Annotated in this window: 50 protein-coding genes and 4 pseudogenes (1 of these 54 running past the window's edge); 20 read left to right on the top strand and 34 right to left on the bottom strand. The window is 60.4% G+C overall.

What is annotated here, in order from left to right; translation table 11 throughout:
- From PMI26_RS15775 to PMI26_RS15785, 3 genes are all read right to left on the bottom strand, one after another.
- On the bottom strand, positions 1–421 hold the 5' portion of the coding sequence (locus tag PMI26_RS15775; protein WP_007974493.1) for a GNAT family N-acetyltransferase. 68 nt of this gene lie to the left of the window's left edge; only the first 421 of its 489 coding nucleotides appear in the window; the start codon lies at positions 419–421; the stop codon falls past the left edge of the window.
- Between the two features lie 98 nt (positions 422–519).
- Positions 520–1,005 (bottom strand): GyrI-like domain-containing protein, encoded by a 486-nt coding sequence (locus PMI26_RS15780; protein WP_007974491.1) that lies wholly within the window; start codon positions 1,003–1,005, stop codon positions 520–522.
- A gap of 66 nt (positions 1,006–1,071) precedes the next feature.
- Positions 1,072–1,734 carry a LysE family translocator gene (locus PMI26_RS15785; protein WP_007974489.1) on the bottom strand — a complete coding sequence of 221 codons (663 nt, stop codon included), beginning with the start codon at positions 1,732–1,734 and terminating at the stop codon, positions 1,072–1,074.
- A gap of 139 nt (positions 1,735–1,873) precedes the next feature.
- On the opposite strand from PMI26_RS15785, the gene alaC reads away from it, so the two are divergent.
- Entirely contained in the window at positions 1,874–3,091 is a 1,218-nt protein-coding gene (gene alaC / locus PMI26_RS15790; protein WP_007974487.1) for an alanine transaminase, read from the top strand.
- Between the two features lie 179 nt (positions 3,092–3,270).
- On the opposite strand, the gene PMI26_RS15795 is transcribed toward alaC, so the two are convergent.
- Entirely contained in the window at positions 3,271–4,623 is a 1,353-nt protein-coding gene (locus PMI26_RS15795; protein ID WP_007974485.1) for a GntP family permease, read from the bottom strand.
- An 81-nt stretch (positions 4,624–4,704) separates the two neighbouring features.
- Positions 4,705–5,238, bottom strand: a complete 534-nt coding sequence (locus PMI26_RS15800) for a gluconokinase (RefSeq protein ID WP_007974483.1) — start codon at positions 5,236–5,238, stop codon at positions 4,705–4,707.
- A 215-nt stretch (positions 5,239–5,453) separates the two neighbouring features.
- Here PMI26_RS15800 and PMI26_RS15805 point away from each other — a divergent pair, with 215 nt between their 5' ends.
- A complete protein-coding gene (locus PMI26_RS15805; RefSeq protein WP_007974481.1) occupies positions 5,454–6,485 on the top strand; it encodes a LacI family DNA-binding transcriptional regulator in 1,032 nt (343 codons plus the stop codon).
- A 193-nt stretch (positions 6,486–6,678) separates the two neighbouring features.
- Here the strand turns inward: PMI26_RS15805 and PMI26_RS15810 are convergent, their stop codons facing one another.
- Complete coding sequence (locus tag PMI26_RS15810) at positions 6,679–6,927, bottom strand: DUF6124 family protein (protein ID WP_007974480.1); 249 nt, start codon at positions 6,925–6,927, stop codon at positions 6,679–6,681.
- Positions 6,928–7,326: 399 nt separating this feature from the next.
- Between PMI26_RS15810 and PMI26_RS15815 the strand changes: the two genes are divergently transcribed.
- Both PMI26_RS15815 and PMI26_RS15820 read left to right on the top strand, forming a co-directional pair.
- Positions 7,327–7,965, top strand: coding sequence for a glutathione S-transferase family protein (locus PMI26_RS15815; protein WP_007974478.1), 639 nt, complete (start codon positions 7,327–7,329; stop codon positions 7,963–7,965).
- 147 nt (positions 7,966–8,112) lie between these two features.
- On the top strand, positions 8,113–8,646 hold the full coding sequence (locus tag PMI26_RS15820; protein ID WP_007974476.1) for a hypothetical protein: 534 nt from the start codon (positions 8,113–8,115) through the stop codon (positions 8,644–8,646).
- Positions 8,647–8,865: 219 nt separating this feature from the next.
- Here the strand turns inward: PMI26_RS15820 and PMI26_RS32345 are convergent.
- The 6 genes and pseudogenes from PMI26_RS32345 to PMI26_RS15845 all read right to left on the bottom strand — a co-directional run.
- Positions 8,866–9,276 (bottom strand): annotated as a pseudogene (locus PMI26_RS32345) (methyl-accepting chemotaxis protein); the annotation flags it as partial.
- Between the two features lie 138 nt (positions 9,277–9,414).
- Positions 9,415–10,080: pseudogene (locus tag PMI26_RS32340) on the bottom strand (PAS domain-containing protein); the annotation flags it as partial.
- Positions 10,081–10,791: 711 nt separating this feature from the next.
- Positions 10,792–11,805 carry an ABC transporter substrate-binding protein gene (locus tag PMI26_RS15830; RefSeq protein ID WP_007974473.1) on the bottom strand — a complete coding sequence of 338 codons (1,014 nt, stop codon included), beginning with the start codon at positions 11,803–11,805 and terminating at the stop codon, positions 10,792–10,794.
- Positions 11,802–12,350 (bottom strand): sigma-70 family RNA polymerase sigma factor, encoded by a 549-nt coding sequence (locus PMI26_RS15835; protein WP_007974471.1) that lies wholly within the window; start codon positions 12,348–12,350, stop codon positions 11,802–11,804. Before PMI26_RS15835 ends, PMI26_RS15830 begins: the two co-directional genes overlap by 4 nt.
- Before the next feature lie 239 nt (positions 12,351–12,589).
- Positions 12,590–13,381 carry a phosphate/phosphite/phosphonate ABC transporter substrate-binding protein gene (locus PMI26_RS15840; protein ID WP_007974469.1) on the bottom strand — a complete coding sequence of 264 codons (792 nt, stop codon included), beginning with the start codon at positions 13,379–13,381 and terminating at the stop codon, positions 12,590–12,592.
- A gap of 130 nt (positions 13,382–13,511) precedes the next feature.
- Positions 13,512–14,453, bottom strand: coding sequence for a fatty acid desaturase (locus tag PMI26_RS15845; RefSeq protein ID WP_007974468.1), 942 nt, complete (start codon positions 14,451–14,453; stop codon positions 13,512–13,514).
- 328 nt (positions 14,454–14,781) lie between these two features.
- Between PMI26_RS15845 and PMI26_RS15850 the strand changes: the two genes are divergently transcribed.
- Complete coding sequence (locus PMI26_RS15850) at positions 14,782–15,195, top strand: GNAT family N-acetyltransferase (protein WP_007974465.1); 414 nt, start codon at positions 14,782–14,784, stop codon at positions 15,193–15,195.
- 119 nt (positions 15,196–15,314) lie between these two features.
- Here the strand turns inward: PMI26_RS15850 and def are convergent, their stop codons facing one another.
- From def to PMI26_RS15865, 3 genes are all read right to left on the bottom strand, one after another.
- Positions 15,315–15,854, bottom strand: a complete 540-nt coding sequence (gene def, locus PMI26_RS15855; protein ID WP_007974463.1) for a peptide deformylase — start codon at positions 15,852–15,854, stop codon at positions 15,315–15,317.
- A 2-nt stretch (positions 15,855–15,856) separates the two neighbouring features.
- The gene (locus PMI26_RS15860; protein ID WP_007974461.1) at positions 15,857–16,813 is read right to left on the bottom strand and encodes a YihY/virulence factor BrkB family protein; all 957 of its coding nucleotides are present in this window, start codon (positions 16,811–16,813) and stop codon (positions 15,857–15,859) included.
- 177 nt (positions 16,814–16,990) lie between these two features.
- A complete protein-coding gene (locus PMI26_RS15865; RefSeq protein ID WP_007974460.1) occupies positions 16,991–17,182 on the bottom strand; it encodes a CsbD family protein in 192 nt (63 codons plus the stop codon).
- Between the two features lie 202 nt (positions 17,183–17,384).
- On the opposite strand from PMI26_RS15865, the gene PMI26_RS15870 reads away from it, so the two are divergent.
- A complete protein-coding gene (locus PMI26_RS15870) occupies positions 17,385–17,765 on the top strand; it encodes a hypothetical protein (protein WP_007974458.1) in 381 nt (126 codons plus the stop codon).
- Positions 17,766–17,886: 121 nt separating this feature from the next.
- Here PMI26_RS15870 and fadD1 read toward each other — a convergent pair whose 3' ends face one another.
- The gene (gene fadD1, locus PMI26_RS15875) at positions 17,887–19,587 is read right to left on the bottom strand and encodes a long-chain-fatty-acid--CoA ligase FadD1 (protein ID WP_007974456.1); all 1,701 of its coding nucleotides are present in this window, start codon (positions 19,585–19,587) and stop codon (positions 17,887–17,889) included.
- Positions 19,588–19,971: 384 nt separating this feature from the next.
- Positions 19,972–21,660 carry a long-chain-fatty-acid--CoA ligase FadD2 gene (fadD2, locus tag PMI26_RS15880; protein ID WP_007974454.1) on the bottom strand — a complete coding sequence of 563 codons (1,689 nt, stop codon included), beginning with the start codon at positions 21,658–21,660 and terminating at the stop codon, positions 19,972–19,974.
- A gap of 239 nt (positions 21,661–21,899) precedes the next feature.
- Here fadD2 and PMI26_RS15885 point away from each other — a divergent pair, with 239 nt between their 5' ends.
- On the top strand, positions 21,900–22,844 hold the full coding sequence (locus PMI26_RS15885) for an alpha/beta hydrolase (protein WP_007974453.1): 945 nt from the start codon (positions 21,900–21,902) through the stop codon (positions 22,842–22,844).
- Between the two features lie 42 nt (positions 22,845–22,886).
- Positions 22,887–23,357 carry a MaoC family dehydratase gene (locus PMI26_RS15890; RefSeq protein WP_007974451.1) on the top strand — a complete coding sequence of 157 codons (471 nt, stop codon included), beginning with the start codon at positions 22,887–22,889 and terminating at the stop codon, positions 23,355–23,357.
- Between the two features lie 125 nt (positions 23,358–23,482).
- On the opposite strand, the gene PMI26_RS15895 is transcribed toward PMI26_RS15890, so the two are convergent.
- Positions 23,483–23,950 carry a ferritin-like domain-containing protein gene (locus PMI26_RS15895; RefSeq protein WP_007974449.1) on the bottom strand — a complete coding sequence of 156 codons (468 nt, stop codon included), beginning with the start codon at positions 23,948–23,950 and terminating at the stop codon, positions 23,483–23,485.
- A 202-nt stretch (positions 23,951–24,152) separates the two neighbouring features.
- Here PMI26_RS15895 and PMI26_RS15900 point away from each other — a divergent pair, with 202 nt between their 5' ends.
- Both PMI26_RS15900 and PMI26_RS15905 read left to right on the top strand, forming a co-directional pair.
- Complete coding sequence (locus PMI26_RS15900; protein WP_003227425.1) at positions 24,153–24,389, top strand: DUF3820 family protein; 237 nt, start codon at positions 24,153–24,155, stop codon at positions 24,387–24,389.
- Positions 24,390–24,409: 20 nt separating this feature from the next.
- A complete protein-coding gene (locus tag PMI26_RS15905; RefSeq protein WP_007974447.1) occupies positions 24,410–25,591 on the top strand; it encodes an aminotransferase class V-fold PLP-dependent enzyme in 1,182 nt (393 codons plus the stop codon).
- A 264-nt stretch (positions 25,592–25,855) separates the two neighbouring features.
- Here PMI26_RS15905 and PMI26_RS15910 read toward each other — a convergent pair whose 3' ends face one another.
- The 3 genes from PMI26_RS15910 to zwf are packed head-to-tail and all read right to left on the bottom strand — an operon-like array spanning position 25,856 to position 28,708.
- The gene (locus PMI26_RS15910; RefSeq protein WP_007974446.1) at positions 25,856–26,521 is read right to left on the bottom strand and encodes a bifunctional 4-hydroxy-2-oxoglutarate aldolase/2-dehydro-3-deoxy-phosphogluconate aldolase; all 666 of its coding nucleotides are present in this window, start codon (positions 26,519–26,521) and stop codon (positions 25,856–25,858) included.
- Between the two features lie 17 nt (positions 26,522–26,538).
- Positions 26,539–27,252 carry a 6-phosphogluconolactonase gene (gene pgl / locus PMI26_RS15915; protein WP_007974444.1) on the bottom strand — a complete coding sequence of 238 codons (714 nt, stop codon included), beginning with the start codon at positions 27,250–27,252 and terminating at the stop codon, positions 26,539–26,541.
- Positions 27,239–28,708 carry a glucose-6-phosphate dehydrogenase gene (gene zwf, locus PMI26_RS15920; protein WP_007974442.1) on the bottom strand — a complete coding sequence of 490 codons (1,470 nt, stop codon included), beginning with the start codon at positions 28,706–28,708 and terminating at the stop codon, positions 27,239–27,241. Before zwf ends, pgl begins: the two co-directional genes overlap by 14 nt.
- 228 nt (positions 28,709–28,936) lie before the next feature.
- Here zwf and PMI26_RS15925 point away from each other — a divergent pair, with 228 nt between their 5' ends.
- Entirely contained in the window at positions 28,937–29,797 is an 861-nt protein-coding gene (locus tag PMI26_RS15925; RefSeq protein WP_170948639.1) for a MurR/RpiR family transcriptional regulator, read from the top strand.
- Positions 29,798–29,922: 125 nt separating this feature from the next.
- Here PMI26_RS15925 and PMI26_RS15930 read toward each other — a convergent pair whose 3' ends face one another.
- The 11 genes from PMI26_RS15930 to edd all read right to left on the bottom strand — a co-directional run bounded on the left by PMI26_RS15930 (position 29,923) and on the right by edd (position 43,732).
- Positions 29,923–30,777, bottom strand: coding sequence for a D-hexose-6-phosphate mutarotase (locus PMI26_RS15930; RefSeq protein ID WP_007974438.1), 855 nt, complete (start codon positions 30,775–30,777; stop codon positions 29,923–29,925).
- A gap of 253 nt (positions 30,778–31,030) precedes the next feature.
- On the bottom strand, positions 31,031–32,377 hold the full coding sequence (locus PMI26_RS15935) for a carbohydrate porin (protein ID WP_007974436.1): 1,347 nt from the start codon (positions 32,375–32,377) through the stop codon (positions 31,031–31,033).
- 207 nt (positions 32,378–32,584) lie between these two features.
- Entirely contained in the window at positions 32,585–33,745 is a 1,161-nt protein-coding gene (locus tag PMI26_RS15940; protein ID WP_007974435.1) for an ABC transporter ATP-binding protein, read from the bottom strand.
- A 4-nt stretch (positions 33,746–33,749) separates the two neighbouring features.
- Positions 33,750–34,595: a carbohydrate ABC transporter permease gene (locus tag PMI26_RS15945; protein ID WP_007974434.1), complete on the bottom strand. Its 846-nt coding sequence runs from the start codon at positions 34,593–34,595 to the stop codon at positions 33,750–33,752.
- Positions 34,588–35,496 (bottom strand): carbohydrate ABC transporter permease, encoded by a 909-nt coding sequence (locus tag PMI26_RS15950; RefSeq protein ID WP_007974433.1) that lies wholly within the window; start codon positions 35,494–35,496, stop codon positions 34,588–34,590. Before PMI26_RS15950 ends, PMI26_RS15945 begins: the two co-directional genes overlap by 8 nt.
- A 172-nt stretch (positions 35,497–35,668) precedes the next feature.
- Positions 35,669–36,967 carry an ABC transporter substrate-binding protein gene (locus PMI26_RS15955; RefSeq protein ID WP_007974432.1) on the bottom strand — a complete coding sequence of 433 codons (1,299 nt, stop codon included), beginning with the start codon at positions 36,965–36,967 and terminating at the stop codon, positions 35,669–35,671.
- Between the two features lie 117 nt (positions 36,968–37,084).
- Complete coding sequence (locus PMI26_RS15960; RefSeq protein WP_007974431.1) at positions 37,085–38,344, bottom strand: D-mannose isomerase; 1,260 nt, start codon at positions 38,342–38,344, stop codon at positions 37,085–37,087.
- Positions 38,345–38,572: 228 nt separating this feature from the next.
- The gene (locus tag PMI26_RS15965) at positions 38,573–40,000 is read right to left on the bottom strand and encodes an ATP-binding protein (RefSeq protein ID WP_015096573.1); all 1,428 of its coding nucleotides are present in this window, start codon (positions 39,998–40,000) and stop codon (positions 38,573–38,575) included.
- A gap of 31 nt (positions 40,001–40,031) precedes the next feature.
- Positions 40,032–40,763 (bottom strand): response regulator, encoded by a 732-nt coding sequence (locus PMI26_RS15970; RefSeq protein ID WP_007974429.1) that lies wholly within the window; start codon positions 40,761–40,763, stop codon positions 40,032–40,034.
- Positions 40,764–40,949: 186 nt separating this feature from the next.
- Positions 40,950–41,909: a glucokinase gene (locus PMI26_RS15975; protein WP_007974427.1), complete on the bottom strand. Its 960-nt coding sequence runs from the start codon at positions 41,907–41,909 to the stop codon at positions 40,950–40,952.
- Complete coding sequence (gene edd, locus PMI26_RS15980; protein ID WP_007974426.1) at positions 41,906–43,732, bottom strand: phosphogluconate dehydratase; 1,827 nt, start codon at positions 43,730–43,732, stop codon at positions 41,906–41,908. The genes PMI26_RS15975 and edd overlap by 4 nt, the downstream gene beginning before the upstream one ends.
- Before the next feature lie 220 nt (positions 43,733–43,952).
- Here edd and gap point away from each other — a divergent pair, with 220 nt between their 5' ends.
- The 6 genes and pseudogenes from gap to PMI26_RS16000 all read left to right on the top strand — a co-directional run bounded on the left by gap (position 43,953) and on the right by PMI26_RS16000 (position 49,565).
- Complete coding sequence (gene gap, locus PMI26_RS15985) at positions 43,953–44,954, top strand: type I glyceraldehyde-3-phosphate dehydrogenase (protein ID WP_007974423.1); 1,002 nt, start codon at positions 43,953–43,955, stop codon at positions 44,952–44,954.
- A 149-nt stretch (positions 44,955–45,103) separates the two neighbouring features.
- Positions 45,104–45,568, top strand: coding sequence for a methylglyoxal synthase (locus tag PMI26_RS15990; RefSeq protein ID WP_007974421.1), 465 nt, complete (start codon positions 45,104–45,106; stop codon positions 45,566–45,568).
- Positions 45,565–45,702 (top strand): annotated as a pseudogene (locus tag PMI26_RS31400) (DUF454 domain-containing protein); the annotation flags it as partial. The gene PMI26_RS15990 and the pseudogene PMI26_RS31400, both read left to right, overlap by 4 nt.
- 201 nt (positions 45,703–45,903) lie before the next feature.
- Positions 45,904–47,184, top strand: a pseudogene (locus PMI26_RS32335) (PDC sensor domain-containing protein); the annotation flags it as partial.
- A gap of 102 nt (positions 47,185–47,286) precedes the next feature.
- Complete coding sequence (locus PMI26_RS32330; protein WP_376739137.1) at positions 47,287–48,042, top strand: methyl-accepting chemotaxis protein; 756 nt, start codon at positions 47,287–47,289, stop codon at positions 48,040–48,042.
- A 173-nt stretch (positions 48,043–48,215) separates the two neighbouring features.
- Positions 48,216–49,565 (top strand): CoA transferase, encoded by a 1,350-nt coding sequence (locus tag PMI26_RS16000; protein WP_007974416.1) that lies wholly within the window; start codon positions 48,216–48,218, stop codon positions 49,563–49,565.
- 131 nt (positions 49,566–49,696) lie between these two features.
- Here PMI26_RS16000 and PMI26_RS16005 read toward each other — a convergent pair whose 3' ends face one another.
- Positions 49,697–50,560, bottom strand: a complete 864-nt coding sequence (locus PMI26_RS16005; protein WP_007974414.1) for a DNA-3-methyladenine glycosylase family protein — start codon at positions 50,558–50,560, stop codon at positions 49,697–49,699.
- A complete protein-coding gene (arcD, locus tag PMI26_RS16010) occupies positions 50,557–51,984 on the bottom strand; it encodes an arginine-ornithine antiporter (protein WP_007974413.1) in 1,428 nt (475 codons plus the stop codon). Before arcD (PMI26_RS16010) ends, PMI26_RS16005 begins: the two co-directional genes overlap by 4 nt.
- 445 nt (positions 51,985–52,429) lie before the next feature.
- Here arcD (PMI26_RS16010) and arcD (PMI26_RS16015) point away from each other — a divergent pair, with 445 nt between their 5' ends.
- The 3 genes from arcD (PMI26_RS16015) (at position 52,430) to PMI26_RS16025 (ending at position 56,239) form a co-directional block, all read left to right on the top strand.
- Complete coding sequence (arcD, locus tag PMI26_RS16015; protein ID WP_007974411.1) at positions 52,430–53,857, top strand: arginine-ornithine antiporter; 1,428 nt, start codon at positions 52,430–52,432, stop codon at positions 53,855–53,857.
- Between the two features lie 33 nt (positions 53,858–53,890).
- Positions 53,891–55,147, top strand: coding sequence for an arginine deiminase (gene arcA / locus PMI26_RS16020; protein WP_007974408.1), 1,257 nt, complete (start codon positions 53,891–53,893; stop codon positions 55,145–55,147).
- An 81-nt stretch (positions 55,148–55,228) separates the two neighbouring features.
- Positions 55,229–56,239 carry an ornithine carbamoyltransferase gene (locus tag PMI26_RS16025; RefSeq protein ID WP_007974406.1) on the top strand — a complete coding sequence of 337 codons (1,011 nt, stop codon included), beginning with the start codon at positions 55,229–55,231 and terminating at the stop codon, positions 56,237–56,239.
- Positions 56,240–56,258 lie beyond the last annotated feature (19 nt).

Raw genomic sequence — 56,258 nt, 5'->3', positions numbered from 1 at the left:
CAAAACCGAACCCGGCATACAACGGAATATGCCGCTCCTTGCACATCAGGTTGATGCTGACCTTGCCCATCGCACGCATACGCTCGATGAATTCGCCCATCAAAAGCTTGGCCAGGCCCTGCCCCTGATAATCCGGGTGCACCACCACCGACATGATCACCACATGCGGCCCGGCCGGATCGTGGCCGATCAGTTCCTTGAACGCTTCGTCCGACATTTCCACCTGAAACGCCGCACCGGAGTTGATGAAACCGGCGACGACCCCGTCAACCTCGCCGACGATAAACCCCTCGGGCCAGGTGGCGATGCGGGTGGCGATCTTCTCGCGGGTCGCGGCTTCGTCACCTTCATAGGCAAGGGTTTCGATAGCAAAGCAGCGGTCCAGATCGGCGGGGGTGACGTTGCGGATGACGGTGTTCATGGCGGCTCGGGATCAGCATGGGAAAGGCTGGGGATGATAAATCAGCCGCCGTGGGACATCGAGAGACGAATCGGCTGATCCGCCTCTCGCGGCAGGTGTCATGCCTTGATTGGCAGCCAGAGTTCCAGCTTGCCGGTGTTGAGCTTGGGGTTGAAGTCTTCGCTGTAACGCTCGAACTCCGGCGCCGCCAATAGCTCGTGGCCGGACTGCGGCAGCCACGTGCCATGGATGTACTGGAAGGTTTGCGGCAGGGTGTCCAGCGGTCCCTTGTGTTCGAATACCACGTAGTGCTGAGGCTGAAGTTCTACCCAACGGTAGGTTTCCGGCAAGTCATCGAGCTTGCTGATCTCGACCCCGGCGATGTAATCGAAGCCGCCCTTGCCGTCGAAATTGCAGCAGACGCCGTAGGTGACTTCGCCTTTCTGGCCCGGAACTTTACCGATGTGGGGAATGAATTTATCCCAGAGTTCGGGAATGCCTTTTACTGTCTCTTGGGTAAATCGTTCGCCAAGTCCTGCGATCAGCAGAAAGTGTCCGTGTTCGAAACGGGGCTCCGTCACCTCGACGCGTGTTTGCTCATCCATGACTCGACTCCTGCGCTTAAAAGTGGGTTCGGCTGGGAGTATAGAAGCCAAACCCGATTCGCCCAGTTACAGGGCGTGCAACGGCTCGACCGCACCGGCGCCAACAAACTCGTTGTAACCCGATAGAATCACGTAGACCGCGAAATAGCAGAAGATCGCCGCCGATGCCATGTAGGAATAACGCAGCAACTTGTCGCCGAGCAACTTGCCGCCGTGGCTCGCGGCAAAGCACAGCCCGACACACCAGAGAATCCCCGCGCAGAGAAAACCGCCGAGAAACAGCGCTGAGCTGAGGGCGCCACCGCCACCGGAACGGGCGATCAGCGTGCCACCCACGGCGGCGAACCAGAGAATCGCACTGGGCGACGACATGGCCAGGAAGATCCCGCGAAAGAACTCCTTGCGATGGGAGTTCTGCCCCACCTCGGCCGATTGCGCCAGCACCGCTTCGTGGTGAATCGCCGAATAGATCATCTTCGCCGCGAAATACACCAGCAGCGCCGAGCCACCGATCCACAACACCCAGCGCACGGTTTCGTACTGCAGCAACACGGTCATGCCAGCCAGCGCCAGTACCGCGTAGATCAGGTCGCCGACGCAGGTCCCCAGGCCCAGGGCAAAGCCCTGGAAATAGCCGCGCTGCATGGCCAGGGTGATCATCGCGATGTTGGCCACGCCGATATCCAGGCACAGCGAAAGGCTCAGCAAGAAGCCGCTGGTAAATTCCATCGAACCCTATCCTTCGGAAAAATTTGTTTACTTTGAGGCTGGACAGTCTGCCACACCAGCCCTTACATTCCGCCTCAGGTCACCGCAGTGACCAGCGTCGCTCGGACGGTTCCGGGCGCTTACGTTATCCGAGGCAACAATGGCCGAACAAGGTTCGCCGCGCCGCTTTGCGCGCATCGATCGACTCCCCCCTTACGTTTTCAACATCACTGCCGAGCTGAAGATGGCCGCCCGTCGTCGTGGCGAGGACATCATCGACTTGAGCATGGGCAACCCCGACGGCGCCACGCCGCCGCACATCGTCGAAAAACTCGTCACGGTGGCCCAGCGCGAAGACACCCACGGCTACTCCACCTCCAAGGGCATTCCGCGCCTGCGCCGGGCGATTTCCAACTGGTACAAGGACCGCTACGAGGTCGACATCGACCCGGAAAGCGAAGCCATCGTCACCATCGGTTCCAAGGAAGGCCTGGCACATCTGATGCTGGCCACCCTGGATCAGGGCGACACCGTGCTGGTGCCCAACCCGAGCTACCCGATTCACATCTACGGTGCCGTGATTGCTGGCGCCCAGGTGCGGTCGGTGCCGCTGGTGCCGGGCGTGGATTTCTTCGCGGAGCTGGAGCGGGCCATTCGCGGCTCGATTCCGAAGCCGAAGATGATGATCCTCGGTTTCCCGTCCAACCCGACCGCCCAGTGCGTGGAGCTGGATTTCTTCGAGCGCGTCATCGCCCTCGCCAAGCAGTACGACGTGCTGGTGGTGCACGACCTGGCCTACGCCGACATCGTCTACGACGGCTGGAAAGCCCCGTCGATCATGCAGGTGCCGGGGGCCAAGGACATTGCGGTGGAGTTCTTCACCCTGTCCAAGAGCTACAACATGGCTGGCTGGCGCATTGGCTTCATGGTCGGCAACCCGGAACTGGTCAACGCCCTGGCGCGGATCAAGAGCTACCACGACTACGGCACCTTCACCCCGCTGCAAGTGGCGGCGATTGCTGCCCTGGAAGGCGATCAGCAATGCGTGCGCGACATCGCCGAGCAGTATCGGCAGCGCCGCAACGTACTGGTCAAGGGCCTGCATGAACTGGGCTGGATGGTGGAAAACCCGAAAGCGTCGATGTACGTCTGGGCCAAAATCCCTGAGGCTTATGCGCACCTGGGTTCGCTGGAGTTCGCCAAGAAACTGCTGGCCGAAGCCAAGGTGTGCGTCTCGCCGGGCGTCGGGTTTGGCGAGTACGGCGATGATCACGTGCGCTTTGCCCTGATCGAAAACCAGGACCGGATTCGCCAGGCCGTACGCGGGATACGCGGGATGTTCCGGGCGGATGGGCTAGTCACCAAATCCAACACCTGACCCATATCTCCTGTGGGAGCGAGCTTGCTTGCGATGGCGTCGTATCAGTCAATAATAATGGCGACTGATACACCGCTATCGCGAGCAAGCTCGCTCCCACAGGGTCTTGTATAGTCCTTGAAGTCGAGCACCCATAAAAAAACCGCATCGCTGCGGTTTTTTTGTGTCTGTCGAATCGCTTAGACGAACAGCGACAACAACAGGATAAAGCCCAGGCCCACCACCGACAGGATGGTTTCCATCGCCGTCCAGGTCTTGAAGGTTTCGGCCACGGTCATGTTGAAGTACTGCTTGACCAGCCAGAAGCCGGCGTCGTTGACGTGCGACAGGATCAGGGAGCCGGCACCGGTGGCCAGCACCAGCAACTCACGGTTCACACCCGGAATCATCCCCACCACCGGCACCACGATGCCCGCGCCAGTGATGGTCGCCACAGTCGCCGAACCGGTGGCGATGCGAATCACCGCCGCCACCAGCCAGGCCAGCAGGATCGGCGAGATCTGTGCGTTCACCGCCATGTGGCCGATCACGTCACCCACGCCGCTGGTCACCAGCATCTGCTTGAAGCCGCCACCGGCACCGATGATCAGGATGATCGCGGCGGTCGGCGCAAGGCTGGCATCCAGCCATTTCATCATTTGGCTGGAACCGATGCCCTGCTTGTAACCGAAGGTATACAGCGACAGCAGCAACGCCAGCAGCAGCGCCGAAATCGGGTGACCGATCAGGTCCATGAAAGCGCGGAAGATGTTGCCATCGGGCAGCACCACGTCGGCAAAGGTCTTGAGCAGCATCAGGAACACCGGCAGCAGCACGGTTACCAGCGTGATGCCAAAGCTCGGCAGTTCAGCCGAATCCGTTTCGCGCGCCAGTTGATCCACCAGCTCCTGGTTCGGATGACCGGGAATGTGCTTGGCAATGAACGTACCGAAGATCGGGCCGGCGATGATGGCGGTTGGCAGCGCAACGATCAGGCCGTAAAGAATGGTCTTGCCGATGTCGGCACCGAACACGCCGATCGCCAGCAGCGGCCCCGGGTGCGGCGGCACCAGGCCATGTACCGCGGACAGACCCGCCAGCAACGGGATACCGATCTTGATGATCGACACGCCAGTGCGGCGAGCGACGATGAACACCAGCGGGATCAGCAGCACGAAGCCGATTTCGAAGAACAGCGGAATACCGACCAGGAACGCCGCGAACATCATCGCCCACTGCACCTTGTCCTTGCCGAAGGCGCGGATCAACGTCTGCGCGATCTGATCCGCACCGCCCGATTCGGCCATCATCTTGCCGAGCATCGTGCCCAGCGCGAGGATGATGCCGACAAAACCAAGCACGCCACCGAAGCCGTCCTGGAACGCCTTGATGATGGTGCCGATCGGCATGCCGGAGGTCAGCCCGAGGAAGGCTGCGGCGATGATCAGGGCGAGGAAGGGGTGCAATTTGAACTTGGTGATCAGGACGATAAGCCCGATCACCGTGACCACTGCATCGAGCAGCAGGAACGTCTCGTGGGACATGCCAAACATTAGGGGTGTCTCCTGGTTGTTGTTGTTATTAAAGCGGGTTAATCAGAAGTCGCGAGGACAGCGCTGTCTTTGCAAGCACAGTCATACCGCCTTCTTCAGGCCGTGCGCCTGCCACCAGACATGAGCCTGCGCAGCCAGTTGCTCGACGCTATGGGTCGAAGCATCCAGCGCCAGGGTCAACGGCTCGCCGACGGGCGATTCGAGGGTGGCGAACTGGCTGTCGATCAGGGTCGACGGCATGAAGTGGCCCGGCCGATGGGACACGCGGTCGGCGGCCACCTCGGGGGTCAACTCAAGGAACACGAAGCCCAGGCCCGGCAAGGCGCTGCGCAGACGTTCGCGATAGATGTGTTTGAGCGCCGAACAGGTCAGCACCGGGTGCTCGCCCTTGGCGTCGACACGGCGCAGTTCATCGCACAGGCTGTCGAGCCAGCCGGCGCGGTCTTCATCGTTCAGGGGGATCCCCGCGCTCATCTTTTCGATATTGGCGGCAGGGTGGAAAGAGTCGCCTTCAATGGCCGTAGCGCCGCTCAGTTGGCACAGGGCCTCGCTGACGCACGTCTTGCCGCAACCGGCAACGCCCATGATGACCAGGGCGGTGATGGGATGGTTCATGTAACACCTCAGCGCGCAGACAGCGCTACCTTTGCCAGTTATGACACTAGACCAAAAGCAGAAGTTGCCGACGCCTTTCTTGTCATTTTATGGGTTGCAGCAGGTTAGGTCCCAACGCCAAAAAGCAAGGATCAGGCGAACCCTCGCTCACGCATTTGCAGCCGCATCGAGACAGCGCTACCTTAGTGCCTTGAATTTTGTTTGGCAAGCCGTCGATGAACACAACCAAGAACGATAAAAATACCCGCACCACTGGCCGCCCTACCCTGAACGAAGTTGCCCGACTGGCCGGCGTCAGCCCGATCACCGCCTCCCGCGCCCTGCGTGGCGTCAGCACCGTGGCCACCGAACTGGTGGAAAAAGTGCAGAAAGCGGCGCTGGAACTCAACTATGTCGTCAACCCTGCCGCCCGCGCCCTGGCCTCGGCCCAGAGCCATTCGGTGGTGGTGTTGGTGCCATCGCTGTCCAACCTTTTATTCATCGACACCCTGGAAGCCATTCATCAGGTTTTGCGCCCCAAGGGCTTCGAAGTGCTGATCGGCAACTTCCACTACTCACGTGATGAAGAAGAAAACCTGCTGCGCAACTACATGGCCTATCAGCCACGGGGCTTGCTGCTGACCGGGTTCGACCGCACCGAAAGTTCGCGGCGGATGATCGAAGCCAGCAACATTCCCTGCGTGTACATGATGGAGCTGGACAGTGCGGCCGGGCTCAATTGCGTCGGCTTTTCGCAACTGGCGGCTGGCGAAACGGCGGCCGAACACTTGCTGTCCCGCGGTCGCAAGCGCCTGGCCTACATCGGCGCGCAACTGGACCAGCGCACCTTGCTACGCGGCGAAGGTTTCCGCAAAGCCCTGCAAAAGGCCGGTTTGTACGACCCGGCGCTGGAAGTGCTGACGCCCCGCCCGTCTTCGGTCGGCCTGGGCGGCGAATTGTTCCTGCAGATGATCGCCAGCCGCCCCGATGTCGATGCGATCTTCTTCGGCAACGACGACCTGGCCCAGGGCGCGCTGCTCGAAGCGATGCGACACGGGATCAAGATCCCCGAGCAAGTGGCGATCCTCGGCTTCAACGACCTGCCCATGTCCGAACACATGGTCCCGCGCCTGAGCAGCATCAACACCCCCCGCGAGGCCATCGGCCGCCGCGCGGCCGAGCAGATGCTGATGCTGATGGCCGGCAACACCGTGGCCAGGCCGGTGCAGGACATGGGGTTTGAGTTGAAGGTGCGCGAAAGTACATAAGCCCCTGCATCAATGTGGTCAGGCAAGGGACATTGTGGCGAGGGGGCTCGCCCCCGTTCGGCTGCGGAGCAGTCGTAGTCCGGTTCACAGGGTTTAACTGTATGACCGCAGTGTCTGTTTTTGGGGTCGCTTCGCAACCCAACGGGGGCAAGCCCCCTCGCCACAGAAAAGCCCCCTCACCTTCGCTCAGTGTTCAATCCTGCGGATCGAGGTTATCCAGCACCCGATTCACCGCCAGTTCCGCCAGCATGATGATCTGTGCGATCGCCAGCGCCGTGTTGCGCTGGCTGCCTTCCAGAAACGTTGCAAAGTCATTGGTCATCACACTCGCCGAGGCCAGTGATTCGCAGGCGTGCGCCAACAGCGTTTCGTTATTGATGCCGGGTGAGATGGAGAACATCGGGCTGGGATTGCGTGGGGGGTTGGGCGTGGGTTTGAACATGGCAATACTCCTAGAGTAGTGGAGCTGCCACGATTCGCTGCTAGACGAAAATAAGGTGGCAGCCGTGCGCGGGCTAGCAGACCAGGACTCTAGAACCCGGTAGACCCGAAGGTCTTCCCACGCACAGCCGCCATAACGTGAACTGGCGGGCAGATCACGATGGGTGGGCGTCATGCGTCTAAAGTATCCAGGCTGCTAGACCCGATCGCTGAATTTGCAGCGACACGGAACGATAGAGTCCGGATACCAGGCGCACAAGTCGGCGGATTCTGGCGTAGTTGTAGGCAAGGGTGCAAGAAAGCGTAACCTGCACAATTCATCTGAAGCCGCCCTCCTGCAGCGCCTTCCTACATGCCACCACCTACAATTGCCTGTACGTCATTCTCGCTGGAGCAGAACATGGAACATGTACTGAAGATTCTCGGCAAAGCGTCGTCCATCAACGTCAGAAAAGTCCTGTGGACCTGCGAGGAACTGGGCATCACCTACGAACGCGAGGATTGGGGCAGCGGTTTTGCTTCCACCCACAGCCCGGAGTTCCTCCGGTTCAATCCCAACGCGCAGGTGCCGGTGATCATCGATGAAGCCGGGGTGTTATGGGAGTCCAACACCATCTGCCGCTACCTGGTGGGCAAACACCATCACCATCATACCGAGCTGCTGCCTACCGAACCGGCCGCCCGCGCCCGGGTGGAGCAGTGGATGGATTGGCAAGCCACCGAGCTCAATCCGTCCTGGAGATACCCGTTCATGGCGCTGGTGCGCAAGGACCCGGAATTCCAGGACCCGCATAGCCTCGAGGTCGGCATTCGCGGCTGGAACCAGAAAATGGCCATCCTCGAACACCAACTCGCAACCACCAAGGCCTATGTCGCCGGACCGCGGTTTACCCTGGCCGACATCGTCATCGGCCTGTCCGTCAATCGCTGGCTGATGACCCCGATCGAGCGTCCGGACTACCCCGCCGTCGATGAGTATTTCAAGCGCCTGGCGCAACACCCCGGTTTCCTGAAGCATTGCTGCAACGGCTTGCCTTGAATGGCCGCAGGTTGCCGCCCGGCGGCAACCGCTGACCGAAACCCTGTCAGCACAATTACGCCAACTATTTGATTTTGTAGAATTTAATCCACGAGGCACGCTATTTGCTGAGACCACGCACCGCCATAGCCACAAGGTCTCTTCATCATGTTGGTCAGTGCAAAACAATCGTTGGTGACCCCACTCCCCAAGCGTCCCGGTGACGAGCCCTCCGCCGATGCCGCCGCCGGTCTTCAGGGCGGCATGCAGGCAGTCATCGCCCAGGCCATGCAAAACAATGTGCAGGCGCAAACCACAGCCACCCAACAGGTGCAGGACTCCGCCCCCCGGATCGCCACGCAGCACGTCAGCGAGGCGAGCAAGATCAGCGACAACGTCGACGAAGCGTTCGCCAAGACCCGCGTGAACCTGCAAGCGACAGACGCCACCCGGCTCAACGAAGGCTCGGCCACCGCCGAATTCAAGGACTACATGAGCAAAACGCCTGAAGAGCGTCTGCGCGACAGTATCCTGAAAGAGATGGGCATTACTGAGGAAGAACTGAAAGCCATGCCGCCGGAGAAACAACAGACGGTGGCGCAAGAAATTGCCGATCGCATGAAGGACAAAATGCAATTGGCGCAAGCCGAGAAAGACAACGGCAGCAGTCCGGTGGTCGACAAGCTCCTCGCCTCGCTCTAAGCCTTTTTGCTTTTTTGTAGGAGCGAGCTTGCTCGCGATGGTCGTTAACGATAACGCGTGTGGCCTGGATAAACGCGGCGCATTTGAGTCCATCGCCAGCAGGCTGGCTCCTACAGTTGCGGTCTCCTGTAGGAGCGAGCTTGCTCGCGATGGTCGTACTGGATGAACGCGGCGCACTTGAGTCCATCGCGAGCAAGCTCGCTCCTACAATTACCGCGACTAGTTCAGTTGCAACGTCGAGTTGAACTGACTGATCGCATCCACCACATGCCGTGAGCCCTGCTGGATTTCCAGGATCACCTCCCCCGCTTCGTTCGCCAGTTCCACGCCCAGGCCGGTTCGACTCAGACTCGATTGCATGCTCGACACCGCACTCAACGACAAATCGTGGTTCTTGCGCACCACCTCGACGATCTCCAGCGTCGCCTGGCTGGTACGCGCCGCGAGGCTGCGCACCTCATCGGCCACTACCGCAAACCCGCGCCCGTGCTCACCGGCCCGCGCCGCTTCAATCGCCGCGTTGAGCGCCAGCAGGTTGGTCTGATCGGCAATGCCGCGGATGGTCTGCACGATGGTGCCGATGATGTCGGACTGTTTGTTCACGGCGTCGATGCTCAGTGCCGCCTCGTTCAAGTCCCGGGAAATGTCCTGGATGATCTGCACTGTCTGCTGCACCACTTCGGAGCCCTTGCGCGCGCAGACGTCGTTTTGCACCGAGGTACTGTGGGCCGATTCGGCGGCGGTTTGCAGGGTAGTCATCTGGTGAGTGATGTCGCTGGCAAACTTGACCACTTTGTACAAACGCCCCTTGGCGTCGAACAAGGGGTTGTAGGACGCTTCGAGGAATACCGTCTGACCTTGCTTGTTCCGGCGCTCGAAACGATGGGAGTGATATTCGCCGCGGTTGAGCGAAGCCCAGAAATTGCGGTAACCCTGGGACTCGGCTTCGGCACGGTGGCAAAACAGGCTGTGATGCTGCCCCACCACTTCGTTGAGCGAGTACTGCATGGTTTTCAGGAAGTTGTCGTTGGCGCTGATGACCTTGCCTTCGGGCGTGAATTCGATCACGGCCATGGAGCGGCCGATCGCAGCGAGTCGGCTTTCGTTTTCGTGCTCCTTGTTGACCCGGTCGGTGATGTCGGTAGCGACCTTGATCACGCTCTTGACCTGCCGGTCGGGGCCCAGCACCGGCATGTAGCTGGCTTCGAGCCAGATTTCACGGCCGCTTTTGTGCAAGCGCAAAAAGGTCCCGCTCAGCGGTTCGCCCCGCGCCAGGTCGCGCCATAGTTTGGTGTAGTCGTCGCTGCGGTAGTACTGCTCTTCACAAAAGATCCGGTGATGCTTACCGCGTACGTCTTCGGCGCTGTAACCCATGGCACTGCAAAAGTTTTCATTGGCATCGATGACGATGCCATCCGGGGTGAATTCAATCATCGCCATCGAACGACTGACCGCCGCCAACTTGGCGTTGGCCTCGGTCAGCGCACAGCTGAAGCGTTCGATTTCCAGCAGGTCAGCCTTGTGATGTAGGTTGAACATTGTTGTATCACCTTCCGCGCGATTTTTTGATTAATGAAAGTTGCAGGTCTTTCACATCCACCACTACGTTCCGTGGAACAGGCACACGCATCCCTCCAAAAAGAAGGACTAGTCAGGTGATAAACGATGATCAATCGGAGGGTCCTTGTAGCGACACGCTCATCAAGACATCCTTTTCTTGATAGCCCGCATGCGGGCCAGCCCTAACAGGTTCGAATCAAATTCCATTTAAATGCACAGCTCCCTGTGTTCAAGTGTTGGTGCCTTTGATTGCGCACTCTGGCGGCAAGTCGACCGCCTCATCACGGTCGACATAACCAGTTACAGCTGATCATAGACAGCAACCTTGGGCTTGCAAGGCCACTAGTCGGCCAGCATTGAGGACAAAAACGGTTCAGCTGCTTGTTGGGGGGTGCTCGTCGATCAAGGTAGATCAGCGGCCGGCGGTTAAAGCGGCGTTGGCCGCCGAACTGGCGTAAGACTTCAAATCGAATCGCGAGCAAGCTCGCTCCCACAGGATTTTGGGGTTCCCAAATATTGCATCCGCTGCAGTTCCCCTGTGGGAGCGAGCTTGCTCGCGATGGCTACTTTCCAGGCACTACAAAACTACAAGCTAGCACTCACCTTGCTGGCCACCTCCCCCGGCACCCAGCCCTTCCACACCTGCGGCTGCTCACGCAAAAACGCTTCGGCGACTTCGCGGGGTTTCTGCCGTTTTTCACTCATCTGGCCCAGGGTCTGGTTCAACAGATCAATCGGCAGGTCGACCTTTTCGAAGAACGTCACCAGGTCCGGGTATTGCGCCTTGAACGGTGCCGACACGCCAATGGCCAGGCTCGCCGGCATCGAGCGCGTGCCTTTGGGGTTCGGGTTGTTGGCGTCGGCCAGGGTTTTCCAGGCTTCGGCGTCGAACGGCGGTTCGTCGAGCTTCACCAGTTTGAATCGCCCCAACAGCGGTGTCGGCGACCAGTAGTAGAACAGCACCGGTTTGCCACGGCGGATCGACGATGCCACTTCTGCGTCCAGCGCTGCGCCGGAACCGGTGCGGAAGTTGACGTAGCTGGCGGTCAGGTCATAAGCCTTGAGTTTCTGGCTGTTGACGATTTCCGAGGTCCAGCCGGTGGGGCTGTTGAGGAAGCGTCCGCGGCTCGGGTCTTCAGGGTCGCGGAATACGTCCTTGTACTTCGCCAGGTCGGCAACGGACTTGAGCTCCGGGGCCAAGGGCTTGATGCCGCGCTCGGGATCGCCCTTGATCACGTACTCCGGCACCCACCAACCCTCGGTGGCGCCTTTGACCGTATCGCCGAGGCCGAAGACCTTGCCCTCGGCGGCAGCCTTGACCCAGGCCGGGCTGCGCCCGGCCCACTCTTCACCGATGACCTGGATATCGTTTTTGGCCAGCGCCGCTTCCAGGCTGACGGTGCTGCCCGGCAGCGTATCGGTCGGGTAGCCGTAACCTTTTTCAACGATCAGGCGCAGGATTTCGGTGATGAGGCTGCCGCTTTCCCATGTGATGTCGCCAAAGTGGATAGGCGCCGCTTTTTCCGTGGCCGATGCCGGGTGGGACAACAGGCTCAGGGCCAGCAGCGAACTGCCGAGCAGGGTTTTGATCGATCTCATGCGGACCTCTTGTTCTGGAGTGGGCGGTTCAGGGATTGGTTGGCGCTGTGCCGGTCGCACAGGGCCTGGGAACGGGTCATGTAGTCGCTGACCGAACGCAGGGAGATACCCAGCGCAGCGGCAATTTGCGGATAGGTCAGGCCGTCGATCCGAGATAGCAGGAAGGTCGAGCGCACTTTGCCGGGCAGCCGCTGAAGACTGCGCTCCACACGGGTCAGGGTCTGGGACCGTTGAGCCAGCTCCTCCGGTGATTCGGCGTGGATCGGCTCGGCCTGATGCAGTTGCTGAAGGTACTGGCGCTCCAGGTCACCTCGACGCCAACGCTGAAAGAGCAGGCGCCGGGCAATGGTGGTGAGTAGGGCTCGAGGTTCACGGATTGCCGTCAGGCCAGGCGCCTGGAGCAGTTGCATGAAGGTTTCGCAGGCAATGTCTTCGACAGCGGCGGCATCGTTCAGGGACCGACGCAGGCGTGTGCAGAGCCAGTGGTAGTGGGCACGGAACAGTCCGTCCACCTGTTTGCGGTGAAGAATATCGGCGCCGGACATAGGGGCTCCTGGGTTAGGGGTCGCTGAATGTCCGGTGGTCCGGTGAGGCGAATCCTAGCAAGGAGCCTTATTCATTAATAATACTTAAAACTTATTTTTATATTCTCTTATGGAATTAAAGATCTATTGCGCCTGACCGTCCGTCATCGCGGGCAAGCCCGCTCCCACAGGTACACCGAAACCCTGTGGGAGCGTGGCTTGCCCGCGAAAAATGGACCTGTCGACCCGACATTTACGCCCTATCGCAAATCTCCATATCCCAGCGCCTCGGCCTCACGCTGATAATCGAGCACAACCTGATAGTCGCTTTCACTGGCGGGCAGCACCTGCGGCAAACCAAGGATTTCGGCAACGTCCGGTAATTCGCGCAACGCCTGATTCATCGCCTGCAATAGCCCTTCAGCCTGCTGATCGCTGACGGTGGCGGCCGTGATGTAGGGCAACGTCGGACTCAATGCACTGCGGGCAATCACGCGCAAACCGGTCACTTCTTCCTCGGCGTACCGGGCCAGATTGGCAAATGTCACGCTGTCGATGGCCGCCAGATCGGCAAGCCCCTCGCGTAACCAGCGCAGGCTTTCACGATGACTGCAGCTGATGCCGACCTCGGCAAAAAAACGCCCGTCACGCTGCAACGGCGCCAACCGGTGGCGCAGTAAATTCATGCCGCTGTTGGAGTCATGGCCATTGATCACGCCTCGACTGCCGCGAAAATCCGCCAGGATCTGGCGCGGATCATCGACCCGTCCCAGGATCAGACTGCAGTGATTGCCGCCGCTGCTGTCCGGCAGTTCGTAACGCGGCCGCCCCAGCACCCGGACCTTGCCGCGCAACGCTGTCATCAGCGGATAGCCGCAGGTTTGGGTGAGCAGCAAATGCGGCGACAGCCACATCTCCATCAGTGACAGCCCTTCGGCATCGCCGCGGGTTTCGCCAAGGTGCTCGAGGATTCGCGCCAGCCAGCGTTCGTTGGCCTGGTGGATGGGTTCGGGGGCGGTGTACATCAGCAGTTCGGCGATGTGTTGGGTCATCGAGATAGTCCCATGCAACGAAAATCCCCTGTGGGAGCGAGCCTGCTCGCGATGGCGTCGTGTCAGTCAACATCCATGCAGCTTTCGCGAGCAGGCTCGCTCCCACAGTAGGTCAGTGGCGATTGAAGAATCAGTGAAACGGATGCCTCGGGCTGTCGATGGCCTTTACGCCGTATTCACGCCACAGCTGCCCATACCCCTGCACCAGGAATCCACCGCTACGCGCCAGCCATTGCTCGCGGCGGGCCCAATAGGCGCGGGGCAAGTCGTACCAGGGCAACCCCGGCAACTCGTGGTGCACCAGGTGGAAATTGAGGTTCAGGAACAGCCAGCGCCACGGCCACGCCGCTTCATTGAGCACGGTGCGCTGCTCCGGCGCCGCATGAGGTCGATGTTCATAGTAGGAGCGAATCATCGCAATCGACAGCGCCGGCACGCTGACCAGCAACAGGTAATGCCACACCGGCAACACGCTGTAGCGCGCGATGAACAGCAGCATCAACAGGGTCAAGGCGCCATGGCTGAGCCACATCAACCAGGCTTGGCGCTCGCCGCTTTTCAGGCGTTGCAGTTCTTCCCGGGCCAGCGTCAGCAAGGCGATTGGCGCACCGAGCAGAAAGCGCCCGAGCACGGTTTTGTTCAACCAGTGCAGGCCTTGTTCGAACAACGAACTGCCCTGCCACTGCTCGGCATTCAGGTAACGGCTTTCCGGATCGCGACCGGGGATGGTCAGGTCTTCATCGCGGTGGTGCAGCAAATGGCTGTCGCGATACAAGGTATAGGGATACCAGACGGCAAACGGTGCGTAGCCGAGGGTTTTGTTCAACAGCGGCCAGCGGGTCGGATGACCGTGCAGCAGTTCGTGCTGCACCGACAGCCACAACACCACCACGGGAATCAGCAACAACGTGCTCAACCACAGGCCCAATGAATCACTGGCCAGAACAAGGGCGAACCACGCGCTGTACACGCCAATCAAAAGCAACCAGGTCGGCCACTCGGTGCGGGCGGTGAGGCGTTGGCGCAGGGTTTCGATTTCTTCTCGGTGGGCTGCATCGAAATAATGAGGCATGGCATTGCTCGGATCGGGGACCAATCCTCTTCTGTGCAACGACGCCCGGATTTCTTGCAGATTATTTTCAATGTGATCGCTCCCGCATTGCGCGGGAGCGATCGGTCAGCGCAGGCTCAATGCCCGAACACATTGACCTTTTTGGCTTTCTTGTCGGCGCGCTTTTCGATAGCGGTTTTCGCCGGCTTTTTCTTGTCTGCTTTCTTTGAATCCATACCTTTGGACATGATGCGTACTCCACTCGTGGGGATGTGAGATCAGGTATACACCTATCCCGGCGCGCGTGTTCTTTTATAATCGCCGCTTTGCACACCGACAGTCCGAGACCATGCCCGACACCCAGTACGCCCTGCTCGACGAGCCGTTATGGCCATTGATGAACAAGTTCTATCGCGCTCACCAATCGTCGATGAAAGCCGTGCGCGACGCGCAGCTCTGGGTGGCCCGGCGTGACGGGATTGTTGCCGCACTGTGTTTGCGACCGGTGTCCGGCGGGCATTGGCTGACCGGGTTGTTTGTCGATCCGCAGTGCCGGGAACAAGGGATGGCCGCCGGGTTGATTGCGGCTGCGGTGAAGGATTGCGAACTGCCGGTGTGGTTGTTCTGTCATCCGGACTTGCGCGGGTTTTATGAGCGGCGCGGCTTTACGTTCGACCCGCCGATGCCTTATGCGATGGTTGAACGGTTGAGCCGGTATGCGCGCAGCAAGCCGATGATTGCGATGGGGTTGGCGCCGAAGTAAGCGATATCAAAAATGTGGGAGCGAGCCTGCTCGCGAAGGCGGTGTGTCAGTCACCATCAATGCTGACTGTCAGACCGCTTTCGCGAGCAGGCTCGCTCCCACATTGGTTTGTGGTGTGCTCAGTCGTCGGCGTTGGGGTCCAGGTCCGGGAACATCACTTCGGTGAAGCCGAACTTGCTGAAGTCGGTGATGCGCGACGGGTACAGGCGGCCGATCAGGTGGTCGCACTCATGCTGCACCACCCGCGCGTGGACCCCCGAAGCAACGCGCACGATGGGCTCGCCCTTGGGGTCGACGCCTTCGTAGCGGATCTGCTGGTAACGCTGCACCGCGCCGCGCAGGCCGGGCACGGACAAACAGCCTTCGAAGCCCTCCTCCATGATCGGGCTCAGCGGCGTGATCAAGGGGTTGATCAGGATCGTCTGCGGCACGGCCTCGGCATCCGGATAACGCTCGCTGTGCTCGAAACCGAAGATCACCAGTTGCAGGTCGACGCCGATCTGCGGAGCCGCCAGGCCAACGCCCCCCACACTTTCCATGGTCTGGAACATGTCATCGATCAGTTGCCACAGCTCGGGGCTGTCGAACATCTCGGCCGGTACCGGCGGGGCAATGCGCAGCAGGCGCTCGTCGCCCATTTTCAGAATTTCACGAATCATGATCAGGTTTCATCAATGGTCGGTTTGATTGAGTGATCGCGGCCCAGGCCCGAGACGTGGTGTTTTTCCTCATGGACGGGACCATGCTCGCCAGCCACTTTTTCCCCAGGGTCCTTGCCCTCTCGCGACATGTGTTCGATCACCGCGTTCATCTCCGCGCCCAGCAGCAGCACCGCGGCGGAAATGTAGAAGTACAGCAACAGCACGATGATCGCACCGATACTGCCATACATGGCGTTGTAGTTGGCGAACTCCTTGACGTACAAACCGAAGCCCAGGGAGGCAATGATCCACACCACCACCGCCAGTACCGAGCCCGGCGTGATGAAGCGGAATTCCTGTTTAACGTCGGGCATGACGAAGTAGATCAACGCCACCGCGACCATCAGCAGAATCACGATCACCGGCCAGCGCAAGAGGGTCCAGAGCGTGACGATAAAGTACTCAAGGCCGACTTGCGCAGCGATCCAGCCCATCACCTGCGGCCCGAGCACCATCAGTGCGGCGGCAATCAGCAGCATGCCGGCAATGCCGACGGTGTAGATGATCGACAACGGAAAGCGCTTCCACAGCGGGCGCCCTTCAACCACGTCGTAGGCCGCGTTCATCGCGCTCATCATCAGCCGCACACCGGCGGAGGCGGTATACAGCGCAATCACGATACCCACCGAGAGCAAACCACCCTTGGACTGCTGAAGCTGGTCGATCACCGGGTTGACCTGTTCCAGCGCCTGGGGCGGCAGCACCAGTTCCGATTGCAGGCGCAGCCAGGAGAAGAAGTCCGGCAGGTGCAGGAAGCCGATCAGGGCGATCAGGAACAGGATGAACGGAAACAGCGAAAACAGCATTTGATAGGCCAGCGCCGAGGCATAAGTCGACATCTCGTCGGCGATGAACTCGGTGACCGTGCGCATCATCACACGGTGCAGGGGCAGGCCTCTCATGTCCGGAAAAATCATTCGCGTCTCCATTCGCCGCATATGGATTTGGGTTGGAGTCGTGGTGACTCAGGGGCCGTTTTTTATCATCAAGGTAGCCCAGTTGGCGACTTTGAAACAATTTCAAGATGCAAGTTCAGGCTGACACAAAAACGGCCATCCGAGATGGCCGCTTCGTGTTTTCATTAAACGGCCGGATCACGCGTCGTCGATGCCTTTTTTAAGCGCATCCTTAGCCTTGCCCACTGCTTGCTGGGCCTCGCCTTTCTTTTCCTGCATCACGCCCTCGGCACGCAACTTGTCGTTGCCGGTGGCCTTGCCGACACCCTGCTTGACGTTGCCGGCGGCTTCATTGGCCATGCCTTTGACTTTATCGCTTGTGCTGCCCATGGTGATTCTCCTGTGAACAGTTCAATGGGAAGAAAAGTCGTTACACAAGGTTGACCAGGGGCTTTTGCAGGGAGTTTCATTTATTTTCACCACGACATTTCATCGTTCAGTGCAGGTTGCGCTTTATGTTTGCGGGCCAACCCCCGAGAATGCGCAACACGTTCAGGCCATGGCGCTGAAGATCCAATCCCGTAGGAATGTTATGAAACTCGATAAAAAGCAGGCCATTGCCCGCAGAAACCAGGAACTCGGCGGTGCTGTGCTTGGCGTCAACAACTGCCACTTCGCCGAATTGAACCGTAATCGCAACATCTGGTGGTTCGACCTCCCGGTGACGCGCCTGGCAATCGGTCAGTACGAGTGGATCCACCTGCTGATGCACACGCCGGCCACCGACGAACTGTTGCACCTGAAAGTGCCGACCGTGTTCCTGCGCGAGAAGCTCGAAGGGCTGGTGGTGCGCAATGAAGGCAAGCGCAAGGCTGCATTGAGCCTGGAACTGAGCGCCGACAAGGACTCCTTCCTGCAAGACATGCGCCCGGCAGGCACCAACGTCAACTTCGCGCCGTTTCGCCAACAATAAAGAAAAGATCGCAGCCTTCGGCAGCTCCTACATGGGATCGCGGTCACCTGTAGGAGCTGCCGAAGGCTGCGATCTTTTGACCTTCAACAAAAAGCCCCGCATCTGCGGGGCTTTTTGTCGATTACGCGGTGGCTTTCTTCGCGTTGATCTTCTTCAGCTCTTCATCGCGCAATTCACGACGCAGGATCTTGCCGACGTTGGTGGTCGGCAGTGCATCGCGGAACTCCACGGAGCGCGGGACCTTGTAGCCGGTGACGTTGGCGCGCATGTGCTCCATCACCTGTTCCTTGGTCAGGGTCACGCCAGGCTTGGCGACGATGAAAATCTTGATCGCTTCGCCCGACTTCTCATCCGGCACACCGATGGCCGCGCATTGCAGCACGCCCGGCAGGGTCGCCAGCACGTCTTCGAGCTCGTTCGGGTACACGTTGAAACCGGACACCAGGATCATGTCTTTCTTGCGATCGACGATGCGCATGTAGCCATCAGGCTGGATCAGCGCGATGTCACCGGTCTTCAACCAGCCTTCGCTGTCGAGGATTTCATCGGTGGCTTCCTGGCGCTGCCAGTAACCCTTCATGACCTGCGGCCCCTTCACGCACAGCTCGCCGATTTCGCCCATCGGTTGTTCGACACCGGCATCGTTGATGATTTTGCACAGGGTCGACGGCACCGGAATGCCGATGGTGCCGATCTGGATGTTCTGGATCGGGTTGACCGTGGCCACCGGGCTGGTTTCGGTCATGCCGTAGCCCTCGCAGATGGCGCAACCGGTGACCGCCTTCCAGCGTTCGGCTGCGGCCAGTTGCAGGGCCATGCCGCCCGACAAGGTGACTTTCAGCGCGGAGAAGTCCAGCTTGCGGAAGCCTTCGTTGTTGCACAGGGCCACGAACAGTGTGTTCAAACCGACGAAGCCGCTGAACTTCCACTTCGACAGTTCCTTGACCATCGCCGGCAGGTCACGCGGGTTACTGATCAGGATGTTGTGGTTGCCGATCAGCATCATCGCCATGCAGTGAAAAGTGAACGCATAGATGTGGTACAGCGGCAGCGGTGTGATCAGGATCTCGCAGCCTTCATTGAGGTTGGAACCCATCAGCGCCTTGCACTGCAGCATGTTCGCCACCAGGTTGCGGTGGGTCAGCATCGCGCCCTTGGCCACACCGGTGGTGCCGCCGGTGTATTGCAGCACCGCGACATCGCTGCTGGCCGGATTGGCTTCCGCCACTGGCTGGCCCTGGCCTTTGCTCAGCACGTCGTTGAACTTGACGGCTTTTGGCAAGTGATAGGCCGGCACCATCTTCTTCACGTACTTGATGACGCTGTTGATCAGCAGGCGCTTGAGCGGCGGCAGCAAGTCGGCGACTTCGGTGACGATCACGTGCTTGACGCCGGTTTTCGGCACCACGGTTTCCGCCAGGTGCGCCATGTTGGCGAGGCACACCAGGGCCTTGGCACCGGAGTCGTTGAATTGGTGTTCCATCTCCCGCGCGGTGTACAGCGGGTTGGTGTTGACCACGATCAGCCCGGCGCGGATGGCACCGAAGACGGCAACCGGGTACTGCAACACGTTGGGCAGTTGCACGGCGATTCGATCGCCTGGCTGCAAATCGGTATGCTGTTGCAGATAAGCGGCAAACGCACCGGACAATTCGTACAGCTCACCGTAGGTGAGTGTCTTGCCCAGGTTGCTGAATGCCGGCTTGTTGGCGAAGCGTTGGCAGGATTGCTTCAACACTGCCTGAATATTCGGATACTCGTCTGGATTGATCTCAGCAGCAATCCCAGCTGGGTACTTATCCTTCCAAAAGTCTTCGATCATGGAAGCCCACTCCTCAGCAACGCGAATTCAGCACCGCATTTGATGCGATTATTATTGGTGTTTGGTCATTGGTGAATCTGGCTGATAGAAGGCCGAGAAGTCACAAAGCGCGCCGAGAGTAGCAGCTTTGCCAAGGGTCGACTAGAGCCAAAAGCGGCCTCTACGGTCACATTTGTGACTCAAGACTTACAAGCAGTCATTTTAGAGCAAAAAACCTATTAAGCCCTGAAAGCCACGGAATTCGGGGCTCTAGCGTACGCCGAAAAGCATCGCGGGCAAGCCCGCTCCCACAAGGTTCGCGTCGTACACAAAGTGTGTGCACAACAGTGAATCTGTGGGAGCGTGGCTTGCCCGCGATCCGCGCGAAGCGCGGCCATTCACCGATCAGGCGATATCACGCAACTCCCGCCGCAGGATCTTGCCCACTGGCGTCATCGGCAGCGATTCGCGCAGCACGATGTGCTTCGGTACTTTATACGCCGTGAAGTTCTCCTTGCAGTAAGCCTTCAGCTCTTCAAGGCTGACGCCCGCTTCACGGGCCACCACGAACAGCTTCACCGCCTCCCCCGACCGTTCGTCAGGCACACCGATGACCGCACAGTTGGCGACGTTCGGGTGAGCCATCACCACGTCTTCGATTTCGTTCGGGTACACGTTGAAACCCGAGACAATGATCATGTCCTTCTTGCGGTCAACGATGCGCACGAAACCGTCCGGGTCGATCACCGCAATGTCACCGGACTTGAACCAGCCCTCGGCATCCAGCACTTCGGCCGTGGCTTCAGGTTTCTGCCAGTAGCCCTTCATGATCTGCGGGCCCTTGATGCACAACTCGCCGCGTTCACCCAAAGGTTGTTCGACGCCGTCATCGTTGATGACTTTCAGCGTGGTGCCCGGCACCGGCAGGCCGACCGTGCCGATCCGGGACTGGTCGCCATAGGGGTTGGTACAAGCCACCGGCGAGGTTTCGGTCAGGCCGTAACCTTCGGTGATGCGGCAACCGGTCAGTTGTTCCCAGCGCTCGGCCGTAGCCTTGACCAGTGCGGTGCCGCCGGAGTTGGTGAGCTTGAGGCTGGAGAAGTCCAGGGCCTTGAAATCCGGGTGATCCATCAGCGCGACGAACAGCGTGTTGAGCCCCAGCAGCGCCGAGAACCGCCAGTTCTTCAACTCCTTGATGAAGCCGGCGATGTCCCGTGGGTTGGTGATCAGCACGTTGTGGTTACCCGTCACCATCATGCACATGCAGTTCGCCGTGAAGGCATAGATGTGGTACAGCGGCAGCGGCGCGATCATCACCTCCTGGCCTTCACGCAGCAGCGGCTGACCGTCGCTGGCCGACTGGCTGAGGCAGGCCCGTGCCTGCTGCATGTTCGCCACCAGGTTGCCGTGGGTCAGCATCGCGCCCTTGGCCAGGCCGGTGGTGCCACCGGTGTATTGCAGCACGGCGATGTCGTCGAGGCCGACCTTCAGCGGCTTGATACCCAGGCCACGGCCCATGCGCAATGCGCTCTTGAAAGAAACGGCCTGGGGCAAGGAATAGTCCGGGACCATCTTCTTGACCTTGCTCACCACAGTGTTGACCAGCCAACCCTTGGCGGTGGGCATCAGGTCGCCCATCTTCGCTTCGATCAGGTACTGGATGTCAGTGTCGGGGAGCACTTCCTGGACTTTCTGGCCGAACACGTTCAGGTACACCAGCGCCCGGGCACCGGAATCCTTGAACTGGTGACGCATTTCCCGCGCGGTGTATAACGGGTTGGTGTTGACCACGATCAACCCGGCGCGCAAAGCGCCGAACACGGCAATGGGGTAATGCAGGACGTTGGGCATCTGCACGGCGATGCGGTCACCTGGCACCAGGTCGGTGTGGGCTTGCAGGTAGCCGGCGAAAGCAGCGCTCTGGCGTTCCAGTTCGGCGTAAGTCAGGGTCACGCCCATGTTGCTGAACGCAGGGCGGTCAGCAAACTTCTTGCAGGAACGCTCGAACACCTCGATCACCGACTTGTAGGCACCCAGATCGATATCCAGGGGGACGCCGGCCGGGCGTTTGTCATTCCAGAAATCAGGTTGCATTGTTCTTGTCCTCTTTACCTGAATCTATCCGGGGCCGCATTTCTGTCATTTCTCCCTGATCCCTCAAAGGCAGAAAGCGAAAAGCGGAGCTTCACGGACACTAGCAGCTATGGCGATTCAGGCAAATATGCGCAAAGCCGTCATTGATCGCGTGAATCTTCCTGCCTTGCTGTGGGCTGATCAGACGCATGCAACGGGATGCGCTATACAATGCAACGACTCAGTACAAAGGAACCGCCATGATCCATGACACTTTCTGGCTGACCACGAGCGACCACAGCCGCCTATTCGTCAACCAGTGGCTACCCGACGGCAGTCTCAAGGCAATGATTCTGCTGGCCCATGGCATGGCCGAACACAGCGGCCGTTATGGAGCCCTTGCGCAAAAGCTCTGTGATCAGGGCTACGGCGTGTGTGCGCCGGACCTGCGTGGACATGGCAAAACTGCCGAAAACGGGACCCTGGGGCATTTCGCCGATGACGACGGCTGGTGCAAGGTCGTCAGCGACCTGGCGTGCCTCAACCAGCACATCGGCCAGCAGCACCCTGGCATACCGATCGTGCTGCTCGGTCACAGCATGGGCAGTTACATCGCCCAGGCCTATCTGCTGCACCACAGTGCCAGCCTGCACGGGGCCATCCTCAGCGGCTCGAACTTCCAGCCCGTGGCGCTTTATCGCGCGGCACGGCAAATCGCCCGTTTCGAACGCCTGCGCCAGGGCGGCAAAGGCCGCAGCGCATTGATCGAATGGCTGTCGTTCGGCTCGTTCAACAAAAAATTCAAACCGGCACGCACGCCGTTCGACTGGCTCAGCCGTGATCCGGCGCAGGTCGACCTGTACGTCAACGACCCGCTCTGCGGTTTCCGCTGCACCAATCAACTGTGGATCGATTTGCTCGGTGGCTTGCAGCAAATCAGCAAAGCGTCCAATCTCGCCCAGATTGACCCGGGCCTGCCGCTGCTGGTGATTGGCGGTGAATGTGATCCGGTGAGCGAAGGCAAACGTCTGAAGGATCTGGCCGACGCGTTGCGGGCGGCCGGCAGCCGGCACCTGCAACTGACCGTTTACCCGCAGGCACGGCACGAACTGTTCAACGAGAGCAACCGCGATGAAATCGTCGCCGATGTGCTGAACTGGATTGCCCAGGCCTTGAGCACCCCTCGGCCGCACCGATCCGAATAGATTTTTTGTGAATTATTTAATTCGTCACAGGAATTGAGACAGATGACCCAGGTTACCAACACCCCTTACGAAGCCCTTGAAGTGGGCCAGACCGCCAGCTTCAGCAAGACGGTCGAAGAGCGTGACATCCAGTTGTTCGCCGCGATGTCCGGCGATCACAACCCGGTGCACCTGGATGCCGAATACGCTGCCAGCACCATGTTCAAGGAGCGCATCGCCCATGGCATGTTCAGCGGTGCATTGATCAGCGCGGCGGTCGCCTGCGAATTGCCTGGACCGGGCACTATCTACATCGGCCAGCAAATGAGTTTTCAGAAACCGGTGAAGATCGGCGACACCCTGACCGTGCGCCTGGAGATTCTGGAAAAGCTGCCGAAATTTCGCGTGCGCATTGCTACTCGCGTGTTCAATCAGCGCGATGAACTGGTGGTGGATGGCGAAGCGGAAATCCTCGCGCCACGCAAGCAACAGAGCGTGACGCTGACGGAGCTGCCGGCGATCAGCATCGGCTGATTGACCAGTTAAAAAACAATGTGGGAGCGAGCTTGCTCGCGATAGCGCCAGATCAGTCAACATCAATGTTGAATGTCAGGCCCTCATCGCGAGCAAGCTCGCTCCCACAGTTGTTTCAGCCAGGCTTATGAACGCGCACGCGCCTGGTTACGCAGGGCCTTGACCTGATCGTGATTGCGTTGCACGCCATGGTACTGGCGCTCAACCAGGTCACGAATGCCCACCAGGTTGTGCTTGTTGATTTTCTCCATGGCATCCCGATAAGCCTTCAACGCATGGTCTTCACCGCGTTCGGCTTCATTGAGCACGGCCTCCTCGCCTTTGCCGGTGAACATCGACTTCACGTCGACCCAACGACGGTGCAGGTCACCGCTGACACTGGTGGAGGTTTCCGGATCGCCACCCATCGAACGCACCGCGGACTGCAACTCCGCAGCGGCCGTCGCACAATCGGTCGAACGATTGATAAACAGGGTTTTGAGTTCAGGGTGCTTGATGTCTTCAGCGCAAGTCTTGAACCCGGCCTGACCGTCCTTGCTGGTTTCAATCAGGTCATTGAGTACAGAAATCGCTTCTTTATTCATGTCAGTCATTTTTCAATTCCTTCGGTGGATGAAAGATGCAATGAGTACTGCACCCTGCATGCCAGCTCGGAATCGTTTAACTATTCGTTATTTTTCAAACAGTTATCCATTCTCAAAAAATCTGTATCCGTTTTATTTGCATGATCTGTCATTTGGCCTGCATGCAGAATGCCTGTATTTTCCAGACTGACTGAATCAAGACGACCGATCGATGAATCCTGAAAAGCTCGAACTGCTGATCACCCGTGAAATGCCCTTCGGCAAATACAAGGGTCGAATCATTGCCGACCTGCCCGGCCCTTACCTGAACTGGTTCGCCCGGGAGGGTTTCCCTCACGGCGAATTGGGCGGCCTGCTGGCCCTGATGCAGGAAATCGATCACAACGGTTTGTCGGACTTGCTCGAACCGCTGCGCGCCAAACACGGCAAACCGGCCCCGCGTCACTGAATCACCTACCGAGCACCCTCATGCCTGACAACACCCGCCGCGCCCGTGATGAAGCCTTCTGGCAAACCTTTGCCGACCGCTACGATGTCGAACCCGGCCCGCTCAACCTGGAGAACGGTTACTTCGGACGCATGTCGCGCACGGTCGTCGAGGAGTACCAACGCAACATCGAGCTGATCAATCGCAGCAATTCGGTGTACGTGCGCCAGCGCTTCGAACAGGGCGACAGCCTGAAGATCCGCGCGCAACTGGCCAGGTTGACAGGCGTCCCCGGCGACAGCATCGCCCTTACACGCAACGCATCGGAAGGTTTGCAGTCGCTGATCCGCAACTACAACCGGCTGCAGCCCGGCGATCAGGTACTGGTTTGCGATCTGGAATACGACACGGTCAAAGGCGCCATGCGCTGGCTGGCGCGTAATCGCGGCGTGGAAGTGATCGAAATCGAGCATGCACACCCGGCCACCTTCGACAGCCTGCTGAACACCTACCGCGAAACCTTCGCCCGGCACCCACGGCTGAAGTTGATGGCCCTGACCCACGTCACCCATCGCACGGGCCTGGTGATGCCGGTGCAGGCGATTGCGGCCGCGGCAAAGGAACAGGGCATTGACGTCATCCTTGACGGTGCCCATGCCCTCGGCCAACTCGAGTTTGACCTGACCGAACTGGGTATCGCCTTCGCCGGCTACAACCTGCACAAGTGGATCGGCGCACCGCTGACGCTCGGCTATATCTACATCGCCCCCGAACGCCTGGCAGACATCGACCCGGACATGGGCGAGATGCATTTCCCGCTCACCGACATCCGCGCCCGGACCTCGTACAGCACCCCCAACATTCCGGCGCTGCTGACCCTGCCGCTGGTGCTCGAAGAACATTGGGCGATGGGAGGGGCCGCGGCCAAGGGCTCGCGCCTCAATTACCTGCGCAACCTGTGGGTGCGCGAAGTTCGCGAACTTCCGGGCATCGAGGTGTTGACCCCGGATGATCCACGGCTGTATTGCGGTATCACCTCGATGCGCTTTACCCAACAGGCCGATCAACAGGTGATGGTCGAAAGGCTGCTCAACGATTACAACCTGTTCACCGTGGTGCGCAGTGGCGCGGCTTGCGGGCCGTGCATCCGCGTGACACCGGGATTGACCAGCACTGCCGACCATATGCAGCAGTTGATCATCGCGCTGAAAGAACTGCGCTGAACACTCACCATTGTGGGAGCGGGCTTGCTCGCGATGGTCGTGAACGATAACGGGTGAAACCTGATGCCCAGTGTCGCCCTCGGGTTTTTCGCGAGCAGGCTCGCTCCTACAAGGGTTGGCACCGAACCTGTGGGAGCGGGCTTGCTCGCTCCCACAGGGGGTATGAGCCGATCCAGGCCATTTTTTTCAGGCAAAAAAAAACGGTGCACCGACCAAGCGCACCGTAAAGCCGTAGAACACACAACGAAGTGTAGGGTGAAGCGATCAGTCCAGCAGCGCCAGGGCCTCGGCGGTGCATTCCTGAATGCGGGCCCAGTCGCCGTTCTTGATCCACTCCGGATCAAGCATCCAGCTACCGCCCACGCACATGACGTTTTTCAGCGCCATGTAGCTCTTGATGTTGGCAGGGCCCACGCCGCCGGTCGGGCAGAATTTCACTTCGCCGAACGGGCCGCCCAATGCCTTGATGGCTGCAACACCGCCGCTGACTTCGGCCGGGAACAGCTTGAAGCGGCGGTAACCCAGGCCGTAGCCTTCCATGATGCCCGAGGCATTGCTGATGCCTGGCAACAGTGGAATCGGGCTGGCGACGCTGGCTTCCAGCAAGTCGCGGGTGATGCCCGGCGTGACGATGAACTGCGAACCCGCCGCTTCCGCCGCTGCCAGCATGTGGCGATCCAGCACGGTGCCGGCACCGGTCACCAGCTCCGGACGCTGCTCGCGCAGAATCTGGATGGCCTTGAGGCCGAATTGCGAACGCAGGGTCACTTCCAGGGCTGTCAGGCCACCGGCCGCGAGCGCGTCGGCCAGCGGCAGGACGTCCTGCTCGCGGGCGATGGTGATCACCGGCAGGATCCGCGCTTTCGCGCAGAGGCTGTCGATCAGGGCAACTTTGTCCGCCATGGAAACGGTCGGGGATGGGTTTGTCATAGCGGCTGTTCCTTGGCTCATGGGCACCAGAAAATCTCTAACGTGGGTTGCAGAAATGCGCGCACCGGCATTGCGGCGACATCGTCGCCGGCCAGTGCGGTACTCAGGGTGGTCAGCTTGGACTGACCGGAAATCGATAGAACCTTGTGCTTGGCCGAGGCCAGCAGCGCGCGGCTCATGGTCAGGCGCTGATGCGGCACGGTCGGCGCCAGCATCGGCCAGCAACGACGGACGCCATCGGCCTGCAATGCCTCGGCAAGGTTCGGGCTGTTGGGGAACAGTGACGCGGTGTGGCCGTCATCGCCCATACCGAGGATCAGCACATCGATCACCGGCAGTTCGGACAGCAAGCGGTCGGCCTGCTCCGCCGCCTGTTCAAGGTTGGCGCTGGCGCTGTACAGGCTCAGGAACTGCGCCTTGGCCGCAGGCCCTTGCAACAGATAACGCTTGATCAGGCCCGCGTTGCTGTCGGCGTGTTCCACCGGCACCCAACGCTCGTCGGCCAGGCTGACCACCACGTTCGACCAGTCCAGCGACTGCTTGGCCAGGTGCTGGAAAAACGCCACCGGACTGCGGCCACCGGAAACCACCAGGGTCGCAGTGCCCTGGGTGTCGATCGCGTCGCTCAATTGCTTGGCCACATTCAGTGCCAGGCTTTCAGCCAGCAACACCGGGCTCTTGAACGCATGGGCGCTGACGCCCTGCGGCAGTTTCAGTTTAGATATCGCCATACCACGACCTCCCGTCCCGCGTGATCAGAGCAATGGAGCTCATCGGCCCCCAGGACCCGGCCGCGTACGGCTTGGGCGCATCACCGGATTTTTTCCACCCGGCGATCAACTGGTCACACCACTTCCACGCGGCTTCGATTTCATCTTTACGGACAAACAGGTTCTGATTGCCGCGCATCACTTCCAGTAACAACCGCTCGTAGGCATCGGGAATCCGTGCGCTGCTCCAGGTGTCGGAAAAATTCAGCTGCAACGGACCGCTGCGCAGCTGCATGCCTTTGTCCAGGCCTTGGTCTTTGGTCATCACGCGCAAGGAAATGCCTTCGTCCGGTTGCAGGCGGATAATCAGCTTGTTGCTGATTTGCAGGCGCTGCTCGGGAGCGAAGATGTAGTGCGACGGTTCCTTGAAGTGGATGACGATCTGCGACAGCTTCTGCGGCATGCGCTTGCCGGTACGCAAGTAAAACGGCACGCCGGCCCAGCGCCAGTTGCGGATGTCGGCACGCAGGGCGACGAAGGTCTCGGTATCGCTCTGGGTGTTGGAATTGGGTTCTTCCAGGTACCCCGGCACCGCTTTGCCTTCGCTGTAGCCGGCGATGTACTGACCGCGCACCACCTGGGTGGTCAGGCCTTCCGGGCTGATCGGCGCCAGGGCCTTGAGCACCTTGACCTTCTCGTCACGGATGCTGTCGGCGGACAGGTCGGCCGGCGGGTCCATGGCGATGAGGCAGAGCAGTTGCAGCAGGTGGTTCTGGATCATGTCGCGCAGCTGGCCGGCCTTGTCGAAGTAACCCCAGCGGCCTTCGATGCCGACCTTCTCGGCCACGGTGATTTCCACGTGGGAGATGTAATTCTGGTTCCACTGGGTTTCGAACAGGCTGTTGGCGAAACGCAGGGCGATCAGGTTCTGGACGGTCTCTTTGCCCAGGTAGTGGTCGATGCGGTAGGTGCGGTTCTCCGGGAAGAACTGCGCCACGGCGTCGTTGACCTTGCGCGAGGATTCCAGGTCCGAACCGATGGGCTTTTCCAGCACCACACGGGTGTTTTGCGCCAGGCCGACCTTGGCCAGGTTCTCGCAGATCGCGCCGTAGACGGCGGCCGGCGTGGCGAAGTAGGCGATGACCCGTTGCGTGGTACCGGCCACTTCGGCCAGGGCCACATAATCTTCGGACTTGAGGAAGTCGACGTGCAGGTAGCTCAGGCGCGCCAGAAAACGCTCGACCACGGCTTCGTCCAGCTCTTTGGCACCGACATAGCGGCGCAGCTCGGAGGCGATGAACGTCAGGTGTTCCTGCTCGCTGCCCGGCTCACGGGCCAGCGCGATGATTCGCGTGTCCTCGTGCAACAGGCCGGCGCCGTCGAGTTGATAAAGGGCAGGAAACAGCTTGCGCAAGGCCAGATCGCCAAGGGCGCCGAACAAGGCAAAGGTGCACGGTTCAACCGTAATCGAGAGCATGATGTTTGTTCTTTTATCAAGTTAAGCTACAAATACCTTTTTTCAAGGCATCACTCAAGGGAAAATGTAGTAATAACCACAACATTTTCGCAAAATACAGATTCCGAGTGGTGGTCGGTCTGAGCCATCAGTAGGATAGGCCACCGTCACGGGCCTCACCAAAGGCCCTTTTTGCATTAGCCGTGCGCTTATCGGCGCCGGTGAATCAAGGATACTTATATGGACCGCGTGCGAAATTTACTGGAGCAAATCCAGAATCGCCTTGAAGAGCTGAACAAGGCCGAGCGCAAAGTCGCCGAGGTGATCCTGCTCAACCCGCAGCAGGCCACCCGCTTCAGCATCGCCGCCCTCGCCCAGGCCGCCTCGGTCAGCGAACCGACGGTCAACCGTTTCTGCCGTTCGTTCGGCGTCAGCGGCTACCCCGAACTCAAGCTGCAACTGGCCCAGAGCCTGGCCAGTGGCGCCGCGTACGTCAGCCGCGCGGTGGAGGCCGATGACAATCCGGAGGCCTATACCCAGAAGATCTTCGGCAGCGCCATCGCCTCGCTGGACAGCGCCTGCCAGGCACTGGACCCGAACCTGATCAGCCGCGCCGTCGACCTGCTGATCCAGGCCCGGCAGATCCACTTCTTCGGCCTCGGCGCCTCGGCTCCGGTGGCACTGGACGCGCAGCACAAGTTCTTCCGCTTCAACCTCGCCGTCACCGCCCACGCCGACGTGCTGATGCAGCGCATGATTGCCTCGGTGGCCCATACCGGCGAACTGTTCGTGATCATTTCCTACACCGGGCGCACCCGCGAACTGGTGGAAGTGGCGCGTATCGCCCGGGAAAACGGCGCTTCCGTGCTGGGCCTGACCGCCGAGAACTCGCCGCTGGCCAAGGCCAGCACCCTGAGCCTGAACATTCCGCTGCCGGAAGACACCGACATCTACATGCCGATGACGTCGCGGATCATCCAACTGACCGTGCTGGACGTACTCGCCACGGGCATGACGTTGCGCCGGGGCGTGGATTTCCAGCCGCATTTGCGCAAGATCAAGGAGAGCCTGAATGCCAGTCGGTATCCCGTTGGGGATGAGTTTAATTAATCCAGCATCTCCATCGCCCTGAATGGCCTCATCGCGAGCAAGCTCGCTCCCACAGGGGAATGCATTCCAAATGTGGGAGCGAGCTTGCTCGCTATGGCGGTATACGGAGCACCACAGATGCTGAACTAAACCCCCACCCGCGCCTGCAAACTCAAATGCGCCCGCTCCCCAGGCTTCAGGCACAGGCTGTCCGTCCCGCCACTCGCTGCCTCTACACAAACAAATTCGGATATCTCGTTCCAGGTCACGCCGAGCAACGGCCGCGAACCGGGATGCCACACCACCGTGTCGGCCGTTTCGCCCGTGTCGATGCACAACGCCCGCTGCCAGGCGTGGTCATTGAGCTGCAATTCGCCGTCATGCTGGAACACCCGTTGGCAACCGCCGTCCACGCGCAACTCGCCTTCCTGCTGACAAACCTGTCGGCTCAACTGGTCATAACCCTGCGCGCCTTCGAGCCCAGACAGCGCTATCTCACTGACATCGCCAATACGCCAGTAAGCATGCAAAGCCTGGCTCATCTGGCACGGCATGTCGTCCTGATGCTCGGTGCTCAGGCGCAAGTCCATGCGCTCACCCAGGTGCGCGTGCAGGTCCACCTGCCAGTCGCACAACTTCAGCTGCCAGTGCAACCGCACGCCTTCGTCGTCACTGCTGCTGTCGAGCAGCTTCCAGTCGAGCAGTCGCGCCCATCCATGGGACGGCCAGGCGTTTTCGCTCGGATGCCGGCCATACCAGGGCCAACACACCGGCACACCACCCCGAATGGCCCCGACCTGCGGCCACTTTGCCGCACACCACAGCCAGGGCTTTTGCCCCTTGGGCTGGAAGTGCAGCAACTGCGCGCCCTGCCGACTGAACACCGCCTGACACAGCGGATGATCGATCACCAGCACGTCGCGCATCTGATAGCGCTCCCACGCGAACACCGGACGTTCGCGCAAGGATTTGAAGAAGCGTTGTAGCGGATGCTCAAGCATGTGCCACGGTCCTGAAAAACATGGGTGTACTCATCTCTCCAAACGGCCTGTGCTTATTTTTGTGGCGAGGGAGCTTGCTCCCGTTGGACTGCGCAGCAGTCCCTTTTTTGGGGGTGCTTCGCACCTCAGCGGGAGCAAGCTCCCTCGCCACAAAAGCAATCAACCAAAGTCCAGTCAGCCCTCGCAAAAAAAAGCGGACAGCCATGGCTGTCCGCAAATATGCGCACATGGAGAGAAGCTTATCGCAGACGCGTTAGAACACCGACTGAATTTTCAGGCCGGCCACCAGCGCGTTGTCGACTTCATCCACACCACCCGGGTGAGTGACGTATTGCAGGTTGGGACGTACGGTCAGCCAGTTGGTCACGTGGAAGCCGTAGTTGATCTCGTAGTTGTATTCGGTTTCACGAATGGGCGAGAACAGCGGATTGTCGTATTCCGAAACGCCATTGGCCGCGTTGGTCAGCTCGGCGTTTTTCTTCACGTCATCGTTGACATGGATACGGGCGAAACCGATGCCCACGTCATCCTTCGGACGTGCGTCGAACGGGCCCTTGTACACGAACATCAACGACTGGTAGTTGTCGATGAAGTTGGTGTCCTTGTCGTGGAAGGTGGCGTTGGCCGCGATGTTCAGGCCACGGGAAGCATCGCCGTTGTGGCTGGTGAGTTGCTGCTGCGCGACGAACCAGTAGCCGTGCTTGCTATCGTGGACACGATAAGGATTGCCAGTGGTCGCGGCATCCTGGCCGTTGTCGTCCTTGAGAACGTCGTCGGCATTGGCTGTGCTTTTGTAGTAACCGACACGGTATTCGCCCGGCAGGTTGTTGACCTTCGGCGACCAGACCAGCTCGACCGGCAACACGGTGCCTTCAGTACCACTGCCGCTGAGCTTGAAGCCGTTACCGTGTTCCAGTTGCGTCGGGTTCTGGTTGTACGCACCGATCTGAGCATAAAGCTCGTCATTGATGTGGTACTTCACTCGGATCGCTGCCTGGCTGACCGGCCAGTTGTACCAGATGTTGGTGGCCCAGTTACCGACCTGGGATCCGCAGAACGCCAGGTTCTGGAATTCGCACGGGAAGGTGTTGAAGTCTTCACCTTCACCGAAGTAACCGGCCTTGACGTCCAGCTTGTTGTCGAAGAACTGGTGCTGAATCCACAACTGGGTCAGACGCACCATGTGGCCACGACCGTAGACTTCCTGGGAGGAACTCAAGGTGCCGGCACGCGGGTCGCCGATACGGTCGTTGGAGATGTTCTCGCCGTTACGGTTGGTGAGCTGGATCTTGGCCTGGGTGTTGTCCCAGCCGAAGAGTTTTTCCAGGTCCAGCGCCGCGCCCAGGCCGAACTGGTCGGCGTAGCGCGCGGTCTTGTCATCGTTGAAGCCGCCATGCAGGTTGCCGCCGACTTCACCGACGTAGTCCATCTTGATGTCGATGCCTTGCTCGATCAGCTTGGTACGCTCGCCACCCCAATCGCCCGTCATCCATTTGGAGTCGGAGCTGAACGCTTCATCGGCCATCGCATTGCCGGCCAGAACCAGTGCTGCCGCTGCTGACACCTGGCAGATCAACCGGGCCTTGTTCTTCATCTTCATCCCTACATCCTCGTTTTATTGTTATTAACTTTTCTTTTTTTTAACGCGGTTACATCCGGTGCAATGCGCGACAGGCCGTGCATTGCGAATCCCCCCCTGTAGGAGCGAGCTTGCTCGCGAGAAACCTGAGAACACCGTGGGGTGTCAGGTTTCCAGTGTCATCGTTGACGTCCATCGCGAGCAGGCTCGCTCCTACAGGTTTGTTCTTCAGCGGCCTTTGAATTGGGCGACGTTGGCGCTGTGCGCTTCGGTTTTTGGCACGCCGGCCACCCCCAGGCGCTCCCCTGTCCTGGCATCGAACAGCAGCACTTTCGCCGGGTCGAATTGCAGGGTCAGGGTCTCGCCCACCGCAGGCGCCACGTCCGGCGCCAGGCGGCAGCAGACCTTGGTGTCATTGAGGTTGACGAAGACCAGGGTGTCCGGCCCGGTCGGTTCGGTGACCTGGACTTCGGCACGAATGGTCGGCAAACCGTTCGCTTCGCCGTTGGCCAGGATGATCTGTTCTGGGCGCATGCCGAGGATCACTTCGCGGTCTTCGAGACCTGCGTCCTGCATGCCCAGCGGCAGCTCGCAACGGGCCTGGCCGCTGTCGAGCAGCGCCAGCAGGCGACCGTCCTTGCGCTGCAGGCGCAGCGGGATGAAGTTCATCGGCGGCGAACCGATGAAGCTCGCCACGAACAGGTTGGCCGGGTTGTTGTAGATGTCCTTCGGCGTACCGAACTGCTGGATGATCCCGTCCTTCATCACCGCCACCTTGTCACCCAGGGTCATGGCTTCGATCTGGTCGTGGGTCACGTAGACCGTGGTGGTTTTCAGGCGCTGGTGCATCAGTTTCATTTCGGTGCGCATCTCGACCCGCAGCTTGGCGTCGAGGTTGGACAGCGGTTCGTCGAACAGATAAATCTTCGGCCGCCGCGCCAGGGCACGGCCCATCGCCACGCGCTGCTGCTGACCACCGGAGAGCTGGCCGGGCTTGCGGCTGAGCAAGTGTTCGATCTGCAACAGCTTGGAAACCCGGGCGACTTCTTCGTCGATTTCCGCGGTCGGCATTTTGCGGATCTTCAGGCCGAAGGCGATGTTGTCGCGCACGCTCATGGTCGGGTACAGCGCGTAGGACTGGAACACCATGGCGATGTCACGATCCTTGGGGCTCATGCCGCTGATGTCGGCGTCGTCCACCAGGATCGCGCCGCCGCTGATGGTTTCCAGGCCGGCGATGCAGTTCATCAGCGTGGATTTACCACAGCCCGACGGGCCGACCAGGATCAGGAACTCACCGTCATCGATTTTCAGTTCGATGTTTTTCAGGGTGTCCGGCAAGCCGGGGCCGTAGGTCTTGTTGACGTTGCGTAATTCGAGAGTTGCCATCTTTCTACCCCTTGACCGCGCCGGACGTCAGCCCACGCAGGAAATACTTGCCAGCGAATATGTAGACCAGCAGTGTCGGCAGCCCGGCGATCATCGCGGCGGCCATATCAACGTTGTATTCCTTGGCCCCGGTGCTGGTGTTGACCAGGTTGTTCAGGGCCACGGTAATTGGCTGGGCATCGCCGCTGGCGAAGACCACGCCGAACAGGAAGTCGTTCCAGATCTGGGTGAACTGCCAGATCAGGCAGACCATCACGATCGGGATCGACATCGGCAGCAGGATTTTCAGGAAGATCGTGAAGAAGCCCGCGCCATCGAGCCTTGCGGCCTTGACCAGCGCATCCGGAATGCTCACGTAGTAGTTGCGGAAGAACAGCGTGGTGAACGCCAGGCCGTAGACCACGTGCACCAGCACCAGGCCGGTGGTGGTGTTGGCCAGGCCGAATTTGCCGAGGGTGAACGAGGCCGGCAGCAGCACGGTCTGGAACGGCAGGAAGCAGCCGAACAGCAACAGGCCGAAGAACAACTGCGAGCCACGGAAGCGCCACATCGACAGCACGTAGCCGTTCATTGCCCCAATGAAAGTCGAGATCAGCACCGCCGGCACGGTGATTTTCACCGAGTTCCAGAAGTAGCCGCCGACCACGTCCCAGGCCTTGATCCAGCCGATGCCGTCGATCACGGTCGGCCAGCTCAGCAGGTTGCCGGTGCGGATGTCTTCCGGGGATTTGAAGCTGGTCAGCAGCATCACCACCAGCGGGATCAGGTACACCGCCGCTGCCAACAGCAGGGTGGCGTAGATCGCGATGCGGCTGAAACTGATGCCCGATTTTCCGAGTTGATTAGTCATGGCGTTTGCCTCGCAGCTCGGAGTACAGGTACGGCACGAGGATGGTCAGCACGGCGCCAAGCATCAGCATGGCGCTGGCCGAACCGATGCCCATCTGGCCACGGCTGAAAGTGAAGGAATACATGAACATCGCCGGCAGGTCGGATGAATAACCCGGGCCGCCCGCAGTCATCGCCGCGACCAGGTCGAAGCTCTTGATCGCGATGTGCGCCAGGATCATGAAGGCACTGAAGAACACCGGACGCAGGCTCGGCAGGACGATCTTCAGGTAGATGGTCGGCAGGCTCGCACCATCGACTTGCGCGGCGCGGATGATCGATTGATCGACACCGCGCAGGCCGGCCAGGAACATCGCCATGACAAACCCGGAGGCTTGCCACACGGCGGCGATCACCAGGCAGTAGACGACACGATCCTGATCCACCAGCCAGTCGAGACGAAAGCCTTCCCAGCCCCAGTCACGCAGCATCTTGTCCAGGCCCAGGCCAGGGTTGAGCAGCCATTTCCAGGCGGTACCGGTGACGATCATCGACAGCGCCATCGGGTACAGGTAGACGGTGCGGATGAAGCCTTCCTTGCGAATGCGCTGGTCCAGCAGCACAGCGAGGAACACGCCCAGCACCAGGCTGATGCCGATGAACATGCCGCCGAACACCGCGAGGTTCTTGCTCGCGACCCACCAGCGGTCGTTGTCCATCAGGCGCATGTATTGCTGCAGGCCGACCCACTTGTAGCTCGGCATGAAGCTGGAATTGGTGAAGGACAGAATGAACGTCCAGATGATGTAACCGTAGAAGCCAACCAACACGATCAGCATGCTCGGCGCGAGTACCAATTTGGGTAGCCAGCGTTGCAGCGCATCGAACGGTGAGGCTTTGCTGAAAACCGCCACAGAGCTCATCGGGATAATCCAGGTTTAGAGAAATGAATCGACACGGTGATCCCTTGTGGGAGCGGCGGTTCGGCGCTCCGACTTGCTCGCGAAAGCAGTGTGTCAATCGACATTAATGTTGAATGTCAGTCCGCATTCGCGAGCAAGCCCGCTCCCACATGGGGTCAGGCTGTGTCAGGGATTACTGGGCGGCTTTGACAGCCGAGGCCAGTTGGGCGCTGGCCTTGGCCGGGTCAGCGTTCTTGTCGTTCATGAAGTTGGTGACCACGTCGAAGATCGCGCCCTGCACGGCCAGGGAGGTGGCCATGTTGTGCGCCATGCTCGGTTGCAGGCCGCCGGTCTTGTCGTCCGCGATGAAGTCCTTCGCCGACTTCTGGGCGCACTCGTCGAAGCCGAGCTTGTCCATTTCGTTCAGCATGTCGTTACGCACAGGGATCGAACCCTTGTTCATGCTGAAGACTTTCTGGAAGTCGGTGCCCAATGCGACCTTGGCCAGGTCTTGCTGAGCGGCGATATCGCCCTTGCGATCAGCCTTGAGCTTGAACACCGCCAGGGAGTCGATGTTGTAGGTGAAGGCTTTTTCAGTGCCCGGGAACGCTACGCACAGGTAGTCCTTGCCCGCGACTTTCTTGGCCGCGGTCCACTCGCTTTTCGCCCAGTCGCCCATCATCTGCATGCCGGCCTTGCCATTGATGACGTCGGCGGCGGCGATGTTCCAGTCACGACCGGCGCGATTCGGATCCATGTAGCCGGTGATCTTTTTCAGCTCGGCGAACGACTGGGTCATCTCCGGGCCGGACAGGGTTTTCTGGTCGAGGTCGACCAGGGCTTTCTTGTAACCGTCGGCGCCCATGACCGAGAGCACCACATCTTCGAACACGGTGCTGTCCTGCCAAGGCTGACCGCCGTGGGCGAGCGCAATGAAGCCTGCGGCCTTGAGCTTGTCGCCGGCGGCATAGAATTCTTCGAGGGTCGTCGGGGCTTTTTCGATCCCGGCTTTCTTGAACACTTGCGGGTTGATCCACAGCCAGTTGACGCGGTGGATGTTTACCGGCACGGCGACGTAATCGCCTTCGTACTTCACGGTGTCGGAGACTTTCTTCGACAGCAGGCCATCCCAGTTTTCCGCCTTGGAAACGTCTTTCAACGCGTCGGTGCTGAGCAGGCCGGTGCTGCCCCACTCCTGGATGTCGGGACCCTTGATCTGCGCAACGCCTGGCGGGTTGCCGGCTACGGCGCGACTCTTAAGTACGGTCATGGCCGTGGAACCGCCGCCACCGGCGACTGCGCCGTCCTTCCAAGTGAAGCCGTCTTTTTCGACTTGAGCCTTCAGGATATCGACCGCTGCTTTTTCACCACCGGAGGTCCACCAGTGAACGACTTCAACGGAACCTTTGGATTCGGCGGCCAGGACACTGAGGGGGAGCGCAGACAGGGAAGCGAGAGAAATGACAGTAGCGAGGCGAGAAATCGCATTCATCTAGGAGCACCTTTCTTGTTGTTATGCATGCAAGTCTGTTGCTTGCGCTGCATAAGATTCTAAACAGGGGATATCCCCTCGCAGGTAACGAAGGGATGCGCGAATGTCACCGCATGGTTACATAGAACCGCTCTGGGACACCTGCGCCAGCGCCGTGGCCATGCTCGGTGACAGCGCCAGGCGCGGAATCAGTACGGCTTGCCAGGCATGGTAAAGGTCAGGCTTGCCGGGCCAGATATCGGCACTCGGGCGGTTTTGCGGATCGAGTTCGTGATACCAGCTGCCATCACAGCGGTCGATGAAATGACTGTCACAGAATTCCCAGAACAGGCGATACCACTGCTCGTACTGCGCTTCACCCGTGCGCTTGATCAGCGCACTGGCGGTGGCACTGGCTTCGCAATGGGTCCAGTGCAGGCGATGGCGGACCACCGCTTTGTTGTCCCAGTCCAGGGTGTAGACAATCCCCGGCGCGCCATCGATGTTCCAGCCGTGACGACAGTTGTGCTCGAAGAGTTTTTGCGCGTCGGTGACCAGCCAGCCCGGCGTGAGCATCCCCGCGCTCACCCGCGAAGCTTCGAGGTGCAGCAACAGCCGTGCCCACTCGAAACCGTGGCCCGGGGTGGTGCCGTAGGGGCGAAAACCGTCCGCCGGATTGTCACGGTTGTAGTCCCGCAGTGGCTGCCAGTCGCGGTTGAAATGCTCGATCACCAGGTAATCGTTGGCAGCGGCGTGACCATGGATCACCCGCTCAACGATGCGCTGTGCACGGCACAACCAGCGGTTGTCTTCAGTGACATCGGCCAGGGCGAGGAAGGCTTCGGTGGCGTGCATGTTGCTGTTGGCGCCGCGATAGGCTTCCTCTTCACTCCAGTCGCGATTGAAGGATTCGCGCATCGCGCCTTCTTCTTCACTCCAGAACCAGGTGTCGATGATGTCGATGGCATCATCGAGCAAGGCTTGCGCACCGGGACGCTGTGCGACCACCGCAGAACTGGCGGCCAGCGCGACGAAGGCATGCAGGTAGGCGTTCTTGCCGGTGTTGCCGTCGCGATGTTCGGCAGTGGCGAACCAGCCGCCGTGAACCGCATCGCGCAACGGACCACGCAGGGCCGTAACACCGTGATCGACCAGCTCGGCAAAGCCTGGCAAACCCTGAATGTGGGCCATGGCGAAGCTGTGGGTCATGCGCGCGGTGTTCATGGTCTGGGCTTGTGCATCGGCCGGGAGGTGGCCCTTTTCGTCGAGGTTGCCGAAGCCTTCAGGGAGCCTGGAAGCCTTGGCAAAGCTCAACAGGCGCAGGCCTTCGGCGGCGAGCCATTGCTGGTGGGCAGGTGCGTTCAGCCAACTGCTGAAGGCTGGTTGGAGGGAGTCCATGGCGTACCTTTTTTGTTGTTATGACTGAGGGGCAGTCTAAACAACGGACGAAGGTCGGCTTGTAACGAAGGGGGTGGGTTATGTCACCAGGCTGTGACATTTATCTTGAGGGATGTGTTGAATCTTCTAACGCCTTCGCGAGCAAGCCCGCTCCCACAGGGGGGCTGCGTCGTATACAAATCCAATGTGGGAGCGAGCTTGCTCGCGATGAACGATAACGCGGTCTAACTAGTCAACGCTGCGTGGCAATTGCAGGGTCACCCGCAACCCGCCCTCACGCAGGTTTTGCAAGCTGACCTCACCACCATGGCTATGGGCAATGTTGCGGGCAATCCCCAGCCCCAACCCATACCCCTGCTGCTGCCCGGCCAGACGAAAATGCGGTTCGAACACCTGCTCCAGCCGCTGCTCCGGCACGCCGGGCCCTTCATCATCGACATGCAGGATGAACGCGCGGTCATCGTCATCGATGTGCAGGTGCGCGTTCTGCCCGTACTTCAACGCATTGTCGATCAGGTTGCCGATGCAGCGCTTGAGCGCCAGGGGTTTGCCTGGATACGCCGCCAGCGCCCGCCCCTGCTGGGTCACGCGACCATTGCCGTTGGGGGCCAGGTACGGTTCCACCAGACAGTCGAGCACATGATTGAGGTCCACCGGCTCGATGTTCTCGTGGATATCGGTGTCCTTCACGCATTGCAGCGCACCCTTGACCAGCAATTCGAGCTCGTCCAGATCGCGTCCGAACTTGGCTTGCAGCGTTTCGTCTTCGAGCAATTCAACGCGCAAGCGCAAACGGGTGATCGGCGTGCGCAAGTCGTGGGAAATCGCACTGAACAACTGGCTGCGCTCGGTCAGGTAACGGCTGATGCGCTCGCGCATGGTGTTGAAGGCACGCCCGACCTCGACCACTTCACTGCCACCGCCCTCGGCCACCGGTTCGACGTCGGCACCCAGCGACAGATCGCGCGCGGCCCGCGCCAGGCGCTTGAGCGGACGGCTCTGCCAGTGCACCAGCAGGCCGATGAACAACAGCAGAAAGCCGCTGGTCAGGACGATGAACCACACCTGCTGCGCCGGCAGGCCCTGCTCTTCAAGACTGGTGTAGGGCTCGGGCAGCAGCGAGGCGATGTACAGCCATTCACCCGGTGCCATCTGGATCTGCGTGACCAGCACCGGCGGGTTCACCGGTTCCAGGGTCAAGGCGTAGTGCGCCCAGGAGCGCGGCAACTCATCGAGCTTCAGGCCGCCATTGAAGATGCGCAGGTCTTCCGGGCTGACGAAGGTCACCGAGATGTCCGTGTCCTGGCCGAGGGACTGGCGCAGCACCTCGTCCACCGCCTTGAGCACCGCCTCTTTGCGCGGGGTGATGGGCAGCACTTCCATGCCCAGGGGTTTGTCGTTGAGCGTGACCACGAACCGGGTGCCGCCCATGCTGCGCAACTGATCGAGCACCAGGGGCCGAAACGCCACCGGCAACGAACGAAAATAACTGACACTGGCCGTCATCGAATGGGCCAGGCTGCGGGCGCTGGTGACCAGGCCCTCGAGCTGCGTGGCGCGCAGTTGCGACACCCAGATCACGCTCGACAGCGCCTGGGCGAACAGCACGGCCAACAAGGTCAACAGCAACATCCGCCCGAGCAGCGAACGCGGCATCGGCACCCTGGCGGCGAGCTTGCGCAACATCTCAGTGGCCATTGCCGGCAACCACATTGGCCGCCAGTTGGTAGCCGCTGCCGCGCACGGTGCGGATCAACCGTGGCGGTTTTTCCGTGTCGCGCAAGCGCTGGCGCAACCGGCTGACCGCCATGTCGACGATGCGATCCAGCGGCATCAGTTCACGGCCACGGGTCGCGTTGCCGATGGTGTCGCGGTCGAGGATTTCCTGCGGATGGTCGAGGAACAGTTTCAGCAGTGCGAAGTCGGCGCCCGAGAGAATCACCTCTTCGCCATCGATGTGAAACAGCCGATGGCTGACCATGTCCAGGCGCCAGTCATCGAAGGCCAGCACCTCACCGCCGTTACGCTCCTGACCGAACTGCGCGCGGCGCAGCAACGCCTTGATCCGCGCCTGCAACTCCCGTGGGCTGAACGGCTTGCCGAGGTAATCGTCGGCGCCGAGCTCCAGGCCGATGACCCGGTCGGCTTCGTCGGAACTGGCGGTGAGCATGATGATCGGCACCTGCGCCTGGCGCGGATGCTGGCGAATCCAGCGACACAGGCTGAAGCCGTCTTCGTCGGGCAGCATCACGTCAAGGATCACCAGGTCGGCCGGCGCCTCGTTCAGCGCCTGGCGAAAACCGGCGCCATCGGCAGTGGCACGCACCTGGAACCCGGCGCGAGTCAGGTAGGTGTCCAGCAACTCGCGTATCTCTTGATCGTCATCGACCAACAAAATCGACTTGTTGACTGAGCTCACAGGAAGGCGTCCTTGTTGTTTGAATTGGGCGGATTATGCCTGATGCACCATTTTTACAAACACCACAAAACCACTGTAGGAGCGAGCCTGCTCGCGATGGACTTGAAGGCACCGCGTGCATTCAGAATGCCCGCGTTATCGTTGACGTCCATCGCGAGCAGGCTCGCTCCTACAGGTAATCGGGTTTCAAGCTGGGTTTGATTGCTCCAGCGCCACACCCGCCCCCATCAAGCCCGAATACGGCGCCGTCACCAGCCACACCGGAATCCCCTTGAAGTAATCGCTCATGCACCCCTTGTCGGCGAAGCAGCGGGCGAAACCGCTTTCGAGGAAGAAATCGGCAAACCGTGGAATCACTCCGCCAACGATGTACACGCCACCGCGTCCACCGCTGGTCAGCACGTTGTTGCCCGCCACGCGACCGAGCCAGCAGCAGAACTGCTCAAGCACTTCCACGGCAATCGGGTCGCCCGCCAGCCCGGCGGCGGTGATGGCTTCCGGCGTGTCGAGCACCGGCGTGTGCCCGTCCACGGCACAGATCGCCCGGTAGACGCGCGGCAAGCCGCCACCGCTCAACGCGGTTTCAGCGCTAACGTGACCGATCTCGTTGAAAATGTGCTGCCAGAGTTGGGTTTCACGCGGGCTGCTCAAAGGCAGGTCGACGTGACCGCCCTCCCCTGGCAACGCAGCAAACCGGCCCTCGCCCAGATCGAGCAAGGTGCCGACGCCCAGGCCGGTGCCCGGGCCAATCACCACGGCCGGGCGCAACGGTTCCGCCGTGCCTTCGCAGACCACGCGGAATTCGCCGGGCTGCAAACGGGTCATGCCCAGGGCCATGGCCGAGAAGTCGTTGACGAGCAACAGTTGATCCACCTGCAAGGTCTGGCAGAAACCCTTGCGGCTCAGACGCCAGTGATTGTTGGTGAACTTGAACTCATCGCCACTGACGGGACCGGCCACCGACAGACACACCGAACCGATCGAACCCGGCGCCAGCCCCAGACCGTTGAGGTAGAGGCTGATCGCTTCTTCCGGGCTGGGGAAATCCGCCGTTGCCAGCACCTGGACCGATTCCAGTTGCTGGTTTTTCCACAACGCGAAACGTGCGTTGGTCCCACCGATGTCACCGACCAAAGCCAGTTTCAATTAAGCGTCTCCAGGGCAGAAGTAAAGGCGCTGGCGCCCTGCTCCGCCGAGCTGAAGGCCATGCGCATGAAACCAAACAGTTCGCGACCGGTGCCGATGTTGTTGCCCAACAGGCCCTTGGCCGGCGTGCGCGCTGCGAATTCTTCGGCGTCCACCTTAAGCTCCAGGGTGCCTTTGACGCCATCGACGCGGATGATATCGCCCTCTTGCACCCGCGCCAAAGCGCCGCCGACATAAGCTTCGGGGCTGACGTGAATGGCCGCCGGGATTTTCCCCGACGCACCGGACATGCGTCCGTCAGTCACCAGCGCCACCTTGAAGCCGCGGTCCTGCAATACGCCGAGGAACGGCGTCATCTTGTGCAGCTCGGGCATGCCGTTGGAGCGCGGCCCCTGGAAGCGCATCACCGCGACAAAATCCTTCTCCAGCAAACCGGCCTTGAATGCATCGGCCAGGTCCTGCTGATCCTGGAACACCATAGCCGGCGCTTCGACGATCTGGTTTTCCACGGCGACGGCGGAGACTTTCATCACCCCGCGACCGAGGTTGCCTTCCATCACCCGCAGGCCACCTTCGGCCGAGAATGCACGGGCGACCGGACGCAGGATGCTTTCATCGAGGCTGTCGGTCACGCCTTCGCGCCACACCAGCTCGCCGTTGTCGAGGAACGGCTCCTGGGTATAGCGGCTCAGGCCATGGCCCATCACGGTGTTGACGTTTTCGTGGAGCAGCCCGGCTTCCAGCAGTTCGCGGATCAGGAACGACATGCCACCCGCAGCCTGGAAGTGGTTGATGTCGGCCTTGCCGTTCGGGTAGACGTGGCTCAGGGTCGGCACCACCTCGGAGAGGTCGGCCATGTCTTGCCAGGTCAGTTGAATGCCCGCCGCCATGGCGATGGCCGGCATGTGCAGGGTGTGGTTGGTCGAGCCGCCGGTGGCGTGCAGCGCGACAATCGAGTTGACCAGCGAACGCTCGTCGACGATTTCGCCGATCGGCATAAAGTCGCCGTTCTGCTTGGTCAGGCGCGTGACCTGGTGCGCGGCTTCGCGGGTCAGGGCGTCACGCAATGGCGTGTTCGGGTTGACGAAGGACGCGCCCGGAAGATGCAGGCCCATGACTTCCATCAGCAACTGGTTGGTGTTGGCGGTGCCGTAGAAGGTGCAGGTGCCAGGGCTGTGGTAGGACTTCATCTCCGATTCCAGCAGCTCTTCGCGGGTCGCCTTGCCTTCGGCGTATTTCTGCCGCACGTCGGCTTTCTGCTTGTTGGAAATGCCCGAGACCATCGGCCCGCCCGGCACGAAGATCATCGGCAGATGGCCGAAGCGCAGCGCGCCCATCATCAGGCCCGGCACGATCTTGTCGCAGATACCGAGCAGCAGCGCGCCGTCGAACATGTTGTGGGACAGCGCCACGGCGGTGGACAACGCGATCACTTCGCGGCTCGGCAGGCTCAGCTCCATGCCCGGCTCGCCCTGGGTCACGCCATCGCACATGGCCGGGGTGCCACCGGCGAACTGACCGACGGAGCCGATTTCGCGCAGGGCCTTTTTGATCAGCTCCGGAAAGACTTCGTACGGCTGGTGCGCCGAGAGCATGTCGTTATATGACGAAACAATCGCGATGTTCGCGGCGTTCATCATCCGCAGGCTGTGCTTGTCGTCGCTGCCGCAACCGGCCACGCCATGGGCGAAGTTGGCGCATTGCAGCTTGCCGCGCATCGGACCGTCGCTGGCCGCACCGCGAATCAATGCAAGGTAAGCCTCACGCGTGGCGCGACTGCGGGCGATAAGCCGTTCGGTGACCTCAAGGACGCGGGGATGCATGTGTAGAACTCCAGGCTAACGGATGTGGCGACCTGATTGTCTATGCTGATCAAAGGCCGGTGTCGATGGGATGACAGACGGTTTTCTTGATCGGTTGGACCAGTTGATTCAGGTCACTCGTTGTAGATTGAACAAAATATTGCCATCAAAAAGGCTTGTTTTCTATTTTTTTGCGAATAATCTTGTAATTCCAACAACAAAACGACGGTAGCGCCGCACTATGACTCTTCGAATCGCAATCAATGGTTTTGGCCGCATCGGCCGTAATGTCCTGCGCGCACTCTATACCCAGGGCTACCGTCAGGATCTGCAGATCGTCGCCATCAACGACCTGGGCGACAGCGCGATCAATGCTCATCTACTCAAGTACGACACCGTTCACGGCACGTTCGATGCCGATGTTCAGCACGACCAGGAGAGCCTGACGGTCAACGGCGACCGCATTTCGGTCAGTGCCATCCGCAACCCGGCCGATCTGCCCTGGGCTGCGGAAAAGATTGATGTGGTATTCGAATGCACCGGCCTGTTCACCGACCGGGCCAAAGCCGCCGCGCATATTACGGCCGGCGCGCGCAAAGTGATCATCTCGGCCCCGGCCAAAGGCGCCGATGCCACTGTCGTTTACGGGGTGAACCACGACATTCTGCGCCAATCGCACCAGATCATTTCCAATGCGTCGTGCACCACCAACTGCCTGGCCCCGGTGGCCCAGGTGCTGCACCGCGAGCTGGGCATCGAAAGCGGCCTGATGACCACCATTCACGCCTATACCAACGACCAGCACCTGACCGACGTCTATCACGTCGATCCGTACCGCGCCCGTTCGGCCACCCAGAACATGATCCCGAGCAAGACCGGTGCTGCTGAAGCGGTGGGCCTGGTGCTGCCGGAACTGGCGGGCAAATTGACCGGCATGTCGGTGCGCGTACCAGTGATCAATGTGTCGCTGGTGGACCTGACCGTGCAGCTCAAGCGCGAAGCGTCGGCCGATGAGGTCAATGCGCTGATGAAAGAGGCTAGCCAGCACTCGAAGATCCTTGGGTACAACACCCTGCCGCTGGTCTCCAGCGACTTCAACCACAACCCCCTGTCGTCGATCTTTGACGCCAACCACACCAAGTCCAGCGGCAAACTGCTCAAGGTCCTGGCCTGGTACGACAACGAGTGGGGCTTCTCCAACCGCATGCTCGATAACTGCCTGGCGCTGTGTAACGCCGAATAAGCAGCACCCCCCCCGGTCTTGTAGGAGCGAGCCTGCTCGCGATGGTCGTTAACGATAACGCGGGGAACCTGATGCCCCGCGGTGCTCTACAGTCCATCGCGAGCAGGCTCGCTCCTACAAGGTGCGTGTCATGTCTGGAGCAAAAATCCATGATCGGTATCAGCTTTACGCAAAAGACCCTGGCGGCGCGCAAGCGTATTGCCCTGGTTGCCCATGACCACTGCAAGATGTTCTTGCTCGACTGGGCCGAACGGCAGAAAGACAAGCTGGCCCAGCATGATCTGGTCGCTACCGGCACCACGGGGTTGTTGTTGCAACAACGCCTCGACCTGCCCGTGGAGAGCATGATCAGTGGCCCCCTGGGTGGCGATCAACAGCTCGGTGCGCAAATCGCCGAGCAGCGGGTCGACATGCTGGTGTTCTTCTGGGACCCGTTCGAGCCACAACCCCACGACCCGGATATCAAGGCATTGCTGCGTGTCGCGGCCGTGTGGAACATCCCGGTGGCGTGCAACGAATGCAGCGCCGACTACCTGCTCAGCAGCCCGTTGATGGATCAGGCGCATCCCCATCGGATTCCCGATTACGCGAGCTATTTGCAGGGTCGGGCGTAAAGCTTCTGTTATGTGCCGGTCTGATGCTGCTGACGCTCGATCACGGCTGGCCGATCTACCTGGCGATTGCCGGGATGGGGCTGGGCAACCTGTGGATCGGGTCACGACCGGAATCACTGCCGCAACCCTCCTGAATTCACCCCGCGCTTTTTCCTCTTTTTACACCCTTTTTCGGCACATTTTTCTGCGCAAACGTTCAACCACTACCGTTCGTCGGCAGCCCATTCATGTAACCTGGCCTTCACGCCGATGTGCATTGATCGGCGCTAAATGGATTTAGCGAGTGAGCCGCAACGGCTCACAGCCAACACTTCATCCATTCGCGAGTTCGCCCTATGTTCGACTCACTGTCCATCCGCCTGAAAATCGTCCTGCTGTCCGGTCTGTGCCTGCTGGGAGTAGTCGCCCTGATAGTGGGCATGAACATCTACCAGACCAATCAGAACGATGATCTGGTCAGCGATTCCAGCACTAGAATGCTCACCGCCAGTGTGCAGGACCTGCTGCAGGCCAAGGCCGCCGAACAAGCGGTGCGGGTGCAGAAAACGTTCGGTGAAACCCTGACGGTGGTGACCGCCCTGGCGGATCAAATCAAGGACATGCGCAACCTGGCCGCCAAGCGCTCCCTTGAGCCCGGCGCCTTGCGTGAAGAGTTGAACCAGAGCCTGAAAACCGCCTTCGAGCGCAACGCCAAGGTGCTGGGCATCTGGCTGGCCTTCGAACCCAACGGCCTGGACGGCAAGGACAGCGAGTTCGTCAACGACGCCGCCCGTCAATCCAACGAGGCCGGTCGCTTCGCTACCTATTTCAGCCGTGCCGGTGGTGAAACGCTGAACACGATCATGGTCGAAGAGGACATGACCAAGACCACCCTGAACCTCAGCGGCACGCCGTACAACGTCTGGTACACCTGCCCTCGGGACAGCAAGCGCACCTGCCTGCTCGACCCCTACGCCGATACTGTCGGCGGCAAGGAAGTGTTGATGACCACCATTTCCGTCCCGCTGCTGGTGGACGGCAAGTCCATCGGCGTGGTCGGTGTCGACATCGCCCTCGACGCCCTGCAAGCGGCGGCGATCGACTCTCAGCACGACCTGTTCAACAGTGCCGGGCACATGCTCATCGTTTCCGGCACTGGCGTGCTGGCCGCCTACAGTGTCGATGCCGGTAAGGTCGGCAAGAGCATCGGCGACACCCTGGGTGCCGACGGCAAGGACATTCTGCAACTGCTTGGCAGTGGTGCACCGAAGATTCTCCAGCAAGGCGACCTGATCCGTGCGGTGTACCCGGTCAGCCCGATTGCCGATGCCAAGGCCTGGGCCGTGGTCATCGACCTGCCCAAACAAGTGCTGCTGGCCGACTCGGTGAAGCTGCAAGCGGTACTCGACGATGCCCAGCAAAGCGGCACGATCAAGGCCTTGTCGGTGGCGGTGATTGCCGGTGTGATCGGCCTGCTGCTGATGTGGCTCACCGCGTCCGGCGTGACCCGACCGATCAACAGCGTGGCGCAAATGCTCAAGGCGATTGCCAGTGGCGACGGTGACCTGACCCAGCGCCTGCACTACAGCAAGCAGGACGAACTGGGTGAACTGGTGAACTGGTTCAACCGCTTCCTCGACAAGCTGCAACCGACCATCGCGCAAATCAAGCAAAGCATCACCGATGCCCGCGGCACGGCCGACCAGTCTTCGGAAATCGCCCGCCAGACCAGTGAAGGCATGCAGGTGCAGTTCCGCGAAATCGACCAGGTCGCCACCGCGTCCAACGAAATGAGCGCCACGGCCCACGATGTCGCCAACAGCGCCTCGAACGCGGCCAACGCCGCCAAGGGTGCCGATCAGTCGGCGCGCGACGGCATGTCAATCATCGAGCGCAGCACCCGCGACATCAATCAACTGGCCGACGAAGTCAGCAAGGCCGTGACCGAAGTCGAAGCCTTGGCGGTGAACAGCGAACAGATCGGCTCGGTGCTGGAAGTGATCCGCAGCATCGCCGAGCAAACCAACCTGCTGGCCCTCAACGCGGCGATTGAAGCGGCCCGTGCCGGCGAAAGCGGTCGCGGCTTTGCGGTGGTCGCCGATGAAGTGCGCAACCTGGCCAAGCGCACCCAGGATTCGGTGGAGGAAATTCGCCTGGTGATCGAACGCATCCAGTCCGGTACCCGCGGTGTCGTCGCCACCATGCACTCGAGCCAGACCCAGGCCCACAGCAACGCCGGGCAGATCCAGCAGGCGGTCCAGGCCCTGAGCAAAATCAGCGACGCGGTCACTGTGATCAGCGACATGAACCTGCAAATCGCCAGCGCCGCCGAACAGCAAAGCGCCGTCGCCGAAGAGGTCAACCGCAATGTCTCGGCGATCCGCACCGTCACCGAGACCCTGACCGGCCAGGCCACCGAGTCGGCGCAGATCAGCAGCCAGCTCAACACCCTGACCACCCACCAGATGAAATTGATGGATCAGTTCCGCGTTTAAAAAATCGCCACATCCCCCCCTGTGGGAGCGAGCCTGCTCGCGAAGACGGCAGCCCATGCAACATCAATGTGGCTGACACATCGCCTTCGCGAGCAGGCTCGCTCCCACAGGTTTCATCTGGCTTGTCACCTGATTTGATCTAAGATCTGGCTCTCGCTCCGGAGGGCTCTTCAATGACTGATCTGCTCACGTCCATTCAAGCCGCACTCGGTTTGCCTCACACCCCGATTCCATTCACGTCCAACGGCGCCCTGCCCTCGGCATTTGCCGTCACCGAGCTGGCTTGCGCAAGCATCGCCGCCGCCGGCCAGGCCGCCAGCGAACTGCTGCACCAACAGACCGGACGCCGGCCCGACCTTGAAGTTGACCGACGCCTGGCGTCCTTCTGGTTCGGGACCTCGATTCGCCCGATCGGCTGGAGCGTTCCGCCGCTGTGGGACCCGGTGGCCGGTGACTACGCCACCCGCGACGGCTGGATTCGCCTGCACACCAACGCGCCCCATCACCGCGCCGCTGCCGAACGCGTGCTCGGTGCCTGTGCCGACCGTACCGCGATGGCCGACAAAGTGGCGCAATGGGCGAAAAGTGAGCTGGAACAGGCGGTGGTGGATGCCGGTGGTTGTGCCGCCGAAATGCGCACCTGGGATCAATGGCAGGTCCATCCCCAAGGCCAGGCAGTGAATGCCGAACCCTTGGTTCTGTTCGCCGACCACCCAAGCCAGAGCCACAAACCCTGGACAGGTTCAGTGGCTCGCCCCCTGGCCGGCATCAAGGTGCTGGACTTGACCCGGGTACTGGCAGGCCCCATCGCCAGCCGCTTTCTGGCAGGCCTGGGCGCCGATGTCCTGCGCATCGATCCGCCGACGTGGAACGAGCCAGGGGTAGTGCCGGAAGTCACGCTGGGAAAGCGTTGCGCGCGTCTTGATCTGAACGACAAATCCGACCGCGGGGTATTCGAATCCCTGCTCAAGGACGCCGACATTCTGCTCCACGGCTATCGTGCCGATGCGCTGGAACGACTTGGCTTGGGCGCGAATCAGCGCCGGCAACTGAACCCCGGCCTGATTGATGTTTGCCTCAATGCCTATGGCTGGAATGGCCCCTGGCAAAATCGCCGGGGCTTCGACAGCCTGGTACAGATGAGCAGTGGCATTGCCGAAGCGGGCATGCGCTGGAAGTCGGCAGACAAACCGACGCCATTGCCGGTGCAGGCACTCGATCACGCCACCGGGTATTTGATGGCGGCCAGTGTGATCAGGTTGCTGGCGCAACGGTTGAGCGACGGTACAGGTGGCTCGGCGCGATTGTCGTTGGCGCGCACGGCGAAGTTGTTGATCGAGCGGGGGCCCGGCCCGGATGAGTCGTTGCGCGGCGAAGATCAACAGGATCTGGGGAGGCTGGTGGAGCAAACGTCCTGGGGGCCGGCGCATCGGTTGCAGGTGCCGCTGAAGATCACGGCGACGCCGTTGCAATGGGTGCTTCCGGCAACGGAACTGGGTTCACATCCCGCGCAGTGGTGGTGACCGTCAGATCGCCTTCGCGAGCAGGCTCGCTCCCACATTTGATCGCGGTCATCAGTTGGAACTCGGTCAACTGTGGGAGCGAGCCTGCTCGCGAAGGCGCCAGAAACAGCAACACAAAAACCCGGATCAGCTCAGTCCACCCGACTCAACGAAGTCCACAGCACCTGCGCCGCATACCCGCGATAGGGCCGCCACCCTTCAGCCCGCGCCAACAGCTGCTTCGCCGTCACCGGCCCACCCTCCAGTGCCGCCAATGCATTGACCAGCCCCACGTCGCCATTGGGAAATCCATCCATCTCCCGCAACTGGCGCAACGCAATGTATTGCGCCGTCCAGTCACCAATCCCGTGCAACGCCAGTAACCGCGCTACGCCCGCCTCCCGACCGGGCTCGAACAATCGCGGGTCATCGAGCAATGCCCGGGCCACACCCGACAAGGTCCGGCCTCGGCTTTTCGGCATGCCCAACGCAGCCAGATCGGCCTGCGCCAACACCTGCGCCGTGGGGAACACATGACTCAAACCCGCTAACGGCTTACCCAGTGGCACGCCATATTGCGCCACCAGTTTCCCCGCCAGGCGGATCGCCGCCGCCACCGTAATCTGCTGGCCCAGCACCGCGCGGATCGCCAGTTCCAGCCCGTCCCACGCCCCCGGCACACGCAGCCCGGGACGCTCGGCAATCAACCGGGCCATCAGTGGATCAAGCGCTAAATGCCGATGGATCGTGGCGAGGTCGGCATCGAGATCGAACATCCGCCGCACGCTTGCGACGATGTCGGGCACGGCGCTCGGGTCGGGAAAATCCAGCGCCAGCTCAAGGGCGTCAGACGTGGCAGGCCGGATAGAAAAGCTGCCGTGCATCCCCTTCAGATCGATGCTGCGCGAGTAGACGCCGTCAGCCACCGTTTCCAGTCCTGCAATCGCCCGTGCCGACAAAAATCCCAGCATGGCCGGCCAGTCATAGGGTGGCTGATACGCTAGCAACAGCTTCACAGACTCAGCAACCCGCTATACAGCCCATAAGCCGCCAGCCCGGCACCGCTGATGACCGCGGTGAAAATGCCTTTCTCGAGCGTCGTGAACAATGGCATGCCCTGTTCATGGCGGGCCTTGGCAAACAGGATCACACCCGGCGCATACAGCAACGCCGACAGCAGCAAATACTTCAGGCCACCGGCGTACAGCAACCACACTGCGTAACTCAAGGCGATGACACCAACCAGCAAATCCTTGCTGCGCTCGGCGCTTGCCTGCTGATAGGTTTCCCCGCGCACGCACAACAACACCGCATAGGCCGCCGACCACAGGTACGGCACCAGAATCATCGATGACGCCAGGTAAATCAGACTGGTGTAGGTGCCCGCGGAAAACAGCGTGATCAGCAGGAACAACTGGATCATCGAGTTGGTCAGCCACATGGCATTGACCGGCACACGGTTGGCGTTTTCCCTGGTCAGGAATGCCGGCATGGTCTTGTCTTTCGCCGTGGCGAACAGGATTTCGGCGCACAGCAGCGCCCAGGACAGCAACGCCCCCAACAGCGAGATCGCCAGGCCAACGCTGATCAGCACTGCCCCCCAGTGGCCGACGATATGCTCAAGCACCGCCGCCAACGAGGGGTTCTGCAGTTTCGCCAGTTCCGGCTGGGTCATGATCCCCAGCGATAGCACGTTCACCAGCACCAGCAGTGCCAAGACCCCAATGAACCCGATCACCGTCGCCCGGCCCACGTCGGAACGTTTCTCCGCCCGGGCCGAATAGACACTGGCCCCCTCGATCCCGATGAACACGAACACGGTGACCAGCATCATGTGCCGAACCTGATTCATCACACTGCCGAATTCCGCGTTGTTACGCCCCCAGATATCGAGGGTAAAGATGTCCGCCTTGAACGCCACGGCGGCAATCACGATGAACATGATCAACGGCACGATCTTGGCCACGGTGGTCACCTGGTTGATGAACGCCGCCTCCTTGATCCCGCGCATCACCACAAAATGCACGGTCCAGAGCAGCACCGAAGCGCAGGCGATGGCGATCGGCGTGTTGCCTTCGCCAAAGACCGGAACGAAATAACCCAGGGTACTGAACAGCAGCACGAAGTAGCCGACGTTGCCCAGCCAGGCGCTGATCCAGTACCCCCAGGCGGACGAGAACCCCATGTAGTCGCCGAACCCGGCCTTGGCATAGGCATACACCCCGGACTCCAGCTCCGGCTTGCGATTGGCCAGGGTCTGGAACACGAACGCCAGGGTCAGCATGCCGACGGCGGTGATCGCCCAACCGATCAGGATCGCCCCGGCATCGGCCCTGGCCGCCATGTTTTGCGGCAGGGAAAAGATCCCGCCACCGATCATCGAACCCACCACCAGGGCGATCAATGCGCTCAGGCGAAGCTTGCTCGGTGATTGCGACATCGTTGCATCTCCATTTTTTTCGGGGGGGCGACAACTGCCGCGAGATCGTCACATATCGGGCGTCAACTAAACTGTTGAAGCGTAATAACGTTTATTGGATAACGCCAACCCATGTCTTTTTACTTGCACAAAATGGCTATTAAAGGCGCCGATATAATCATTTGTTGTATACGCTTTTCCAATACATCAATTTTGTACAAAAAACCCGTGAGGAAGATTGGCGAATTCTGAAAAACCAACTAGCGTCATAATTCGAAACAGAATACAAAATAACTGAAATAATCCACTCAAAGGCTCTAAATCAGGCATTACAAGCAGCCGCCTTGAAATGATGGCACTCCGCCAACAAACTGGGAACGCTCTCATTTAGTGATCCAAGTCAGCTGATTGGATAACCAACGGAATTAATCTGCTGGCCTCTCTTCTCCTGCATTGGAGTCATGCAATGTCTGAAGCTCCCGGAAAACTCAAACTCGGCGCACTGGTTGCATTAGTCGTCGGTTCGATGATTGGTGGCGGGATCTTTTCCTTGCCGCAAAACATGGCCGCCAGTGCCGATGTCGGCGCCATTCTGATCGGTTGGGCAATCACCGCCGTCGGCATGCTGACCCTGGCGTTCGTGTTCCAGACCCTGGCCAATCGCAAACCCGACCTGGACGGCGGGGTCTACGCCTACGCCAAGGCCGGTTTCGGCGACTACATGGGCTTCTCGTCCGCCTGGGGATACTGGATCAGTGCCTGGCTGGGCAACGTCGGTTACTTCGTCCTGCTGTTCAGCACGCTCGGCTACTTCTTTCCGCTATTCGGGGAGGGGAATACCCCTGCTGCCGTGATCGGTGCCTCGGTGCTGCTCTGGGCCGTGCATTTCCTCGTACTGCGAGGCATCAAGGAAGCCGCGTTCATCAACCTGGTGACCACCGTCGCCAAGATCGTGCCGCTGGTGCTGTTCGTGTTGATCGCGTTGTTCGCCTTCAAACTGGACATCTTCACCGCTGACATCTGGGGCCTCAAGAATCCGGACCTGGGCAGCGTGATGGACCAGGTGCGCAAGATGATGCTGGTCACCGTGTGGGTGTTCATCGGCATCGAAGGCGCGAGCATCTTTTCGGCCCGCGCGGAAAAACGCAGCGACGTGGGTAAAGCCACCGTGATCGGCTTTGTCACCGTGCTGCTGTTCCTGGTGCTGGTGAACGTGCTGTCGCTGGGGATCATGACCCAGCCGGAACTGGCCAAATTGCAGAACCCGTCGATGGCGGCGGTGCTGGAGCATGTGGTCGGCCACTGGGGCGCAGTGCTGATCAGCGTCGGCCTGATCATCTCGTTGCTGGGGGCTTTGCTGTCGTGGGTGCTGCTGTGTGCGGAGATCATGTTCGCCGCTGCCAAGGACCACACCATGCCGGCGTTCCTGCGCAAGGAGAACGCCAACCATGTACCGGTCAATGCCCTGTGGCTGACCAACGCCATGGTGCAGATCTTCCTGGTCATCACCTTGTTCTCGGCCAGCACTTACCTGTCGCTGATCTACCTCGCCACCTCGATGATCCTGGTGCCGTACCTGTGGTCGGCGGCCTACGCACTGCTGTTGGCCGTGCGGGGCGAAACCTATGAGGGCGCGTCGGGCGGTCGGCAGAAAGATCTCATCATCGGCGCCGTGGCCCTAGTCTACGCGATCTGGCTGCTGTACGCCGGCGGCACCAAATACCTGCTGCTGTCCGCCCTGCTCTACGCCCCCGGCGTGATCCTGTTCGCCAAGGCCAAGCTGGAAATCGACAAACCGGTTTTCACCAACGTCGAGAAGCTGATTTTCGCTGCGGTAGTCGTCGGCGCCGTGGTGGCGGCCTACGGTCTCTACGACGGCTTCCTGACCCTGTAATGCAATTGTTTTGTCATCTGGAGGATCACTGTAATGACCACGGAAAAAGTTAAGTACGGCGTCCATTCCGAAGCCGGCAAACTGCGCAAAGTCATGGTTTGCTCCCCAGGACTGGCCCATCAGCGGCTGACCCCGAACAACTGCGATGAACTGCTGTTCGACGATGTGCTGTGGGTGGCCCAGGCCAAGCGCGACCACTTCGACTTCGTCACCAAGATGCGCGAACGTAACGTCGATGTGCTGGAAATGCACAACCTGCTGACCGACATCGTCGCCATTCCCGAAGCCCTGGACTGGATTCTGGAACGCAAGATCACCGCCAACTCGGTGGGCCTGGGCCTGATCAACGAAACCGCTTCGTGGCTGCGCAGCCTGGAGCCACGTCACATCGCCGAGTTCCTGATCGGCGGCGTATCGGGCGACGACTTACCGACCAGTTTTGGCGGTAAGGCCATCGAGATGTTCCGCGACTTCCTCGGCCACTCCAGCTTCATCCTGCCGCCGCTGCCCAACACCCAGTTCACCCGCGATACCACCTGCTGGATCTACGGTGGCGTTACCCTCAACCCGATGTACTGGCCGGCGCGCCGTCAGGAGACCCTGCTGACCACCGCCATCTACAAATTCCACCCCGAGTTCACCAACGCCGACTTCCAGATCTGGTACGGCGACCCGGACAAGGACCACGGCAACGCCACCCTTGAGGGCGGTGATGTGATGCCGATCGGCAACGGCGTGGTGTTGATCGGCATGGGCGAACGCTCCTCGCGCCAGGCCATTGCCCAACTGGCGGTGAACCTGTTCAAGAACAAGGCCGTCGAGAAAGTGATAGTCGCCGGCCTGCCGAAATCCCGCGCGGCGATGCACCTGGACACCGTGTTCAGCTTCTGCGATCGCGACCTCGTCACGATCTTCCCGGAAGTGGTGAACCAGATTGTCGCCTTCACCCTGCGTCCCGATGAAAGCAAGGCAGGCGGCATCGACATCCGTCGCGAAGACAGCAACTTCCTCGACACCGTCGCCCAGGCCCTCAACCTCAAAGCGTTGCGCGTGGTGGAAACCGGCGGCAACAGCTTCGCCGCCGAACGCGAGCAATGGGACGACGGCAACAACGTGGTGGCCGTGGAGCCGGGCGTGGTCATCGGCTACGACCGCAATACCTACACCAATACCCTGCTGCGCAAGGCCGGGGTGGAGGTCATCACCATCAGCGCCGGCGAACTCGGCCGGGGACGGGGCGGCGGCCATTGCATGACCTGCCCGATCATCCGCGATCCGATTGACTACTAACCTATTACCTTGGCCCGCGCTGCCCTCTACCCCAGGGCATGCTCGGACCAAGGGGATAACCGACACCTTAGGAGATCCAAAATGGCGTTCAACATCCATAACCGCAATCTGCTGAGCCTGGAACACCACACCCCTCGCGAATTGCGCTACCTGCTCGACCTGTCCCGCGACCTCAAGCGTGCCAAGTACACCGGCACCGAACAGCAGCATCTCAAGGGCAACAACATCGCGCTGATCTTCGAAAAAACCTCGACCCGCACCCGCTGCGCGTTCGAAGTTGCAGCCTATGACCAGGGCGCCAACGTCACCTACATCGACCCGAACTCCTCGCAGATCGGTCACAAGGAAAGCATGAAGGACACCGCCCGCGTGCTCGGGCGCATGTACGACGCCATCGAGTACCGTGGCTTCAAACAGGAAATCGTCGAGGAACTGGCCAAGTTCGCCGGCGTACCGGTGTTCAATGGCCTGACCGACGAGTATCACCCGACACAAATGATCGCCGACGTGCTGACCATGCGTGAACACGCCGACAAACCGATCCACGAAATCAGCTACGCCTACCTCGGCGACGCGCGCAACAACATGGGTAACTCGCTGTTGCTGATCGGCGCCAAGCTCGGCATGGACGTGCGCATCTGCGCGCCAAAAGCCCTGTGGCCGGCGGACGACCTGGTGGCTCGCTGCAAACAGTACGGTGAAGAAAGCGGCGCACGCATTACCCTCACCGAAGATCCGAAAGCCGCCGTCAAGGGCGTGGATTTCATCCACACCGACGTCTGGGTCTCGATGGGCGAACCGGTTGAAGCCTGGGCCGAACGTATCCAGCAACTGCTGCCGTATCAGGTCAACGCCGAACTGATGAAAGCCACCGGCAACCCGCGCACCAAGTTCATGCACTGCCTGCCGGCGTTCCACAACTGTGATACCAAAGTCGGCAAGCAGATTGCCGAGCAGTACCCGCACCTGAGCAACGGCATCGAAGTGACCGATGACGTGTTCGAGTCGCCGGCCTGCATCGCCTTCGAGCAAGCGGAAAACCGCATGCACACCATCAAGGCGATTCTGGTGTCGACGCTGGCGGACCTTTAACGGCTGACTCGGCTCCCAC

Source organism: Pseudomonas sp. GM33, assembly GCF_000282295.1.
Lineage (GTDB): Bacteria > Pseudomonadota > Gammaproteobacteria > Pseudomonadales > Pseudomonadaceae > Aquipseudomonas > Aquipseudomonas laurylsulfatiphila.
Note: the sequence above shows the minus strand (reverse complement) of the source record. Positions and strands in the feature narration are given on the sequence as shown.

What these genes read in the sequence shown, in the direction of transcription:
- PMI26_RS15850 (WP_007974465.1), top strand. Translation starts at nt 14,782, where the DNA reads ATGCCCGACACCCAGTACGCCCTGCTCGACGAGCCGTTATGGCCATTG.
- PMI26_RS15940 (WP_007974435.1), bottom strand. Translation starts at nt 33,745, where the DNA reads ATGGCAACTCTCGAATTACGCAACGTCAACAAGACCTACGGCCCCGGC.
- PMI26_RS15905 (WP_007974447.1), top strand. Translation starts at nt 24,410, where the DNA reads ATGCCTGACAACACCCGCCGCGCCCGTGATGAAGCCTTCTGGCAAACC.
- PMI26_RS15815 (WP_007974478.1), top strand. Translation starts at nt 7,327, where the DNA reads ATGGAACATGTACTGAAGATTCTCGGCAAAGCGTCGTCCATCAACGTC.
- PMI26_RS15830 (WP_007974473.1), bottom strand. Translation starts at nt 11,805, where the DNA reads ATGAGATCGATCAAAACCCTGCTCGGCAGTTCGCTGCTGGCCCTGAGC.
- PMI26_RS15945 (WP_007974434.1), bottom strand. Translation starts at nt 34,595, where the DNA reads ATGACTAATCAACTCGGAAAATCGGGCATCAGTTTCAGCCGCATCGCG.
- arcD (WP_007974413.1), bottom strand. Translation starts at nt 51,984, where the DNA reads ATGTCGCAATCACCGAGCAAGCTTCGCCTGAGCGCATTGATCGCCCTG.
- edd (WP_007974426.1), bottom strand. Translation starts at nt 43,732, where the DNA reads ATGCATCCCCGCGTCCTTGAGGTCACCGAACGGCTTATCGCCCGCAGT.
- PMI26_RS15785 (WP_007974489.1), bottom strand. Translation starts at nt 1,734, where the DNA reads ATGGAATTTACCAGCGGCTTCTTGCTGAGCCTTTCGCTGTGCCTGGAT.
- PMI26_RS15990 (WP_007974421.1), top strand. Translation starts at nt 45,104, where the DNA reads ATGATCGGTATCAGCTTTACGCAAAAGACCCTGGCGGCGCGCAAGCGT.
- PMI26_RS15795 (WP_007974485.1), bottom strand. Translation starts at nt 4,623, where the DNA reads ATGTTTGGCATGTCCCACGAGACGTTCCTGCTGCTCGATGCAGTGGTC.
- PMI26_RS15910 (WP_007974446.1), bottom strand. Translation starts at nt 26,521, where the DNA reads ATGACAAACCCATCCCCGACCGTTTCCATGGCGGACAAAGTTGCCCTG.
- PMI26_RS32330 (WP_376739137.1), top strand. Translation starts at nt 47,287, where the DNA reads ATGCAGGTGCAGTTCCGCGAAATCGACCAGGTCGCCACCGCGTCCAAC.
- PMI26_RS16025 (WP_007974406.1), top strand. Translation starts at nt 55,229, where the DNA reads ATGGCGTTCAACATCCATAACCGCAATCTGCTGAGCCTGGAACACCAC.
- PMI26_RS15845 (WP_007974468.1), bottom strand. Translation starts at nt 14,453, where the DNA reads ATGCCTCATTATTTCGATGCAGCCCACCGAGAAGAAATCGAAACCCTG.
- PMI26_RS15965 (WP_015096573.1), bottom strand. Translation starts at nt 40,000, where the DNA reads ATGCCGCGTTCGCTGCTCGGGCGGATGTTGCTGTTGACCTTGTTGGCC.
- def (WP_007974463.1), bottom strand. Translation starts at nt 15,854, where the DNA reads ATGATTCGTGAAATTCTGAAAATGGGCGACGAGCGCCTGCTGCGCATT.
- pgl (WP_007974444.1), bottom strand. Translation starts at nt 27,252, where the DNA reads ATGGCGATATCTAAACTGAAACTGCCGCAGGGCGTCAGCGCCCATGCG.
- PMI26_RS15865 (WP_007974460.1), bottom strand. Translation starts at nt 17,182, where the DNA reads ATGGGCAGCACAAGCGATAAAGTCAAAGGCATGGCCAATGAAGCCGCC.
- PMI26_RS15930 (WP_007974438.1), bottom strand. Translation starts at nt 30,777, where the DNA reads ATGCTTGAGCATCCGCTACAACGCTTCTTCAAATCCTTGCGCGAACGT.
- PMI26_RS15810 (WP_007974480.1), bottom strand. Translation starts at nt 6,927, where the DNA reads ATGTTCAAACCCACGCCCAACCCCCCACGCAATCCCAGCCCGATGTTC.
- fadD1 (WP_007974456.1), bottom strand. Translation starts at nt 19,587, where the DNA reads ATGATCGAAGACTTTTGGAAGGATAAGTACCCAGCTGGGATTGCTGCT.
- PMI26_RS16000 (WP_007974416.1), top strand. Translation starts at nt 48,216, where the DNA reads ATGACTGATCTGCTCACGTCCATTCAAGCCGCACTCGGTTTGCCTCAC.
- PMI26_RS15955 (WP_007974432.1), bottom strand. Translation starts at nt 36,967, where the DNA reads ATGAATGCGATTTCTCGCCTCGCTACTGTCATTTCTCTCGCTTCCCTG.
- PMI26_RS15835 (WP_007974471.1), bottom strand. Translation starts at nt 12,350, where the DNA reads ATGTCCGGCGCCGATATTCTTCACCGCAAACAGGTGGACGGACTGTTC.
- alaC (WP_007974487.1), top strand. Translation starts at nt 1,874, where the DNA reads ATGGCCGAACAAGGTTCGCCGCGCCGCTTTGCGCGCATCGATCGACTC.
- arcD (WP_007974411.1), top strand. Translation starts at nt 52,430, where the DNA reads ATGTCTGAAGCTCCCGGAAAACTCAAACTCGGCGCACTGGTTGCATTA.
- PMI26_RS15840 (WP_007974469.1), bottom strand. Translation starts at nt 13,381, where the DNA reads ATGACCCAACACATCGCCGAACTGCTGATGTACACCGCCCCCGAACCC.
- gap (WP_007974423.1), top strand. Translation starts at nt 43,953, where the DNA reads ATGACTCTTCGAATCGCAATCAATGGTTTTGGCCGCATCGGCCGTAAT.
- fadD2 (WP_007974454.1), bottom strand. Translation starts at nt 21,660, where the DNA reads ATGCAACCTGATTTCTGGAATGACAAACGCCCGGCCGGCGTCCCCCTG.
- zwf (WP_007974442.1), bottom strand. Translation starts at nt 28,708, where the DNA reads ATGCTCTCGATTACGGTTGAACCGTGCACCTTTGCCTTGTTCGGCGCC.
- PMI26_RS15800 (WP_007974483.1), bottom strand. Translation starts at nt 5,238, where the DNA reads ATGAACCATCCCATCACCGCCCTGGTCATCATGGGCGTTGCCGGTTGC.
- PMI26_RS15805 (WP_007974481.1), top strand. Translation starts at nt 5,454, where the DNA reads ATGAACACAACCAAGAACGATAAAAATACCCGCACCACTGGCCGCCCT.
- PMI26_RS15890 (WP_007974451.1), top strand. Translation starts at nt 22,887, where the DNA reads ATGACCCAGGTTACCAACACCCCTTACGAAGCCCTTGAAGTGGGCCAG.
- PMI26_RS15935 (WP_007974436.1), bottom strand. Translation starts at nt 32,377, where the DNA reads ATGAAGATGAAGAACAAGGCCCGGTTGATCTGCCAGGTGTCAGCAGCG.
- arcA (WP_007974408.1), top strand. Translation starts at nt 53,891, where the DNA reads ATGACCACGGAAAAAGTTAAGTACGGCGTCCATTCCGAAGCCGGCAAA.
- PMI26_RS15960 (WP_007974431.1), bottom strand. Translation starts at nt 38,344, where the DNA reads ATGGACTCCCTCCAACCAGCCTTCAGCAGTTGGCTGAACGCACCTGCC.
- PMI26_RS15895 (WP_007974449.1), bottom strand. Translation starts at nt 23,950, where the DNA reads ATGACTGACATGAATAAAGAAGCGATTTCTGTACTCAATGACCTGATT.
- PMI26_RS15950 (WP_007974433.1), bottom strand. Translation starts at nt 35,496, where the DNA reads ATGAGCTCTGTGGCGGTTTTCAGCAAAGCCTCACCGTTCGATGCGCTG.
- PMI26_RS15780 (WP_007974491.1), bottom strand. Translation starts at nt 1,005, where the DNA reads ATGGATGAGCAAACACGCGTCGAGGTGACGGAGCCCCGTTTCGAACAC.
- PMI26_RS15870 (WP_007974458.1), top strand. Translation starts at nt 17,385, where the DNA reads ATGAAACTCGATAAAAAGCAGGCCATTGCCCGCAGAAACCAGGAACTC.
- PMI26_RS15860 (WP_007974461.1), bottom strand. Translation starts at nt 16,813, where the DNA reads ATGATTTTTCCGGACATGAGAGGCCTGCCCCTGCACCGTGTGATGATG.
- PMI26_RS15820 (WP_007974476.1), top strand. Translation starts at nt 8,113, where the DNA reads ATGTTGGTCAGTGCAAAACAATCGTTGGTGACCCCACTCCCCAAGCGT.
- PMI26_RS15900 (WP_003227425.1), top strand. Translation starts at nt 24,153, where the DNA reads ATGAATCCTGAAAAGCTCGAACTGCTGATCACCCGTGAAATGCCCTTC.
- PMI26_RS15885 (WP_007974453.1), top strand. Translation starts at nt 21,900, where the DNA reads ATGATCCATGACACTTTCTGGCTGACCACGAGCGACCACAGCCGCCTA.